Raw genomic sequence first — 45,321 nt, forward strand, 5'->3', positions numbered from 1 at the left:
AGTGCGGGAACGACTCGAACTGCGTCCACTGGTTGTAGACCGTGCGCACCGGAACGTCGACCTCGACGGACTCTTCGACCTGCGACATGCTGGCATCCTTCCTCTGCGCCGGCGAGGCCGTGTGCCCGGCCGTGCGGGGAATCCCTTCCCCTGCCCGCCCCTGTGCCCGCGATCTTCCGCCCGATGCCCCCGAACAGACGCAGCGGGCCCATGCCGCCCGCCTTCCCGCCACTGGAGGGCTGAAAAGGGTTCGGCACTGCCGCTCACCACGCCGGGTGACGGGCTGCGGCGAGGGCGAGGGCATCGCGGTCAGGGGCGCCGCCAGGCGTCGCTCTCCAGGTGGGAGCCGGCCATCGGGCCCATGCGCAGCATGCCGCCGTCGACGGCCCAGGAGGCGCCGGTGACGTACGAGGAGTCGCGCCCCGCGAGGAACGCCACCACTGCGGCGACCTCACGGGCGTCACCGGGCCGGCCCAGCGGCACGCCCGGCCTCGGCGTTCTGCGGACGTCGTTGTCCTCCTGGCCTGTCATCGGGGTGCCGATCTCCCCAGGGGCCACCGAGTTCACCGTGATCCCGTGCTCGGCGAGTTCGAGGGCCATCACCTGGGTCAGCAGTCCCAGGCCCCCCTTGGCCGCGCAGTACGGAGCCGCCCCGACGCGCGGCTGGTGCTCGTGCACGGAGGTTATGTTGACGATACGGCCCCCCTCACCCTGCGCAATCATCCGCCGGGCGGCGCGCTGGGAGCAGAGGAAGGGGCCGACGAGGTCGACGTCCAAGACCTCGCGGACGGTGGCCAGGCCGAGGTCCAGGAAGGGGGTGGCGGTACCGGTCCCCGCATTGTTGACCAGGACGTCGATCCGGCCAAGGTCCTCGGCGATGCGGTCGATTACGTCCGCCGCGCGCGGCAGGTCGGTCAGATCGAGGCGGGCCACGTGAGCCCGCCTGCCGTGGGCGCGTACCTCCTCGGCGGTCTGCCGGGCCCCCGCCTCGTCGGTGTGCCAGGTGATCCCGATGTCCATCCCGTCGGCGGCCAGCCGTACGGCGACCGCCCTGCCGATACCGGAATCCGCGCCGGTGACGACGGCGCCGGGAGTCGGGGCGGGGGTGGGGCTGGCTGCATCCGGATGTGGCATGGTCGCACCGCCTTTCTGGCGGGGCCGCTGCCGCGGCCCGCTTGCAGGCCGCTACCCATCCGGGCACCGGTCATGTCCAGCCCCGGTCTGCCGGGCCGCGCGGCTCCGGGGGAGGAGCCGCGCGGCCCGGCAGACGTGGGTCAGGGGGTGAAGAGGACCTTGACGGCGCCGTCCTGCTTCTTCTGGAACATCGCGTAGGCGTCGGGCGCCTGGTCCAGGGGAAGACGGTGCGTGGCGAAGTCGTCGACGCCCAGGGGGTCGCCGTCGCTCAGAAGAGGAAGGATGTCGTCGACCCAGCGCCAGACGTTCGCCTGCCCCATGCGGAGCTGCAATTGCTTGTCGAACATCGTCAGCAGGGGCAGCGGATCGGCCGCGCCGCCGTAGACACCGGAAACCGATACGGTGCCGCCGCGACGGACAAGGTCGATGGCGGTGGTCAGTGCCGCGAGGCGGTCGATCCCGGCGCGCTTCATCATCGCTCCGGCCAGGGCATCCGGCAGCATGGTGGTCAGGCCCTGGGCCGCGGCGGCAGCCCGGCTGCCGTGCGCTTCCATGCCCACCGCATCGATGACCGCGTCCGGGCCCCGGCCGTGGGTGAGATCCCGGACGGCGTCGACCAGCCCCTCGCCGCACGTGCTGAGGTCCAAGGTGTGGAAGCCGCGTCCGCGGGCTCGCTCCAGCCGCTCAGGAACCATGTCGATGCCGATGACTGTGCCGACCCCGCGGTGGGCGGCGATCCGGCAGCTCATGTCTCCGATCGGGCCCAGGCCGAGAACGGCAACGCTGCCGCCCCGGGGAATGGACGCGTACTCCACTGCCTGCCAGGCCGTCGGAAGAACGTCGGACAGGTAGACGAAACGCTCGTCGGACGGGCCCTCCGGGACCCGGATCGGCAGCGAATTCCCGAAGGGAACGCGCAGGTACTCGGCCTGGCCGCCTGGAATCTGGCCGTAGAGCTTCGTGTAGCCGAAGAGGGAGGCACCGGTGCCGTGCTCGTGGACCTGCGTGGTCTCGCACTGTGACTGCAGCCCCTGTTTGCACATGAAGCACGTGTTGCAGGAGACATTGAACGGGATCACCACCCGGTCACCCGGCTTGAGTGCGGTGACCTCCGGGCCCACCTCCGCGACGATGCCCATGGGCTCGTGGCCGAGGATGTCTCCCGGGTCGAGGAACGCCCCCAGAACCTCGTACAGGTGCAGATCGGAGCCGCACAGGCCGGTGGTCGTGATCTTGACGATGACGTCATCGGGGTCACGAATCACGGGATCGGGCACGGTGTCCACGCGTACATCCCGCTTGCCGTGCCAGGTCAGAGCCTTCATGACGCCTCCTTGCGTACGGTGCATCTGCACTTTTCCGACTTGCCCCCGTTGCTCACCCTGCGCGTGCCCCCGACTCGACCGGCGAATCGGGGGGCCCGAGATCCGGTAACGAGGGACGGGAGGCGTGGCGAGACCCTGCTCAGTCGCGGGTGGCGGTCGGCACCTGCGAGCAGAGGGACCGGGCTACCTCCACGTCGAGGGCCCGGTGCTGGAGGTGAGCATGGCGGCTGTGGCCGTGGCCGCCCCCAGCTCGCAGGCGCTGACGGGGTCCTCGCCGACGGCCAGCCGCGTGGTGAGGGCGGCGACCATGCTGTCTTCCCCCCCGCGTCGCTCATGGTCTCATCGGGCAGTGGCGGCGCGTGGAGCTCGGTGTGGCCGTCAGGAACACGCTCTCCGGGAGCGCTCAAGGGCGACGTCCCCGCGGTCGCTCCGGGCCGCGTACTCGGTCACGAAGCCCGTCGGCACCGTCGTGGAAACCGGGGCGACGTCCGCACCGTACGCGCTGGCGACCGCGACCTGATCTCCTGCGTCTTAGCCTGCGGCCGCTGCCACTTCTGCCGCGGGGCCCGCTACGGCGAGTGCCGCGGAGGCGGCGGCTGGGTCCTGGGCCACACCATCGACGGGACCCAGGCCGAGTCTGTCCGCGTCCTCTTCGCGGACCTCTCCGTCCACCCCCTGCTCACTGCGCTGCCCAGCGACGAGGCGTCCTGCTCGCCGACATCTTCCCCACCTCGTACGAGGTCGGCGCCCTCAACGGCCATGTCGGCCCCCGGCGGCACCGTCGTCGTGGTCGGCGCCGGCCCCATCGGGCTGGCGGCCGTCGCAGCCGCCTCGCTCTACAGTCCGTACCGGACCATCGCCGGCGATCTGGCCGCCTCCCGGCTCGCCGCCGCACGCGAACTCGGTGCGGACGCCACCGCCGGCGCGCAGGAGGAGCCCGAGAAGCTGGTCGAGGACCTGACCGACGGGCTCGACGCGGACGTCGTCATCGAGGCGGTCGGGGTGCCCGAGGCGTTCGAGATGTGCACCCGTATGGTGCTCCCCGGCGGCCGGGTCGCCAACATCGGCGTCCACGGCAAGCCCGCCGTCCTCCACCTGGAAGACCTGTGGATCAAGGACGTCACCCTCAACACCGGCCTCGTCGACACCTACGCCACTCCGATGCTCCTGCGCATGAGGGCCGCCGGCCGACTGCCCGGAGCCGCCATGGCCACCGACCGCTTCGAGCTGGACCAGATGGAAGAGGCGTACGACGTCTTCTCCCGCGTGGGCGAGACCGGAGCACTCAAGGTCATCCTCGGAGGTCCGCAGCACAACACAGTCGCCGTACCGCCCCGGGAACAGTGATCGCCATGAACAGCATCCCCGGTACCCCCTGCCCGCCGACCAGGACGGCCGGACGCTCCGACCTGGGCCACCACCTGGCGGCCCGCCGCGAAGCCCGGTGGCTCGGTGGCCGGCGGCGGAAGCCGCTTCGATGTCCTTGTCCCTGAACAACTCTGTGTCCTTGATCTCTTCGCTGTCGAACGGACAAGAACATCAACCCAGGAGAATGAAACCGCGTATACGCTGTGCACCCGTCCGGGGGCACCTGGGCAGGAGAGGGGGATGGGGCGCGGCCCAGACACCTTGACCATCCGAAGTCGCGTCTCGATTCACCAAACCTGCAAGACCTGCAAGCCTCCCATTCCGCCACAACCTCTCTGTGTCGTCACCGGTGAACGCTGGCGCCCTGCGCCTACGGGGAGAAATTCCGCTCGTTGAAATTCTGCCAAAAGCTCGGTCTCAGCCTTCTTCGACGTCTGCCTCTGAGGTATCGGTCCCTTGGTGGTGATTGGTGACCTGAATGTTGTGCTTGCCGAGAAAAAAGGTGGTGGGGCTTGTACGTCCTTCAAGGTTCAAAAGTTCGCTAGGTAGTCCAAGGTTGCCGCATTGGTTCGCCGGCCCGCTCGCTGGCAGCGCTACAGCTAGGCCACCGAGGAGGCCGCCACCTTCGCTGTATGAGCTGTTCGCTCCTTCGCCACGGGCGCCCTTGTTGGTGCAATTGTTGTCATGAGCAGCGTTGCCAGCTCCGATGACGCTTGTCGCGGATGCCTGCCCGGCGCACCTGAGCATCCCGGCCGCTGCCACACCAAGTGCCATCGCGACAACGCGTGCTTTGTTCTGATTCATACAGAGCAAACGATCGACTTCACGCGACGGTGTGGCACTCATGATGACCCGCCGCGTCAGCCGAGGCGCCAGCAGCCTCTACCGCCTCCCCGTCACGCCGCCCGACCTCCACGGGCCCCCTGACCACGATCACTCAATGTCACGGCAGGCAAGGGCCGTCACTGGCTGGGCTTGAAAGCAGGATCTACGGGGTGGGAACTGCGTTGTTGTTGTTATCGCCGAAGGTTCCATACTGCTTAATGATCAAATCCGCACCACCGCAGTGGTTCAGTGCGTTAACCACCGGGAGCTGAGCTAACATTCCTTCGGTCGTGCCGCTGCCGTTGGAGGTCAGCCCCTCGGGCTGGGTAAGGGTTTTATGATTGGCGCAGGAGTTGTCGTGGGAAGGCGACGCGATCACGATGATCCCTCCAGCCACTGCCGGGCCCGTCGTCGCCAGCCCGATCGACAGGGCGGCAGAGGTCAGGGGGCAACCGTCGTCGTCCGAGTAATGGTCATGCCCGGTAAACGACTACCTGGCGCTAAGACGACGTCTCAGTTGGTGAGGCGGCGGTGACAGATGAGGGTCGCGGCTATGCCGACGAACCCAAGGAAGTGTTCGGCCTTGCGTTCGTAGTGGCGGTGAAGCCGGCGGCACCCAGCAAGCCAGGACACAGTGCGCTCGACTACCCACCGGTGGCGGCCGAGCCGTTGCGAGGACTCGATGCCCTTGCGAGCGATGCGGTGGCGGATGCCGCGTTTGCGGAGCCATCGGCGCAAGTGGACGTAGTCGTATCCCTTGTCCGCGTGCAGTTTCGCAGGCCGTCGTCGGCGGGGTCCACGGCGAGATCGGATCGGTAGAATCCCGCGCACGAGCGGCTCCAGGCCGAGGCTGTCGTGCATGTTGGCGCCCGAGACGCCCAGTGAGAGAGGCAGTCCATTCCGGTCGGTGATCAGGTGGATCTTCGATCCGAGTTTGCCGCGGTCGGTCGGATTCGGTCCCGTCAGCGGCCCCCTTTTACTGCCCTCAGGCTCACTGAGTCGATCGCACACCTCGACCAGTCCAGTTCCCCGGTGGCCTGCAGTTCGTCGAGGATGATGCGGTGGAGCTTGGCCCAAACCCGGGCTTCGGTCCAGTGCGTGAAGCGGCGGTGGGCGGTCTGCCAGGACGCGCCGAACATGGGTGGGAGCTGCCGCCATCTGCAGCCGGACGTGGCAACGCAAAGGATCGCGGCCAAGACTCCACGGTCGTCAGCCCTGCGACGTCCGCCGCCTTGTGGACGCACCGGCGCTACGGGCATCACCCGGAGGAAGAGCTCCCACAAACTGTCTGGAACCAGCTGTCGCACCATCTCCATGCCGGGACAACGAGAACCCCGGCCAACCGTCGACACGAGAGGTACTCGATGCTGGCACCAGCCATTCCCGGCCACCATCATCAAGGGACACGACCGCCATGACCGACTATCTGCAGGCCGTCTTCGCCATGCTCGGCCCAGCGGAGAACCGCTACAACGATCCTGCTGCCTGGCTGCACCTGGAGCAGGAGATCGACAGAGGACTTCCCGCCGACTACAAGGCGATCGTCGATGCGTACGCTCCTGTCCGGCTGCACGGGCGCCTCTACCTTTCGTCCCACCCGGCCTGTGCCTGGCGGAACCTGGGCCAGGAGATCCAGTCGGATGCGGAAGTCTGGTCCGAGTGGCGGTCATGGGAGTCCGACGATCTGGAACCAGACGCCGATCCAAGGGTGATCTGCAACCGTTCCCAGATCACCTTCGGTTCTTCCGACGGCCTCATCCCTCTTGCCAGCACGGACCAGGGAGCCTCTGTCTTCCTCGCTCCAGAGGTCCACGGGCATTCCGACGGAATCGTGGTCCAAGGCTCGGAGGGCGACTGGGTCGGCCACGCCATGGACTTCGCCGAGTGGCTGTACCGCTACCTGACCGGCGAAGAGATGGCCGGCTGGGGCAGCGCGGCCCTGAGCCCCGGACCCGTCCTGTTGGAGTACCTCCCCACGGGACCTGATGAGCGGACCCGTGAGGCGTACGGTCCGGCCCGAGACATGTGAGTTCCGAGCCAAACGAGACGACGTCTAAGTCAGGGCGATGCCGCCGGCGGCTCCGGCGGATCCGTGCTTGCCATCGTTGGTGTCACGAGCCTTCTCCACCGGCGCCGCCGTTTCCGCCCTGCCGGCCTCGGCCGGGCAGGCGGTCCGCTCCACCCGCGTACCACCTCCGCCCCCGTCGCTGCCACCGATGCCGTAGCCGAATTCGCTTCCCCGGAGACCGTCTGTGCCTCTGGCGCCGTTCAGCAGGAGAGCGTTCCCGCCTGCGCATCTGCTGCTCGCGGCGAAGCCCGGGTTGCCAGCGCCGCCTTCCGGGCCGCCGCCTCCGGCGGACCTGCGGCCGCACTGGCCTCCCGCGCCTCAGTCCGCGCTCACTCGCAGGACTCCGTCGACGTCGACGGTCGAGGGATCTCCGCCGATCCTGCGGTCGCCGTTCGCCTGGAACAGTTCGCCCCGGCCGCCGGCTCGGACGGTGAGCCGAAGGGTTCGTCCGGCGGTGACGTCGAGGTCGCAGACCACCACGGCGCCGCCGCTGCCCCGGCCCCGCCACCGGCACCCGTGGACTTGGCAAGCGATCCTCCACCTCCTCGGCCACTGTCCACGGTCGCCACCGAGATCCGGGTTACCCCGGCCGGCAACGGAAAAGTCGAACGTGCCGGGGACGCTGTACACCGCGGTGACCGGTCCCGCCAACGTGAAGCCGGTGGCACGCGCGGGAGAGGCGACCGCCTCCGGGGTCACCAGGAGCGTGAGCAATGCAGCCGTGCCGGCGACCAGGGCCGTGGTTCGACGTGCTCACCTGGTTGCGTCCTTGCTCAGGTGGGACAGGCCGCAGTACAGGTTCCCCCGGGGCACGGCGTTCAGGACACTCCGTTCCAGCCGATCACCCGATCGTGTAAACACTTCTCGGACGAGGCGACGGCAGGCGGGTGCCTGCAGCCACTGGCATCTCTCGGCACCGGGTCCGGAACGTGGCGCAACCGTCGCTGGGGGACCACGCCAAACGGCCGCCGGGAGTGTGGCGGCCCTCATACATCTCCTTTTCAGGCTTATTCTCCCTGCCCAACACCTGTGTCGTTGAGGGCGTTACGCGCCGGCCAGGAGACCACGATCCGCGCATTCGGCTTCTCGACCACGTAGCCGCTGGGCAGGGCGCTGTCAGGGGTTCCGGCGGGCGTGACGGTCAAGGTGGGGGTAGCCCGTCCGCGCAGCTTCTGGTCCCACGCCTGGATGGCTTCGCTCAGGGATTCGGCAGTGGCCTTAGCGTGCGGGCCGAACGCCTTCACCCCGAACTCCATCAGGGGATGCGCCGAGTTGGCATCGCCGGCGCGGCGGTTGAGCACCACGCACGCCAGGGAACCGTCCGCGACCACGGCCATCGAGTCCGAGTGCTTCATCAGCTTGACGGGGCCGGGCTGTTCCCGGTCGCTGGTCAGCCGGCAGAACCCGGGCACCGCCGCCGCGAGCCACAGCTGCAGATGCTCGAAGGACTCGTACTCCCCAACGGTCACCCCAGTGTGGAGCGTAACGCCCTCCGTGGCCAGTACCCCGCGGAGTCCGTCCAATGGGACCGGTGCTGTGTCCTCCCACCGGATCCCGTAGCCGTCGTCCCCGATCGGGGCGGGGGTGCCGTTCCATCGGCCAGTGCCCTGCATAGGGACGAAACCGCACGAACTGATCGCCGTGGAGACCAGCGCCGAGTCTTCCTTGCGCAAGCCGACGGCCCAGGTGAACCCGCCGATGCGCAGGGGCAGCACCAGGCGCCCGCCTTCCGCAAGCTGACCGCTCCACCGCCAGGCCACGTCATGCGAGGCGGCGGTGACGATGATGGCGTCGAAGCCGCTCTGCGGGATGAGATCCCCTGGGGCTCCGTTCGCACCGTCGCCCAGGACGGCCCGCACCCGGTCGGTGTATCCGGTCTCGGCCAGGAACCGCTCCGTGCGGGCATGGACGTAGGGATCGATCTCCACGCACACCACCGACCCGTGGGGCCCTACAAGCTCGGCGATCAGGCACGCGTTGTACCCGCCACCCCCGATCTCCAGCACGGTGTCGCCCGGCCGGAGCCCGGCGCGGCTCAGCATGACCGCCTGCATCTCGGGCTGGGACACCGAACTCATTGACCGCCCGGTGTCCTCGTCGAACACGGTGGCCACCGCCTCGTTGGCGTACGCCCGGCCGAGCGGCTGCTCGGGCAGGAAAGCGTGCCGGGGCACGGTCGTGAAAGCCCGTCGCAGCTCGGCCGTGTCGGTCCACCCGGCTTCCGTGAGGTCCCGTACCAGCTGCTCGCGGAGTCGGACCGCCGCTGCCGGCTCGGTGAACTTCAGCGCGACGTTGCTGGCGGGCCTGGGCGTGTGGTGCGCGGGCGGAACGTCGGGCAGCAGGCCCGGCCACACCACGTTCAGCGCCTGGGCGCTGGCCGTGAACAGCGGCTGCGGCAGAGCGCGCAGCCCGGACGGCGTGTGCCACTCCCATCGGGCGACGAGCTCCGGCTCCAGGACGGCCGGATCGCCCGCGTAGTCGGTGAGGCGGGCGATCTCGGTCATCCGGGTGAATCCGTGCGTGGAGTCGCACAGCGTCCCCAGCAGGAGCACGGACTCCGGGCGGGCGTGCAAGCCTGTCTCCTCCGCGAGTTCGCGCACCGCGGTCGTCTCGAACGCCTCACCCGGCTCCACCTTGCCGGCGGGGACTTCCCACACGGCACGGGCGGGGTTCCAGCCGAGGAGCACCTGTCCGCGGTCGTTGGTGACGACGACCGAGACACCTGCCATGGCGGCCGGCTTCGGGGTCCGCTTCTCGCTGTAGGCGACGGGGCAGGTCTTGGGCCCGCGCAGCAGCAGGACGGTGGAGTCGCCGGCCTCAACGCGCTCGGTGTGCTGCCAGCCGTCGGCCAGGAGGTCGATCTCGGTGTCATCCAGGCAGATCCCGTGCAGCTCTTCGGGATGCCGGTCGGCGTGCGGAGTGATCACGCAGAGGGTGCCGTTCTCGTCGAGCAGCCCGGCGAGTTCGGCGACGGTACGGGTGCGGTCCGGCAGGTGGGCCAGGACGCGGCGCATGGTGATGACGCGGAAGCCGCCGGCCGGGGCGAGGGAAGAGAGATCTCCGCCGGTGATGTCGACCTGGTGACAGCGAACCCCGTCGGTCGAGGCGGCGGCGGTCTTTTCGACGGCCGACCCGGCCCAGTCCACGGCGTCGACCCGGTACCCAGCCTTGGCGAGGAAGCGGGCCAGCTCACCGGTCCCGCAACCCACATCCAGGGCACGGACCTCCTGGGCGTCGCCGGGCGGAGGAGGGGCCAGCCTCAGCTGCTCGGCGAGGACGGTCTTCTCGGTGTCGCTCAGCGGGCGGAAGTCACGGTCGGCCTCGTAGTGCGCATGCCAGTCCTGTGCGGTGTGGGTGCTACTCATTCGGTACGTGCTCCCTCTAGGGCAGGTCGCTCCGGAACGGTGTCCGAAAGGCCGGGGTGTCCGGTCTGGTTCATGAGCCGGCCTCCGCGAGTGCCGCCGGGACGTAGTGGGCCGGACCGTGGGCACCTTGTTCGTCGAAGCGGACGGTTCCCTCGGCCGCGAGGAACCGCAGGGCGCGTTGTACGTGGTGCGGGAGAAGGCCGAACTCCTCGCCCAGCAGTCCGGTGGGCAGGGCTTGCCCCGGAAGGTAGTGCCCGGCGTGGATCCGGTCGCGGACGGCACCGTGAAGGGCACGGTCGCGGGGATGCGGCTCCCGCGGGCGCAGCCGGGTGGGCAGGCTGCCGGTGTGCAGGACGATCTCGCCCAGACTGTCCAGACGCAGCATCCCCTGGTGCACATGCCTCTCCGGCAGTTCCAAGGCACGAGCCAGCTGCTTCGTGCTCGGAAGGGAGGCTCCAGGCGGGTACATGGTGGTGACGTGCTGGTGGACGATGACGCATGCGCGGTCAAGGGCCCGCGTGGTCTCGGGCCGCAGCACTGCGGAGCGGCGGGCGGTCATGCGGAGGCCGCCGGGTACGTGGCGGACACGGGCCCCGTGTACCAGCGCCCGGCCCGCGCCCCGGGTTCGCGAGCGTACGCGGACACCCGCGGTGCCTCGGGCGCCGGGATCGTGCCCGGCGGAGCCTCGTCCAGGAGTTCGTCCGCGACCTCTCCCGTCATCCAGGCCAACCGTCGCAGGAGCCCGATGTCCAGGGTGTCGAGGCGCAACCGCTCGCGGACCTCGCGCAAAAGGATGCGGGCCCGGAGCCGTGTCTCCTCGGAGAGCCGAGCTTGAGCGTGGCGGGAGGCCCGGTCCGTCAGCGAGCCGAGGGCAACCGTCAGGCTGGCGGTCAGCGGACGGACATCGCATGCGCCGACGGTGTCGTCCAGGACGCGGTTGAGGTTCTCCCAGAGGGTGCTCTCCTCGCCGGTGAGGTCCTGGTGGCGGGAGATCGCAAGGGCGCGAAGGAGGCGCCAGGCCACCTGTTCCGCCTCGGGCGGCGAGTGAGGTGCCTCGGAGGCAAGGGCCGTTCCCGGCAACGAGAGCGGTGCGGTTAAGCCGGTCTGTGGTGTGGGAATCGGAAACGACAGACCCACGGAAGCTCCTTGGACGGGGGGGATGGATGTCGGGTGGCAGCGCCGGCGGGGCATTCGTGGGCATCAGGGGCGGCGCGCGGCGAACGGCTGGGCCGCGTATGGGCGCACGATTTCGTGCCGGGCCGTGACCACTCGCGGGGGGTGGCCGCGGAGGATCACGCGCTTCTGAGAGCCGTCGAAGCCGGGGGAGAACATGTTGGTGATCTCGTACGCCGTGCCATCGAGGACCAGCCAGTCGCCGACCCTGAGCTCCCGAGGGGATGCCTCCCAGGCATCACCCGGCGGGGCGTTGCGCACCGTGCGGGTGAACCAGGGGCCGGCCGGGTCCGGCTCGTAGTCCTCGGCCCCGGCCCACACGTGGTCATCGTCGAAGTCGGGCTGTGTCATGAGTGCTCGATCCTGGTGAGTGCCTGCGGGCGAGCGCTGCCGTCGGGAGGATTTCTGGCGATCAGCAGGTCGAGATGCGGTTTGAGCTCGGGCGCGAGCTGGAGGAAGTGATGGCCGCCTTCGCGGCGGCCCTCACGCCAGCCCCATGTGCCCGTGATGTGTGCCGCGAGTCGGCGGTCCGAGACGCTGCAGCGCAGCCACACCGGGGGGCACGCACGGCGGGCGAAGTGGTCGGCGAGCCAGAGCGAGACCAGACGGCCGGAGTTCCGGTGGGCCGGGTCGGTGTAGAGGAGCAGCAGGGTTACGCTGGCCTCCTGTCCGTCGGCGGCGCTCCAGCCGGGATCCGGGGAGGTGGGGTCCAGCTCCCACATCGCCACGAGTTCATCGTCCTCGAACATTCCGTGCAGGCCCGCGTGGTCCCCCGTGCGCAGCGGCAGGATCAGCGCGTAGTCCTTCTCGTGGTCGGCCGGACGCCCGCGGGCGGCCTCGCGCGACCACCGCGCCGCCAGCAGGCAGCTCGCTTGCGGAAAATCGTCGGGACTCAGTGCTCGCACGCGGTAGGGCGCTGTCACCGTGCCCCCTCCAGTACTGCGTCACCTACGGACGCTTCACCCAGCGGGGTCTCCTGGATGCTTCGGCCCGCCGGCGGACGCGGGGCGCGAGCGACGAAGGCGTACGAGTCGTACAGCGGCGCTCGACCGCCGACAGTGTGGAGATCTCCCGGATGGACAGCGGTGATTCCGGGGGCGTCCACGTCCCAGCCCTCCGCCAGCGCGAGCACCTGCTTCAGGCTCCGCGGCCGGTAGAGGATGCCCGCCCTCCGGTAGAGCCCGACGAGGACGGGGGTGGACTCCGGGTGGCTGTCGGCGGCCGCGTGGACAACGGACAGGACGCCGTCGGCGGGCAACCAGCTCCGCAGGGTCTCAAGCAAATCTCGGGCCTCTCGATCGCTGAGCCAGGGCAGGACCTCATGCAGCAGCACGGCGATCGGGCGTGCCCGGTCCAGGCACGCGATGGCCGGCTGGGCGAGCAGGTGGGCAGGCCGGGTGATGTCGGCGTGCAGGTCCAGCTCCCGGGGGGTTTCCGCGAGCCGGATCCGGACGTGCGCCTGGACCACCGGGTCGTGGTCGACGTAGACGACGGTGGACATCGGCCGGTGGCGGCGGGCAGCGTCGTGCGTGTTGCGTCCGTGGCGCTGCGGCAGCCCACATCCGAGGTCAAGGAACTGGGTGATTCCGTGTGCCGCGAGACGTCCGACGGTCTCCTGGCCGTGGGCGCGGGCCGCCGCGGCAGCCCGGTCCAGCCAGGGCGCTGTCGCGAGCAGGCGGCGGCCCAGAGCACGGTCGGCCGAGTAGTTGTCCGTGCCACCGGTGATGAAGTCGCACACCCGTGCCACTGACGGCGTGGACAGGTCGAGCTTCGGCAACTCGGGCTCGCACGGCGGTGCCGGCGGAGGCACCGTGGGGGCGCGCGTCGCCGTGTCGGCCGACGGCGCGTGGCCGGGGAGGAACGGCTCCGCGGCCTCGGTCTCGCCCGGCACGGTGGTGTCGCGATCCGTCAGGAGGTAGGCGCTGACAATCTTGCCCATCCCGTCGGGTCCGGGGGACGCGCCCCAGTAGGCGGACAACCTCGTGACGATGGCCAGTCCGCGGCCGCTCTCGGCCAGCGCGCCGGCGGGGGTGACCTTCGGAACCGGGGGCGCGGGTTCGGAGTCCGCGACCTGAGTGATCAATGCTTCGCCGGGGACCAGAGTGAGGGCGACCATGCACTGGCCCGCTACCGGGTCCGGAGTGCCGTGCCTGACGGCGTTGCTGACCAACTCGCTGCAGACCAGCGTGGCTGAGCCTTCCAGGCCGGAACAACCCCACCGGGCGAGTTGGTCGGCGACGAAGTTCCGTGCCGTCCGCACGGATTCGGGACGACTGGGCAGCATCATCCAGGCCGAGAGGGCGGTGGGGGATGCCAGTGCTTCGAGCAGGTCGCGGCGCGTGACCTGGTGGGGGTTCATCGCTTCACCTCGTTCCTCTTCCGCAGTTGCTCCTGCCGGAGCGTCCTGGTGGGTGCGGAGGATGACTGAACTGCGTTCAGGAAGGTGGCCCTTGGGGCTACCGTTACGCTCAGCGAACCGCGTTTCACCCGGCGTGGGTATCCCGTGAGCCGCCCGGTGCCGCGTAACGCGCGTAAAGATCGATTCGTGGACGGGGGTGTCCGGTGCCGCGTGAGCGCAACACCTTGCTGGAAGGTCTGCTGCAGCAACTGGGCTGGTCGCAGGCCACTACCGCACGGCATCTGCAGCGTGTGGCGGCCGAGGTCGGGGTCGAGGAACTCAGGGCCGTGTCGGCCTCGCACGTCAACCAGTGGGTCCGCGGGTCGCATCCGGCGCCACCGGCGACCCGTATCTTGTGCGAGACGCTGTCGCGAGGACTGAACAGCCGGGGGATCCACCGGGTCGTATCGGCTGCCGACATCGGGCTCAACGATCCCGATGGACAAGCAGGCCCGGTCCGCAAGAACAGCGACCCAATCGCACAACTTGTCGATCTCGGGGGGACCGACTTGGACCTGCAGCGCCGCCGCACTCTCAAGCGCACCGCCTTCTCCCTTGCGGGGATGTTCCTGCCGTCCGACCGCTGGTGGCAGGACACCGTCACCGCGGCTCGAACACGAAAGCCCTCGGCGGGGTGGCATGTCGGCCCCGACGACGTGGCCGCCGTACGCGAGATGACACAACTGCTTTCCCAGCGCGAACAGCGCCGCGGGGGCGGGGACGGCCGGTCCGCCCTGGTGGCCTACCTCCGCACCGATGTCGCGGGCTACCTCGGCGGCAGGTTCCCCGACCACCGTACGCGGCAGGAGATGTTCAACGCCGCCGGTGAACTGGCTTATTTGGCCGGCTGGACCGCGTTCGACTCCTCCGAGCACGTCCTCGCCCAGAAGTGGCTCGACGTAGCCCTTCGACTGTCCGCCGAAGCCGACGATGCCCCACTGGCCGGACACATCCTCCGGGCCCAGGCGCACCAGACCCTCGACCTCGGCCACCCTGCCCAGGCCCTCAGGCTCGCCGAGAGCTCCCTCGCCCACCGGCGGTACACCGACGCCAGCCCTCGCGAACGCTCCCTCCTCGGAGTCGTACACGCACGCAGCCTGGCGGCCGCCGGCCACAAGCGGCAGGCCATCGCGGCCCTCCTTCGTGCCGAGGACGACCTGCGCCACGCCGAGAACGGGGACGACGAGCCCGCCCGGGTCTTCTTCTTCTCCGAGGCGTCCCTCGCCCACGAAACGGCTCGCACCCTCCAGGTCCTCGGAGACCTCCGCGGAGCCGAGCGCGAGTTCCGGCGCAGCGTCCGCACTCGCCGGGCACAACCGTTCGCCCGCACTCACGCGGTCACCCTCGGCCTGCTGGGCGCGGTGCAGATACGGCGGGGAGCTGTCGACGCCGCCTGCGCCACCTGGTCCCAGGCCCTGGACACCATGCGGGGAGTCCAATCCGGGCGCGCCCTGGACACCGTGGTCCACATGCGTCGCACCCTGTCCCCGTACCGGGGCCGCGGAGGCACGGCGCTGTCGGAACTGGACGACCGCGCCCGCGCGGTGATCGGCCAGGTACGCTGACCGCGCCACCACACCAGTGGCCCGTACCAGGGTCGCTCCGGCCCCCGGAGCGGGCCGGCAGCCACAGGGGAGGATCGAGTGAACGACCCGATCACGCTGGAAGCCATCGCCCACGTCGTCGGTGGCCACGAGAAGCCGGCCGACGACTACCAGGGTGGGGTCGAAGCGATCATCCGCCTGCGCCCGGAGTACCCGTTGGACGCCTTGCGGGGCCTTGAAGAGTTCTCCCACCTCATCGTCACCTGGCACTTCCACCTGGGCTCCGATGCGGACCTCCACCTCGGGGCTCGCAGTCCCCGCGGAAACTCGGACTGGGAGCCCACCGGCACCTTCGTGCACCGGAACCACAGGCGCCCCAACCGGATGGCCACGTCGTTTCCCCGGCTGCTCAAAGTGGACGGCAGAGACCTGCACGTCACCGACCTCGATGCCGTGAACGGAACCCCCGTCTACGACCTCGGCCCCTACTTCGAGGAGATGGGCCCCCGCGGCCCGCTCTCCGCCCCAGCCTGGCCGACGGTCATGCTGGAGAACTACTGGGATCCCGCCGCCCAGCGACCTGAGTAGAGCCTGGCAGGGTCTCGGCCCACCCGCCGACGAACTGCGCAACCTCTCCGCGGTCCTGGGCCAGCCCGTCGCCCCCGGAGCCCCCATGGAGCCATAAGGGCACCTCCTCACGACGTGCCGCCGGCGCCGGTGACCCGCAGGAATCGCTCCATGCCTTCTCAGCGCGGGTGCGCCGGGGGCCGGGACTGTCGAGGGTGTCGTCCCACGGCGCGTATTCGGACTCCTGCTGCACCGCGCTGCCGGGACTCGGGGGGCTGTGCGAGAGGAATACGTCCTCTACGGGCATGAGGGTGTCGAGCCAGGCGGTCCAGTCGTCCTCGCCTCCGCCCTCGGGGACCAGGCGGTAGACCGTGGTGCCGGTGTCCTCGGGGATGTCCACGATCACACCGGTGCGGGAGGTGGTCGTGTCGTAGGCGAGGTCGCCGCGCAGGGGCCAGCGCGGGTCAGGATCGTTCGCTTGCTGTCGTACGCGGTCATGGGCAGTGCGACGCGCAAAGGTCATGTAGCGGACCGTGGGCAGTCGGCTGCGGGTAAACATGAATCCGTGGAATACCCGCAGGTCAATCCAGTGAAAATCGTTGGGTCATGCCGCGCAGCCGCTGACGGGTCGCGACCCGCTCGGCATAGATGATCTTCCGTAGCGTGGCCCTCGCGACGGGGTGGTTGCGGACCAGCTGCGGGGCGATGCGTTCGGCGGTCTCCAGCTCGGTCAGCGCCTGATCGCGGTTGCCGTCCCACAGCCACGCGCGGGCGAGGTCCATGTGGTGGTGGCCGAGCCGGGAGTTGGGCAGGACCGCGATGTGCGCGGGGTCCGCTTCACGGTTGAGGCGGAGAGCCTTCGTCTGGTCGCTCATCTCCAGGGCGGCGCTGACGCTGTGGATGATCACGTTGCCGAGGCTGAACGTGACGAGCTAGAGGAGGACAGTGGGCCCGTTGCGGTGGGCGCGGTGAGACGGCGTCGCGCGTTGATGGTGCTCGGCGTGCGGGGTGCGCGGCGAGGCATCAGGACTCCCTGCGGGCGGGGGCGATGCTGAGGAGGCCACAACCGTACGCCTTGCCGCGTCCGATGCCGTGGGTGATGGCCTGGCGGAGCAGGCCGACGTCGGTGATGGTGGCGGTTCCGTCGAAGCGGGTGCGGTGGTGGCTGATGGGCCCGTTGGCGTGTTTCGTGTTGCGACTCTTGGGGTGGGGGCCCCGGATCGCGTCAAGAGGTTGGGAGCGGATGGCCGTGGTGATCAAGCCGGCGTTGGCGGCCTGGCGTTGCCACCACTGGTCGGCGGCCTCTCCGTGGAGGGGCACGACGGGAGGCAGGTTGTAGAGGGCACGGGTCTCGGCGCCGGGTTTGCGGACGGGGCTGGCGACGCAGCGGTAGTGGACGGCCCTGCCGGGGGCGAGGGCGTCGAGGAGGTCGTCGAGGGGGTGGGAGTGGAGGGTCGCGTAGTCGGTGGGCAGTCGGTCCAGGGTGGGGCGCTGGTTGCTTTGCAGGAGCAAGACCGGGCCGCGGGGGGTTTCGTCGGTGCGGAAGAGCAGGCCGAGGTGGGCTCGGGGCTGGGGGCTCAGTCCGTCGGGGAAGAGGGCCATCACCCGGTGGTGGAGGTCGGTGCCGGAGCCGCTGAGGTCGCGGCGGGCCTGCCGGGAGGCGGGGTCGGGCATGAGGCGGCTGAGCCAGAGGGTCACCGGTGGCTCCCTTCGAGCGGGTGGAAGTGGTCGGAGGAGTAGGCGGCGAGGGCGGCGAGTTGCCGCAGGCCGAAGCCGTGGCACTGGTGTATGTGCAGGGGCACGGTGCGTTTGTACAGCGGCCGGCTGAGGTAGCTGCGGTGGCGGGGGCGGTAGCTGACGGGGTCGTCATTCACGGTGGAGTGCACGCGGGCGGCGTCCGCAGTGAGCGATCCGTCGGCGGGGACGGGGAGGACGTCCAGCGGGTGGTCGGAGAAGAAGTCGATGTCGACGCTGTCCACGGCCGGAGCTGCCCCGCGGCCGGTGCCGCTGTCATGCGGGGGTGGGGGTGCGGGGCGGTGGTGGCGGGCGAGGGGCAGATGGATGAGGTCGTGCAGGGCGTGGTCGCTGCTGCCGATGAGCAGTGGTCCTTCGGGAGGGCAGGACCGGCGTCCGAGGTAGAGCGGCCAGCGGGGCGCGCGCAGGGCGGTGGCCCACGCGTCGGGGAGCGGCCGGCCGTCCGGGTGGGTGAGGGCTACGGTGAAAGCAGCGTCGGCCAGGTACCAGCGATGGCTGGTGAGGGTGGCGGTGTCGCCCGGGCGTTTGGTGCCTTCGGCGGTGGTGACGGTCAGTTTGTTGGGCAGACCGCCACCGACGGTGTGGAAGTCCCGCGTCAGTACCCCGGGCCGGTCGGCGCGTACGGTCACCGACAGTGCGGTCAGTTCGCCCAGGGGCTGGTCGCGGTTGCGGCCGAGGGCGGCGGCGAGCAGGCCGATGACTCCGGAGCGGGTGGGGAATGATGCGGTGTCGCGTTCGTTGAAGTGACTGTGCTCACCCCAGGACTGCAGCGGTCCGGTCAGCCGCAGCAGCAGGCCGGGGACGTTGGCCTGAGATGTCACTGTCGGGCCTCGCCGGAGGTGGCAGGGCTGGGAAGAGCGGCGGCGACCGCGGCGGCGAGCAGTGCGTCGAGGCTGTCCGCGCGCTCTCCGAGGCCGTGGACGTCCTTGAAGTCGGGGCTGGCCCAGGCTCGGTGCAGGACGTGGCGGTCGCCGAGGAAGCCGTTGACGGCGTGCGCGTAGTCGGCGAGGGACCGCACGGAAGGGGAGGCGTGTCCGCCGTGCTCGGCGGCCCGAATGGGCTGTTCGAAGGCGGCGGCGTAGGAGACGGGCCGGTCGGAGCGGGCGACGATGTGCACGAGGTGGGGGATGGTCTGGGCGGCGGTGGAGTTCTTCTTGGCCTGCGGCAGCGACAGGGCGTATGCGTCGAGGAAGTCCCGTACCAGGGTGCGGGCGAGCGTGGGATCGTCGCCGAGGTTGGCGGTGAGGGCGTCGAGGTCGACGGTGGCGTAGCGGTAGAAGGTGCCGGCGTTGTACTCGGTGTGGCCCATGTGGGCGCTCCCGCTCTCGTCCCCCCACGCGTTGGAGACGTCGTCGACGGCGGTGAAGTAGTCGAGTTCGACGTCGGTGGTGTGGGTGGTCATGGCGTGGGCGACCTGGACCGCGCCGTCCACGCCGGCCCGGTCGATCTCGGCGAGCATCCGGCCGAAGAGGTTGATCACCGGGTTGCGTTGGCGCAGGATGGCCTCGACCGCGTCTTTGGGCAGTGCGCTCTTGTCAGAGGGCTTCTTGATGTCCTTGGCGTCTTCGATCGCTGCGCGGTGGGTCTCGGCGAGGTCGGCGAGGTCGGCGACCGCGGCGTCCGGTACGTAGATCATGGCGTTGGTCAGCACTCGGTTGGGCACCGGCTTGCTGTCCTCTTTGTCCAGCTCGAACTTGATGCTGCTGCCTGCGGCGACGTGCGCACCGGCTCGTTCAGCGATCTGGTGAGGCCACTTCCGCTCCACGAGGATCTTGGTGACTGCCTCCCCCACCCGCCGGGTACGGCATGCGCTGTGCCCGGACAGCTGCTGGAACCGGTCGCGTGCAGCCCGCTTCCAGGACTGGCTGCTGACGCGAGTACGCAAGGCGTTGCCGAAAAGTACCGTTTTGACGGAATTCGTATCGTCCCGGTTGAGGTTGGCGAACGGTACGGACTGCAGGACATGAATGTCGATGAAGCGCGGTTGGGGAGCCATTGTGGTGCTCTCTTTCGTAAGGGTGGTGCGGACGGGTGGGGCCGGTGCGGGGTGGGCGCGGTGCGCGATTCAGGCTGTCTCGTCGGCTTCGGCCGTATCGGTGAGGTCTGCTGCGCGGGCCCGTTGTTCCTCGTGGCGTGCGCGGGCTCGGTAGTAGTCCTGCAGCCAGCGGCGGCAGATGCGCTTGGAGGAGGTGGGCCAGGCGGTGAGGTCGGCCATGAGCTGCGCGTAGTCGATGGCGACGCCGGCCTGGCGCAGGTGGCGGACGCTGGCGGGCAGATGACGGTGCAGGCCGTCGAGGCTCTGCCTGGTCAGCAGGGTGAGGCGGGTCTCGGCGGTCTGGGGGCGCAGCGCGGAGGTACCGCCGGCCTCGACTGCGCGGGCAAAAGCAAGCCCCAGACTGGTCCCCGGACTGCCCCTGCGGGCCTCGTGCGCCGCTCGCTCGTCGGAGCGCGCCGGTCGGTCTCTGTCGCCCTCGGCTTGGTCGGGCCTCTGGGCCTTGGTGGTGTCGTTGGCTCCGTCGTCCTCGGCGCTCTCCGGTGTTTCGTCGCTGCCGGCGTGGGTGAAGCTGTGCCGGGGACGGTCGGCGATGAGGGAGGCGATGGCGTAGTAGGCGCGTTCCTCGGCTTCGGTGCGCCGGTCGGGCAGCCAGGCTGCGACGATCCGGTGGGAGGCGGGCACGTCATCGAGGCCGCGGCGCAGACCGCGCCGCAGCGCGACGCGGGCGCCGGGATCCTTCGCGCACAGGTCCTGGATCCACTGGACGTATGCCCGGTGGTGGCTGGGTGGGGTACGGCCCGTGGGGGCAGCGGGTGGTGCACTCGTTTCCATGGGACTACGGCTCCTGCATCTGCGTGTGTCGGGGGAGGTGGATCAGCGTGTGGGGCGGCGGTGGCCGCCGTACAACTCGATGCGGGCCTGCGTGGCGGCCTTCGCGCCGCGCGGTGTGTGGCTCACAGGGGCGGTGACCGTGGCGTACGCCTCCTCGGCCAGGCGCAGGAAGGCTCTGCGGGCGGCAGCGCGGTCGAGACCGGCCTCGACGAGCAGGGCGCCGCTGCGGTCGAGTCCGCGAAACCTGGCCCAGAATTCGTCCTGTGCGCGTGGCCAGTACATGGCTGCGGCACGTTCGGCCCAGGATGCGGCCTCCTTGGCTTTCTTGTCGTCGCTGTAGAGTGCGTGCGCGCGTCGCACGGCACGGTCCAGGCGCCGGCCGTACATCTCCCCGAGGACGCGAAGGCGGCCGGCGGCCGGCGCGGTCCCGGCGTTGTCGGTCTCGGCATGCGCGAGAACGGGAGGGGTGATGCCGGTGACGAACTGCCGGTCCTTGGCCTGCCCTTCCTGGTCGAAGCCCAGGGCCCGCACTGCGAGGGGCATCTCGAGCGCGTCGGCAAACTCCAGGGCGGTGGTGAAGACAGGGGGGCGCCGTGGCTGGGCAGGCCCGCCGGCTTCCGCGAGGAGCAGGGCGTCCAGGTCCCGCCACAGTCCCCGCGTGGCGTCGGCAGGCCGCGGATAGACGTTGCCTTGCTGGCTTACCTGCCAGATCAGGTAGGGATCGGTGCGCGGGATGCGGCCCGTGCGATAGGCCCAGGTGATGAAGGCGTCCGCCACGTGGGAGGAATCACCGGGGTCCGGGATGAGGAGTACGGCATGCTGAGAGACGGCCGTGAGTCTGGAACACGGCCCGGTCACCGGCGGGGGATCCGCCTCCGGGTCGGGTAGCTCGGCCCACTCCCACGGACACAGGTCCGTCTCCCGGCGAACCACCGTCTCCGGCTTCATCAGCCCGGCCAGCAGCGTCTCGAAAAGGGTGGAGCCTTCCGGGTGGTAGGACAAAGCCGTGCGCAGTGGGCCGGCTTTCATCGTCGACGACGATTCTCCGCCGACCTTGCGGGCGGACCCGCGGCCGGCCGCACCGTAGTAGTGCCAGGTGAGCATGTCCAGGAACGCCCGCCCGGCTGGCAGCGGGTCCGGTGTCCCGTCCTGGGTATGGCTCCACCAGGCGTGGTTGTTGCCTGAACAGCGGGTCATGGAGAGCTTGTTGACTCCGGCCGACCTGAGAGGATCGCACTGGCGTGCGAGGCGCGGGTCCTGCATCCAAGGCCGTCCGCCCTCAGGGTCGAACAGCCGGAAGCGGTGTCCCCACGTCGCGAAGTAGTCCTCGATACCGTCCTGCGGGAGGGTGCCGTCGTCGAGGATCCGCAGTCGGCGACGGGCCCAGTCGCCGGGACATGATTCGTCAAGGGCGGTAACCCGGGCGGTCAGCGCGTACAGGATCCGTAAAAGGGCGGCGTACGCGGGTGGATCGGGGACGGCGAGCGCGGCGATCTCGTGACTGCGCGCGAGTACCTGCGACAGCGTGACGGATGCAGGCAGCCCGGGGTGGGCAGCGAGGGCTTCAGTGGTCCACTGCACGGGCACACACGGCTCATCGTGGAGCTGAAATCGGGGGTCCGGCATGGTTCTCCTGGCGCGGGCGGCACAATGCTGGAAGGGGCTTCGCGCAGGCGGAGGTGTCCCGTAGGTGCTGTGTGTCAGCCTCTCCGGAAGGGTCCCCCTTGCTCGCGCGAGCGAGCGACGTGTGGTTCTGCCACCAGGGGTGGCAGAACCACACGAGAAAGAATCTAAGTAGGTTCTGTGAGTATTGTCTTGGGAATCGGAAAATCTGTTGCTTCCGGCGTCCTTGGACGCCGTCCCGGGGGGTAGGCCGCGTCAGTGGCGTTCGGAAAGGCCCTCGGCCGCGTCGAAGGCGACCTCACGGGTGCCGAGTTGCCCCGTCCACCGACACGGCCGGGCTGGATCGGACTGCAGCGGCAGCAAGACCACATCACGCAGTGTGGTGATCTTCCGCCAGGCCGGCGGCTGTGCCGGTACAGGCTCCGCACCGCGTGTCCAGCGTCCCGGGACCGGAACCAGCCGGGCGACGAGTTGTCTAAGCGCAGCGCGGGTGGAGACCCCGTCCCGCGGGAGAAGAAGACGGCCGCCCTCGTCGAGCGACATGCGGCCGTCCGGCTGCTCGAAGAGGCACAGCAGCCGTGCGGAATCGGCTCCCAGACGTGTGGTCAGCAGTTCCTCAACACCTTCCACAGAGGGGACGCTCAGCTGGGACAGGTCACCGTCCACGTCGGCAGGCGCAGGGACGGCCGTCATCCACGCCAGGCTCTCCTCGGCCAGTCGGCCCCCTTTCCGCTGTGTGTCCAGTGCCCGCAACCTCTCCGAGAAGGCGCGCGTGTCCTGCAGCACAGCCACGTCCAGACGGTCGGCGAAGTCCTCCGCATACACTGCGTCCACGAGCTCTTGTACGTCCCCCGGGACCGCGACCGGCATGTCGGCCCGCGCTTTCAGCAGGGCAGCGGTCCGCAGGAGCAGGCCGTGATCGTAGAGGTCCCCCCACGTCTCGGGTGGCTCGGTCTCCCCGTTGCTGCCGACCGGCTCCAGCACTACGAGAGCGGGACGGTCATCGTCTGCTGCCCAGGCCGGCCGACCAGCCCGGCCACGCGAGTGCCGTCGGCCGCGGCCCGCACGCTGGAGCAGCAGCGCGAGCGGCGCCAGGTCACTGACGACCAGGTCGAAGTCCAGGTCGAGGGACTGCTCCACGATCTGCGTGGCCACGAGGATGGAGCCCTCCCGCACGGCCGGCGCCACCTCGCGATCCGGCTTCCCGTACGCGGCCTCGCACCCTCGGGTGATCTCCTCCCGCAGGAGGCCCGGGAAACGGGAATGCAGCAGCCGGATTCCGCCCGGTCTGCCTGCGAGACCGGGAAACGCCGCCCGCAGGTCCCGGAACGTGCGCTGAGCCTCCGCGACCGTTGTACAGCACACCAACGCGGTCCCGCCCTCGCGCGCAAGCGGCCGCAGCACCCCCCGCAGCGCCGCTCGCCGCCCACCCGCCCGTACCGGCGCCCCTGCGGTGTCCCACACGTCCCATGCGACCGCCTGGCACGACACCTCCACAGTCCGCGGCCGGTTCGTGCCGACCTGCCTCGGCGCCGAGACATTGCCCGTGACCGCATCGACGAACAACCACCCGGGGTAGGTCGGCTCGACCGCCACCGGCTGTGTGAACCCGGCCCCGCGCCGGTACGCCTCCACCAGCGTGGTTGCGGTACGGCCTGCCAGCGTCGCCGACAGCAGCACCACCGAGGTCCCGAACGCACCGAGCCATTCCAGCAGCCGCACCAGAAGCGACTGCATCCACGGCCCGTACGCGTGGGCCTCGTCGACTACCAGCACTTTGTCCGCTAGACCGAATAGCCTGAGCGACCCGTACCGCACCGGCAGCACACCCCGCAGCACCTGATCGAGGGTGCCGACACCCAACGGCGCGGCCAACCCCCTCTGAGCCCCCTGCCGCAGCCACGAACCGGCCTCCACCGCAGTTGCCGAGCCCGCGCTGAACACCCCGGCCACAGCCGCGCCCCGACCCTCGCCCGCCTGGCATTCCGGCATCGAAGGCAACCGCCAGGTGTCGGCTGGCGCGCGGGGCCCGAAACCGGGCCGGGACATCAGCGGGCTCAGCCACGCACCCGAATGCAGCAGCATCAACGCCCGTTCCCCCGACAGCGCCCGCTCGGCGAAGTCAGCGACCCGCGGGAACATGGCATCCGCCGTCGCCATGGTCGGCAACGCGAAGTACACCCCCCGCGCATCCGAGGTCCGACCCAGCAGAGCGGCCGCGTGCAGAGCCGCCTCCGTCTTTCCGTCCCCGGTGGGCGCGGTCACCAGCACCAGTCCCGAACCACCGTCCGCCACCAGCCGCGGCAGACACTCTGCCAGGTCTGCCTGCAACGGGTTGGGCCGGAACGGGAACAGATCCCCGAAATCACCTTCTTCGGCAACCGGAAAACCGACCCTGCCCAACCGCGCGCCGCGGGCCGCCTCCGGCGCCGCAGCACGCGCTGATCTCCAGTGCGCATCCAGATCATCCGGCCTGCCGCGCCAGTGCTCGGGCTTCAGCAGCGCATCGATCCACCCGACATCACTGACCAGCCAGTCCGACAGCACCACCAGGCCGTGCACATAGACCGACATCTCCGCCGACAGCATCCCCGACGGCACCGCCACCCCGCCGACCACCCGCCGCACCTCAGCCAGATGCAGCCGCCGCTGCTCTTCCCAGCCCGCCGCTCCCAGCCCCGCCTGATACCGCGACGCCTGAGCCAGCTTCCGCGCCGGCACCGACCCGAAGCAGCCGTGATGCCCGCCCAGCAACTGCGCCACCCCGTACGCGGCACGCCCCCGCCCCACCGGATAACCAGCCTCACCCAGCAGCACCGCCAGCGCCCAGTGCGTCGCCATCTCGTGGCGGAACTCCCGGGCCCCAGACTCCGCGCCCGGCGCGTGCACGTAGCGGGACTCTCTCAGCAACTCGGCATACAGGCCGTCGACTTGAGCCTGAAAGGGAACCGAGATCTTCCCCAAATCGTGCAGCGCCGCCCATACCGCCACAACAAGCCGAGCCTCCTCACGTGAGAGGCATAACTCCCGGGCGATCCGGCTCTTCAACCGGTCAGACAGCAACCCGTCCCACAACTCCAGGCAGATCGCCCCCGTATCGAGCAGGTGACAGACCAGCGGATACGCCCAGCGAAGCCCCCTCTCCTTGCCCCACAACCGCACATCGAGAGAGCCGACTTGCATCACATCGCCCATGACACATCACTAGCACTCCCAACTGACAACAACCTCTGACCTGCCCATTCACCCCCAGTCGGCACGATCGGGCACATCGACCCCAGCCAGGCGAGTACCGTCGGCACGCCACCTCATCTCCCCGCGAAGCAGGCCAGCATGAGAACACCGCCAAGTCCGACCATGGGTAAAGAAAAGGCAAAATGGCGCTAACGTGGCAGGTCAGGAAGAGTCTTCTCCGCGCGGGCGGAGGTGTCCCGGCGAAGGGGGCCGAGGGCGAGGAGGACGTGGAGTCTTCTCCGCGCGGGCGGAGGTGTCCCGAGCATCGGCTGTGGCCGGTGACCAACCCCCGCGTCTTCTCCGCGCGGGCGGAGGTGTCCCGACAGGGCTTGTCCTGCAGTTGGAAGCGCCGAAGTCTTCTCCGCGCGGGCGGAGGTGTCCCGCCATCGACAACGCGCTCGGCGACGTCTTCTCCGCGCGGGCGGAGGTGTCCCGGCCAGGAGCAGGGCGTCTGCATTGTCGGGCGAGTCTTCTCCGCGCGGGCGGAGGTATCCCGCTGCCGACGTACGCCGAACTGACGACGACGTAGTCTTCTCCGCGCGGGCGGAGGTGTCCCGGACCGGGTGAACTCCCGGGCTACTTCGAGGCGGTCTTCTCCGCGCGGGCGGAGGTGTCCCGAGGTTGTTCGCGTCGACCAGGAGGAGCATCAGGTCCTCTCCGCGCGGGCGGAGGTGTCCCGCTCGGGTCGGTCACCAACATGATCCCGGACTGGTCTTCTCCGCGCGGGCGGAGGTGTCCCGGGCAAGACCATCTACATCATCCAGACCCCCGAGTCTTCTCCGCGCGGGCGGAGGTGTCCCGGCCGGACCGGGGTGGCGCTGGCCTGGCTCGACGTCTTCTCCGCGCGGGCGGAGGTGTCCCGGAGAACGGCCACAGCCTCGACATCACGTCGGAGTCTTCTCCGCGCGGGCGGAGGTGTCCCGAGGACGACGTCGGCGGTGTAGCGGATCGTCTCGTCTTCTCCGCGCGGGCGGAGGTGTCCCGACCACCTGGGCGTCCAGGACCTCCATGCCCAGGTCTTCTCCGCGCGGGCGGAGGTGTCCCGCGGACCTCAAGCGGTCCCGGCAGCGGGTGCAGGTCTTCTCCGCGCGGGCGGAGGTGTCCCGGAGGACGCCGTGGCCGGCGACCCGCTCAAGGCGTCTTCTCCGCGCTGGCGGAGGTGTCCCGGAGGGCCCCGAGGCCGACTACGGGCCCGTGGCGTCTTCTCCGCGCGGGCGGAGGTGTCCCGATGCCCCAGGCGCCGCGGCCCCGGTACTCGACGTCTTCTCCGCGCGGGCGGAGGTGTCCCGCCATGTACACCTGGGACGCCTGGTACGGCGGCGTCTTCTCCGCGCGGGCGGAGGTGTCCCGCAGTACGTGCGCTCGCCGCACCCACCGCACGTGTCTTCTCCGCGCGGGCGGAGGTGTCCCGTTCCAGGACGAGGGCGGCAACGTCTACGTCTGGTCTTCTCCGCGCGGGCGGAGGTGTCCCGACGACGAAGGGCGCCACCGGACCCTTCCCGGAGTCTTCTCCGCGTGGGCGGAGGTGTCCCGTCCTGCGGCAAGCAGGAGTCCCCGGACTCCGCGGGTCTTCTCCGCGCGAACGGAGGTGCCCCGGCGATTGACGAGGTCACGGCCGTCTTCGGACCGTCTCCTCCGCTCGAGCGGAGCTGTCCCGGCGAGCCGCGCCAACACTGCACCTCGCCGCCCTCTCAGGGTGTGCGAGTACGGTCCAGTGCCCACCCCCCTCGCGTTGCATGGCCTCACAAACCTCGGACTCGCCCGGCAGATTCCGAAAAGAGACGTCCCGCGATCGGGGTCACGAGCCAGTCCTATCTTCGTCACCGCCGCAGCTGGAAGCTCCGTGCGCGGGAGATCCGCCGCAGCGCCTCATAGATCCGATTATTCGAAAAGAGGAATCGAACTGCACTCTTTCGGGGAAATGACCATGCAGGGGAGGGCTCTTACTCTTGCATCTGCGGCTCTTCGGGTTCCCGTATGGGAATTGGGCAGGGCGGGCCGCGGTCGATAGAGGTCGATAGAGAGGGAAGTCGTGGAGATGGTGGTGGAGAACGGGATCTCGGCAGAGTCCATCCAGGGCGTTACGTGGAGGAAGGCGAGCGCGAGCATCGGTTCTGGGGAGTGTGTCGAGGCTGCCGGGCTGGGGGGCGGCTCGGTTGCCCTCCGGAACTCACGGTTCCCCGAGGGGCCGGCCCTGGTGTTCACGCGGGGTGAGTGGAGCGCATTCCTGGTGGGCGCCAAGGCGGATGAGTTCGACTGCCTTGAGGTCTGAACCGCACGTAAGGTAACGCTCTGGCCATAGTTTGTGGCGGCGGGCATCTCTCCTGCATTCTGTGGACAAATGACTGTCCGTAATATGCCGGAGACCGTATGCCCGCCGCTCACATGCGTCAGCCCGACCGCGACGCGCTGGTAGTGCCGATGCAGGATGGCGGAGACCGCCTCAGCGGCAGGATGCTGGGTGAGGAGCTGCGGGCCCACCGTGAACGGCGGGGTTACAAGCTGGCGGACGCGGCGCGGGTGATCCGCGGATCCACGTCGAAGATCAGCAGGATGGAGCACGGCCAGAGCCCCATCAAGTACCGCGACTTGAACGACCTTGCTCTGTTCTATGGTGTCTCCCGCGAGGAGCGCGCTCTTCTCGACCAGCTTCACCACCAGACCGGGAACGAAGACCTGTTCTTGCGGTTCGCTGACGTGACGCCGAACTACCTCAAGCGGCTCATCCGCTTGGAGCGCCTTGCTGAATGGATCACCGTCTACGAGTCCCGTGTGGTCCCCGGGCTCTTGCAGACGGAGGAATACGCACGTGCGCTGACCCGGATCATAGAGCTGGACCGGCCCGAGAACGAGATCGAGCTCATCGTCGGACTCAGGAAGCAGCGCCAGCTGATGCTCGGCCACCGGCGTCCCAACTTCGTGGCATTGATCTGGGAGAAGGTCCTGTATCAGCCCTTCGGGCCTGCCGGCATGATGGCCGAGCAGATGCGCTTCCTTCGCGCTGCGCACGCGACCAGGAACGTCAGCGTGTGGATTCTCCCGGACTGGTACATAGCTCCTCCGACGTCGGTCTATCACATGACCTACGAAGACGGGCAGAGTCAGGAGCTGGCGTACTCGGAGCACGCGGACGGCGCGAACTACATCACGAGCAAGCACCAGCTGGACCGTCTCCGGAAGCTGCTGACCAACCTCCGGGCCAACGTCTACAAGGGCCAGGACAACGCCGATGCCTTGGAGCAGGCCGTTGTCCACTGGGAGGGGCTGGCGGCGGAGCAGCCGGGCTGAGGCCGGATTCCGCGCCGGCTGCTCCGCGCAGGGTCAGCGCGTGGTTCTGACGCGGCCGACGCCGCCCCACTCGATCCAGTCGGTCAGCCGCATCTCCTTGGGAGGAGGCGGGGAGTCGGGGTACCAGTCGATCACGTCGACCAGGCCGGGGGGTTCGAGGATGTCCAGGGTGTCGAAGTAGCGTCTCACTTCGTCGGGTTCGCGTACGCGTCCCCATCTGTCCTCGGTGGCGTTCCGCATGAGCCGGGTGACGCCGTCGCGGACTGTCTCGTCGTGGCTGACGAGCTGGCAGATGACCATGTAGCTGCCGTGCGGGAGCTGGTCGGAGACGGCCCTTATCAGGGCGGCCGGGTCGCTCTCGTCCTCGGTGTCGGGGATGCAGTGCAGGACGGAGACGAACAGGGCGGCGATGGGCTTGGTCCAGTCGAGGAAGTCGCTGGTGGCAGCTCTTATGGCCTTCGTGCGTCGCATGTCGAGGTCGATGACCATGGTGTGCTCGTTGTCGTCGAGGTAGGTCTCGGCGTGGGCGAGGACCATCGGATCGTTGTCGACGTAGACGACTTTGGCGTCGCGGTGGATCCGCTGGGCGACTTCGTGGACGTTGTCCTGCGTGGGCAGGCCGCTGCCGTGGTCGAGGAACTGGGTGATGCCCTTCTCCTCGGCGAGGAAGCGTACGACCCGCCGGAGGAAATCACGGTTGTTGCGAGCCAGCTGCTGGGTGCTCGGGGCGATCTCCAGGAGCTTCGCGCAAGCGGTCCTGTCGACCTCGTAGTTCTGGGTGCCGCCTAAGAGCCAGTCGTACATGCGTGCCGCGCTGGCGTGACTGCTGTCGATCACGTGAGTTTGGGGTTTCTCCCCGTAGGTCATACGTGCTCCCCTGGGCCCTGGTCTGGGCCAACTCTGCCTGGATGTAAGGACTCATCCTAGGATTGAGCATCGTCGGCGGCTAGTCACTCTGATGAGTGCAGTGATGGCCAGTTACGCCGGGCGCGGGGCGCGAAAACGCCCGGCGCACGCCCTGCTTTTCGGGCGTGCGCCGGGCGGCCTTTTTATGCCTGAAACCGTTCGCCGAGATCGCGTTCGGCTCCGCGCAGCAGGGCCTGCGCGCTGGGCTCGGGCAGGCCCATCAGGTGGGCGGCATCATCGAGCGGCAGACGCAGGTCACGGTGGAGGAGGACGATGTCGGCCTGGTCGTTGCGCAGGACAGCATGGAATTTCTCCGCCGGGCTGGGGCTGCCGGCGTCCGGCGTCCGGTGTGCGGCGGCGGTACGAAGGTCCTCCCAGACCCGTGCTGCGGGGGACTGCGTGCCCAGCACGCTTACCCATCGAGGCTCCAGGGCGTCGAGGACGGCCTGGACGCAGCGCAGGGCTTCCGCGCGGTCGTCGACCCACGTCTCGGCGTACCGGACGTAGGACTCCCTGTTCGCTTCACAGAAGGCTTCGAACCCGATCCGGATACCGGAGATGCGGGTCCGCCTCATGGCCGGAGTCCTCCTTCCCTCTCGGACAGGTGTGCCACTCGGGCGGCCAGCCATAAGGGCTCGAAAGAACCTGGGTCCGCTCCGAGACCGGCGAGGAGGACGTGCAGGACCGACCAGGGTGGGACGTCCCTCCCCCGGAGGGCTGCCTGTATGACGGTCGGCTCGATCTCGGGCGGGCACACGTTGGTGAGCTGCGGTGATCCGGCAGCCAGCAGGGCACCGCGCAGGGCCGCGGCCAACCGTGCGCTCTCCTCGTTCGCTTCGGGAGCGGCCCGGCTTCCTGCGGCGCAGTCCCACAGATGCCGTAGGTCCTCCGGATCGCCGCCCAGCGCATGGGCGAGGGCGTAGACCTCCGGCCAGGAGGCCACCGTCCGGTCGCCGAGCAGGGCCGCGACCGTGGGGCCGGACAGGCCGGTGGCGGCCGACACCCGGGCGAGGCTTGTCCGGGCCGTCCTGTACAGGGTGCGCAGGGCGGAGCCGAGCCCGCGGGGCTCGGCCGGGGGCACCGTCGTTCGCCCTCCCTGGCGCGGTGGATGGGCTACCTCCGCCGAAACCGTGGCGGGGTCCCAGTCGATTCTTACGTGTGCGGGCCGGCGTGCGGAGAGCAGGCGGGCGACCTTGGAACCGCCCCATTTCGCCCGCGCCGAGGCTTCGCTGCACCCTGCCGCCGCCGCGATCTCGGACCACTCCTCACCCCTGCTGCGGGCGGCATCGACCGCCACGGCCACCAGGCACTCCGCGTCCATGGCCACGTCGCCGGCGAGCGCGCAGACGTCCTTGAGGGGCAGATGCTTGCTGCGGTGGAGGTGGAGGGTGTTGGTGACCAGGTCGTGGGTGATCGGGTGCCACGCCAGCCGCGCGGACCGCGGCACGCGTGCACGGTCCCGTTCGCGCTGAGCCCGCCTCCTGCACAGGGGCTGGCAGTAGGTACGGGGGCGTCCGCCCGCCGTCGAGTGTTTGATGGGACCCAGGCAGTACTCGCACCGGGTCGCCTGTGATGGCGTCGCCATCGGTGTTCTCCCTTCGCTGCCCCGCGGGCGGTCGCCCGCCGCGCCGGGAATCCGGCTGGCCAAGGCCGGGTGCAGGCCGCCGTGAAGCGGCCCGCACCCGTGAAGGGGTCAGACCTGGTAGATGCGCACCACGCGCACCATGCTGCGGCGGCTGACCATCACCAGCACCGGCAGCACCGGCAACAGGAAGGGCCAAAAGTCGGCGGCATGCGGCCCGAAGAGCACGAAGACGACGACGACCGTCAGGACGGCGACAAGGAAGAAGCTTCCGCACAGGCGGAAGTCGATCAACGAGGACCAGCGGGTTTCATCCGCGTCCTTGGGCGGGATAATGCCCTGAGGGTGAGCCGGGGGAGTCATAGCAGGCTCCCGGGTCGCTCCGGAGGTCATGAAATTCCTCTTTTCCGTTCGGAGTTTGATGGCCTGACCGCAATGGCCCCGGGGTGCCACCCGGGGCCATCTGCGCGCTGACGGCCATCATCAAGCTGTGTGCTTAGAGCCACCATATCGTCACACCAGGTGTCTTCGCTCCGCTTCGCAAAACATTCCCTTCGTGCAACTTTTGCCACCTGCAAGCGCGTGATCGAAGTGATCGGTATCGATCGAATGTGCGGCGAAGTTGCGATAGAAATTACGTCGACTCGGAAGCTTGTCGCGCACAATATTTTCGCTTCTGGGGTGAGAGGAATTAGCTTGCAGGGAATGCGCAGGTCGGAGGCCCCCGATCGGGTCAACGCCCGCAGCTCCTCCGCTCTCTGAAGCGGAACCCTCACGTCCGGCGGAGTCCGCTCGTGCAGATGGGAAAAATGCGAATGTGCGTAAGTGAATCATGGTGTCGGTAAGTGGCCGCTGGCGTGGCGTTCCCTGGAGTGTGGGGAGGCTTTGCGGTGTCGGGGTCTACTCGGCTCTGAGCGCAGCGTGCAAAACGTGCTACATGCACACATGGCGTGGGCGGGGTGACGCAGCAGGCAAAAGGCTCGGACACCCGACAGGGGAAAACAGGTTCGACTAAAGGCTTCGCGATAGCCCGGTTTGCTGCCCGATGTAACCGAACGCCCGTAAATCGCATGGTTTGCTGCGCATTCGGTGCGCCCCCGAAAACCGGTTAGGCAGTGCTCGACCCGCAGACTCAGACACGCATGATGGCTGTCGGCACAGGGAGGCGCCTCCTCCCCCTGTCTAATCGAATCCCCGACTGAACCCTCTCAGCAATGGTCCGAGCTCATGGGCGGCCCCGCATAGCGCACACAGGCGAGTGCCCGGCCGCTCGGCGCGATCAAGGGCCTGCTGCAAGGTCATGGCCGGTCGGCCCGGCGGGGCCTCTTCGCAGTCGGACGCGTGGATGACGGCGCGGTCAGGACCCCGCCAGCGCAGCGTCTGCGCGACCCAGCCAGGCGGTCGCCCGGGACCGAGCTGCCGCTCCACCGAATCCGGAGCCGGCAGGGGATAGGTCGGGACGCCCGCGTATGCGGCCGGGTCGACATCGATGCGGGGCCGGGCGTGATGGGGGGCGTCTACCCACATGCGGGTGGACGCCGTGGTCATCACGCCGTCCTCGTCACAGACCCACAGGTTGATCGAGACCAGGTATACCCAGCCACCGGCGAGCTGGCGCCGCTCCCACAGCAACCCCGTGGCTTCGCCCTGGGGCAGCAGGATCTGCACCGGCGGGGGAACGAAGTCGCTCGGCTCGCCGGCCCCGGGTGCCGGTGCAGCGGTTGGCGGACGGGGGGTGGCCACGGGTGATCGCCTCTCTATGCTGCCGAGACCCACAGGCGGGCTCGGGCCAGGCGACGCAGCTCGACCATGTCGGTCGGGGAAGTGCCGGGCATCGCCCAGTGCGGGTGGGCGTAAAGATCGCGCAGGGCCTCGATCAGCTCGTGCCGCAGTGAGGCGGTAGCCGTGCCAGGAGGCTGCTGTGCGAGGGCGTCGTAGGCCCAGATCGCCCGGACCTGAGCCTGTACAAGATCGGATGGGAAGGGTGCTCGCGCCATACCCCAATTAGGCCACCTGTTCGAATTTGAGGGCAAGTCGATGCTGGCTCTGGAGCTAGCGGCAACTGTGATGTCCTGTGCCCCCAAGGCCGCAGGCTCCCGTCTCCTGTGGGACCTCCTGCGCGTCCTGCCCCCGGCCAGCCGCTCCAGCCCCTGAGCCCGCGCCGGTCAGCGGGCCCGGTACACGCAGACCTGGAAGAAGGCCATGTTCGACGGGCCGCCGGGCTGGGCGGGGAGGACCCATACCGCGTCCCCGCGGGTAGGTTCCTCCCTCAGTAGCTGTTTCTGATCCCCGGTTCTGGGTAGTTTTGCGCCCTAGGCTGGGCTGGTGTCTGAGGACGCTGCGAGGGCCGGAGAGAGGAACTGTCGGGCCTGCGGGGAACGGCTGAGGCCGGATGCCCGGCCCGGTGCCGCGTTCTGCTCGTCGGTGTGTCGTTCCAGGCAGTGGCGGAAGGAACGCCGGCTGCGGAAGCGTCTGGCGGCCGTCCGGGACGAGGCTGGCATGGTCAAGTGTCCGGAGTGCGGGGCCTGTTGGGTGGCGGGTGTCGATCGCCGCTCGGACGCCCGCTACTGCTCACGGCGGTGTGTCGTGCGGGCTTGGAGGAGCCGGAAGGAACCGTTCGCGGACCGGTCACAGTGACCGCTGAACGAACGCATCCTGAGTCCCGCTTCGGTCATGGGCCGGTCAATTTCGATCGTTCGTTGTGATCTTCCTATTTGCAGTCGGACTCTCGGTGACGGATGCGGGCCCTGTCCCGTCGCGGCTCGAAGTGCCGTGCCCTGGCCCGTACTTGGGTGGTGAAAGCCATGTCCGAGGACAACGAGAACATCGGTGCCGTCAGCCAGTCCCGCTACGAACAGATCGTGGTCGAGCTGCGGGAAGTCGTCGAACAGCAGACCCGGGGGCAGTTCACGATCGGGGACCGCGCCCTTGAGGTCGAGCCGATGAGGCAGCGCGGCGGTGTGGTCGGAGAGAGCGAGTACACCGTCGAGCAGTCGCTGAAACGGCTCGCCGAGGACATCGGTCTGAGCGCCGGCACGGTGAAAACGGCCAGGTGGGTGGCCTCCCGCTGGCCGAAGGGCAAGCGGCAACCGAAGATCGCGTCCTACACGGTCCACCGGTCGCTGGCGAACATCGAGGACGAGGACGAGCGGTTCGCGGCAATCCTGACGCCGCCGGACGGCAAGGCCCGCTGGACCACCGACGACGCCAACCGGCGGGTGGGGCAGCAGGTGGAGACGCCGATCACGCCGCAGGAGAAGGTCACCGCGATCCACTCGCTGGCCCGGGACGCGGAGGTCGCAGCAACCGTGACCACCGACTTCCTGAAGCGTCCGCAGGTCGCGGCCAAAGTGTCGGCGGAGGACAAGGTCCGGGTGGTGGAGGAGTTCACCCGCGACGAGGCGGTGGCGACCACCGCCGCGACCAGTCTGCTCCGGCGGCCGGACGTCGCGTTCAAAGCGATGAGCGATGACACGGCCCGCTTCCAGGTCAACTCTGCCCAGGCTGAACGCAGTCGGCAAGCCCACGACTACTTCGAGCGCACGAACCCCGTCGCGCCGGCCGTCCGCAGCATCGACCGCACGGTGGAGTTCCTGGACCTGGTCACCGCCTGCCACTCGTTCGTCGCCGCGGCCGGCCGCGCCGTTCCCGGCCTGCGGGACCGGACGCTGTCCGAGGACGAACGCGCGATCGTGCACCAGAACGTCGCCAAGGTGAAGGCGACGCTGGACTGGATCGAAACAGCGATCGACACCGGCAAGGTCGACATGGACGACGAGCTCGCCCGCATGCTGAAAGGCGAGTGATCATGCCCCGCGCCTCACGCAAGAAGGGAGACGCGGCCAGACGCCATGCCGACACCATCCGCTTCGTGCTGTTCGAAGCCCGCCCGGCCGGACTGGACTTCGCCCAGCTGGTCCGCGCGGCGGATCTCTCCCCCTGCCAGGTCAGGGCCGGCCTCGGCGCCCTGAAAGACGAGGCCGCGTCCAAGGGCTGGCCGCCGCTGATCTGGACCAGGCCGGACGGCTACCAGCTCGGTGCCGAACGGGCCGCGCTGGAGGCATACGAACGGGCGGTGGTCAGCGAGAAGCTGACCCAGTTCCGCCGGTTCATCACCGGCACCGTCGCCCCGCATGCCGCCGCCCACCCGAACGACAAGTGGGTCAAGCACATCGTCGCCCAGCTCAACTCCATCGAATCCACCCTCGACCTCATCGCCAATGCCTGACCGTTCACCCTCGCGCGGTGGCCGGCCGGCGAAGCCGGTCGGCCACCGCCGCAGGTCAGATGGGGAGGGACATGCGTCGCGCCAGCTATCCCTCGGACACCTCAGACGCCGAGTGGGCCCTGATCGAGCCGCTGCTGCCGACGCCGGCCTGCGACACCGCCCGGGGCGGCCGGCCGGAGAAACATCCCCGCCGCGAGATCGTGGACGCGATCCGCTATGTCGTGGATACCGGCTGCAAATGGAGGGCCCTGCCTGCGGATTTCCCTCCATGGAGGACCGTTTGGGGGTTCATGGCCCGCTGGGCGGCGGCCGGGATCGTCGGCCAGATCCGCGACGTCCTCGCCGGTCGGATCCGCCGGGGCATGGGCAAAGGCCCCAGAGCCGTGGCCACGATCATCGACTCCCAGTCCGTGAAGGCGGCTTCGACCGTCGGCAAGGACTCCCGGGGCTACGACGCGGGCAAAAAGATCAATGGCCGCAAGCGGCACCTGGTCGTGGACACCAAGGGCCTGCCGCTGTTCGTCATGGTCACACCTGCCGACCTGCACGACTCCGCCGCGGCGAAGGAAGTGCTGTTCCGGCTGCGGTTGATGCACCCCGAGATCACCATCGTCTGGGCTGACCGGGCCTACGCGGGAAAGCTCGTGACCTGGGCAAAGCGTCATCTGAACCTGACGATCAAGACCGTCAGCCGCCCAAAGGACAGCTCCGGTTTCGTCATCCTGCCCCGCCGCTGGGTCGTCGAGCGCTCGCTGGCCTGGATGATGAACGCCCGCCGGCATGCCCGCGACTACGAACGGCTCGTCCAGCACTCCGAGACGCTGATCACCTGGGCCGCGATCACACTGATGACCAAGCGCCTTACCCGCACGGGGACAGCCACCGCCTGGGCCAGAAAGCTGGAACCTGTTGGCTGACCTGGTCATTCGCTGGGCTCCGAGTCGTCCCCGAACTCCTTGCGCCAGCGCAGAAACTCCAGGTTCTGCCACATCGCCCCGACCTCGATCTGGGCCGCCGTCAGTCCAGTCTCCCGGACCAGATCTTCCTCACTGAGCCCTTCAGGATGCTGTTCGAGGACGCGGGCGATCTTCCCCGCGAAGAGTTCGCCGGCGACGAACGGCCGACGTTTGTACTGCTCGACCAGCTCGGCCAGGTGCTCACGCGAACACCCGACCACCATCCGCTTCCCATCCAACACCGGGTCGGACGAGTGGACAGCCGACGAGTCCGGGACAACCGAGTACCACTCGGTGCTGTCCGACACCACGGCCCCGCACCAGTCACACAGCTCCGGCTGCGACTCTTCCTCGGCGCCGTCCTCCGACTCACGGTCTGTCACCAGACCTGTCTATCGGCCGCGGCACCGTCAGCACTCACGACGCTCCGAAGCCCGCGAAATGGTTCGCCGCCGGAAGAAAATCAACGGCCGCAAGCTCCCACGGGATTTACCCTGCTCCGGTCAGCCGCCAGCAATACCCTCATCCCTCGCCTCCTCAGCAATCACCTTTGGGTACTCGAGCAACGAAGGCAAGGACACCACCTGCGACATCCGCATTATCGGCACGCGACATGTCGGCGCCCTGCGAGACAGGGGCGCTCTCGCAAACACGTTGAACGGGCTTGGCCGGGAAGAACCTGGAGAGAGGGAGGTCCGCACCTCCACATTGATTCAGCGCGCCGCCCACCGGCACGCCTGCCACGTTGCCACCGATGGCACCGGTTCCGTGGCTGGTAGGTCCGCTGGCCACGGCGCCGTTGTTCAGGTTCTTACAGGCGGTGCCAAATGCGGGACTGAGGAAGTCACCGATCCCGCCCGCCGCAGCGGGCGCGGCAGTGGCTAGTGCAGAACTGAACGCCGCAGCGGCAACACCAAGGACAGTCAAAGTTCGGTGTGTAGTCATACCCGGCAAAACGAGATAGCCCAGCCATCGGTAACGACCCTTCCGAATCAAAAGAAACCCTCCAGGTCGCGTTCTGAGTTCCCAAACACTCACTCACATGCAGAGGGATCCGGCCGGGCCCAGGTGCCCAGGGCCAGGAAGCCGGTTTGCGGCTGCGAGGCGCCGGTGCAGGTCGTAGCGCGACACCGGGCCATCCCCGTCGGCCTTCGGGACAGCCAGAAGGACCGTATCCGGGCATGGCTGCGCAGGGCGCGTGGTGACCTGGCCGCGCGGTCTGGTCTTTGCTCCTTTGGGAGGCGGTGGGGTCAGATGGTGTACCGGCGGTAGCGGTCGTTCTTGAAGAGGTAGATGACATCGTTGCTGCCGGGAGTGGCGCACGCCGCGGACAGCGAGTACGCGAAGGTGGTTCCCTGTACCGAGGGCCAGCCCGCGCTGATGCTCCAGGGACCGTTGACGATCTTCTCGGCGTGCCGGTCGTAGCGTACGTACTGGTCGCCCTTGAAGAGGTAGAGGTCGTTGGTGTGGCCGGGGACCGGGCAGGCGGCGTCGACTCCGCTCATGAACGAGGTGCCGAACAGGCCCGGCCAGTTGAACATGATCAAGTCGGGTTCGGCGTGTGCCTTCTCGGTGGAGACGTTGTAGCGCATGTAGTGCGGGCCCTTGAACAGGTAGACGTCGGTGGTGGTGCCCGGCACCTGGCAGGCCGCGTCGATGCCGTAGGTGAATGCGGTGCCGTCCAGGCCCGTCCAGGAACCGGCGATGCTCTTGGGGCCCGCGACGATCTCTTCCGTGAGCGCGTTGTAGCGCAGGTACTGTTCGCCCTTGAAGAGGTAGAGGTCGCTGGCGCTGGTCGGGACGTTGCAGACAGCGTCGAGGCCGGCGGTGTAGGCGGTGCCGGCCAGGCCGGGCCAGCCGGCGGAGATCAGGCTGCTGCTGCCGACCGGCACCACGGGTTCGTCGCCCGTGTAGCGGACGGTGAGGGAGAAGTCACCCATGCCTTCGGAGGAGGCGTCGAACCTCCAGCTCGCAGTGTGGTTCTGGCTCTCGTAGATGGCACCCAGGGCCGACGGGCCGAAGGCGATACCGCGCGTGAGGACCAGGTCGTCCTTGTTGCGCAGCGACTCCCAGATCGTGGCGAGCATGCTCACGGCCGTGTACATGTGGCCGAGCAGTTCCATGTTGGGCATCAGGCTCAGGAACATGTCGTGGTACTTGAGGGAGTCGACCACCTGCTGGAGCGCCTCGCCCAGCGCCGCGTACCACTCCGCGTTGGACTGATCCGCCTCCCAGATGGTGATGACCGACGTGCCACACCCGGCGAGGGTGGTGTCGAAGAACGCCTTGTCGCCGGAAACGTGATCACCCGCTACCGGGTAGCTCTCGCCCTCGGTGACCGACCCGGTCTCCCCGGTGCGGGTGGTGTGCTGGTAGTCGGCGGCGTTGCACGCGGCGGTCCAGTAGATCTCGTCCCTGCCGCCCCACTGGTCCCCGACCGCCTTGTGGCAGTAGAAACTGCTCCACTCCAGACGGGCCCGGAACGAAGTGTGAGAGCGGGCGGCGTTCGTCTCCTCGCTGCCTGTCTCCGAGAGGTAACCGGTGACGCCGAAACCGTACTCGCCCAGCGCGGCGGTGAACTGCGGGCTGTCCCCGGCCTCACCCGAAGCCAGGACCGCCGCGTCCATCACGGCCATGTTTGGCATCGCGCCGATCAACGGCACCAGTTCACGTACCGCCGTCCAGTACTGCTCACGGGTGAACCCCTGCTCCAGGTCGCGCCGGGCAACCGTCTGCGGCACGAGCGCCACCGCCCCCCGTCGGCGCTGCCCGAGGTACAGGCTACCGATCCCGCGTACCTCCTCCTCGCCCAGCACCCGCTTCAGCGGCTCCAGCAGAGCCTGCTCCAGCTCCGTCAGCTCCAGCCCCTGCTCGTATCGAGCCGCGGCGTGCAGCCACACCCCCGTCATGAGATTCACCGGCCCGCCACGGCGCACCGCCTGCGTCCGCAGCCCTTCCCCGGTCCCCGACAGCAGGGCCTGCCACCGCTCCAGACGCCGTGCCCGCGCCTGCTCGCTGCGGGCTGCGTCGATGCCCGTACCGTCGCCCATCCCAGCCTCCGTGTCACCCACGGCCGGACACGCGCCGGCACCACCGGAAAGCGTAGAGACGCGCCCTTCTCTCCGGACGGTTTGACCGCGAATGGCCGAAACAAGTCATGCCGATAGCCCGGTGCCCGCGCGCCCAGCGCCCGGGCCGTCCCGATGCCGGTGCGGCGCGGACGAGCAGGCACCGACATCTCACGCCGACCGAAGCGAACGCCGGGCTCTCCGACCCCAGGCGACAGAGGCCGTTGACGGCGACCGGCTCCGCTGCGGGGGAAACCTGCGGGCTGCGACCCGCGATGGCATCACAGGTCCCACCCGACATGCCGTTCCGGGGAGTGAAGGCGCTCTCAGAGAGTCGATGTTCGTGCAGGTCCTTCCCGCATCCGCCGCCGGTGCTTATCCTCAACGGACATGAGGGACGTATACACCGCCTTGGACTCCGCCACTCAATTATGGGGAGAGCTGGGGCGTGTCAGCTCTACCACCGAACTCCTCGATGCGGCACACAGCTTGTGGTGCGGACCCCGTTGTGACGAGGGACCGGGTTGTCCCTTCCTGCACTACCCCCGCACCCGCCCGCCCGACGCGCCACCGCGCTCGCCGGCTTCCCACTACACCCGGCGCACCGCCGAACTGTTCGGCCTCATGGGCGGCGGCTACCAGCCCGGCACACCCCAGGTCCACGAACTCAGCCTCTGGCCCCTGCTGAGACAGAGCATCACGAGGACCGATGCGGGTGCGACGGCCGCACTGGACTACACCGACTGGTCGAAGAAGCACGCGGCCTCCGCGACCGAGCTGTGCCGCTACATCTGCCGCGACGTCCTGCAGTGGATGGCGCTGTGGTGCGGTGACCGTTACGACATCCAGCCCGCCGCCGTGCACTACGTCGCCCTCACCAGCATCGTGGACGATCTCTGCATCCCGCCCCTCGACCTGGTGACGGGCCGATTCCGGCTCTACGAGCGCTCCGCCGCCGACCTCGCCGTCGCCCTGGACCACCAGGGATGGGGCCGTCACGGCGTGCACGCCATGCTGGCCATGGCCCGCCAGTACCTGCTCCAGTACGCCGAGAAGACCCACCGAGCCCTGCATCCACGCCTCAACGACCTGGAGAGCGTCTGGGACGCCGTGATCTACCGGACGTACACCGCCAACACCTACGGCGCCGCCATCGCCATCGAACAGGTATGCGGCCAGGTGTGCGACCTCAACGAGATCACGTGGACATGGCGGATGGACTCCGCCATCTGCGACGCCATCTCCATGGACCTCGCCAAGACCGCAGCCCTGGACATCTACCACGTCGACAACCACCAGCCCACCGCCCACGCCCAGCACGCCCGCCGCCGCGAAACCGGCTACCACTCCCTCTACCTGGACCTCATCGCCGACCTCGTGGCCACCGGGGCCCCAGACCCACTCGTGCACTTCGGCCGTTCCGGCTTTCTCTTCGTGCCCTTGGTCGAGCGCTATCCCGAACGCCGGCACGGCCGCCGCCACCCCCTGCGGCCCGCCATGCAGACACGTCTCCACGAGCTGTTCGGCGACACACCCACAGACCCCCACATCGAGCACGCCTTCCAACCCGAATTTCGATGACACAGGACACGCATCAGGAAGGGGCGGCCACCCGGGGACCGTGACCGCCGCTCTCACCGGCCCGGTTCCGCTGCTCTCCTCTGTCTGTGCCCCGCCGGCCGGACCGCGAGCACGGTGCGGACCTGCGTTCCGGATCAGAAGGTGCCGGGGAGTGCGCCGGTGACCTCGTTGCCGTGGCTGTAGAGGTTGGCGATAGCGACTGCCTGCCCCGCGGCCACATGAGCCGTTCGAAGGAGGCCACGTCGAGGTCGCGCAGCGCACCCTGGTGTGGTCCTTCCGCCTCGTACCGCCCCGCTGAGGTCCACAGCACCGGGCCGGCGGTGGTAGGACTGTGGTGTGGGGCATGCTGTCCTTTCGGCGCGCTGCCCCGTACGGTGCAGGTGGAAGACGGTTTGCGCCGATGGACTGCGAGGCCGGAGGTCTGTATGGAGTCGTCGAGGGTGACGGTTCGCTACGACGCGCACGGCAGGTTTGTCGTGAGCTGCGCAGGCGAGTTCGATCAGGAGACGGTCGGTGAACTCGCGGCCGCCTGCGACCGGGTGGACGCGGACGCAGGGCTGGTGGTGCTCGACGTGAAGGATGTGGCCTTCGCTGACTCGTCCTTCCTCAACACCTTGATCCAACTGCGCAACACCGGCCCGCTGGTCCTCCAGGGGCCGCTGCCGGACCAGCTGCACCGGCTGCTCAGTGTGACGGGGGCGCTCCCCCTGTTCGAGGTACGCGACGCCGGCGCGCAGGCCGGCTGAGCGCCCGCCGGATCAGCCCTGGGCTCTCTGCCTGCCGGCGTGATCGTCGACAGCCTCGGTGACTGCCGGCAGTACGGGCCGCCAAGCTCTAGGTCGTAGACGCCCTCCACCACGCTTGCCAGCAGGACCACGTCCTGATGTCTCCACTCGGGCATCAGCCCAATCGGCCCGGTAGCCACCGCAATGCATCCCCAATGGCCCGGAACGTGGCGGGGGGATGGCAAACATGCCTCGGCATGTCGATCGCCAGCCGAGGGCATCCGGATGGGGTTCAGTACTAGGGCCTGTCCGATGGGTCAAGAACAGGGATGCCCATCCAGGCCGCCATGAGGCGCTTTAATGCCCAGGTGGTGAACTGGACGCAGATGCACGACTGCTACGGGGATGTCGATCGAGTCCCCGCGCTTCTGGCACAGGTGGAGCTCGAGGACGACGCCGAAGCATGGAAGGAACTGGGATACCGGCTGGTCCTCGAACGCGACCTCGTCTTCCCCGCCAGCTTTGCCGCCTTGCCGCGCTTGATCTGCCTTGCCTCCAGGAGCGCACAGGCGCGTGGACTAGCGGGAACGATCCTGCGGTGCGCGGCAGGACACCATGGCTGCGATGACCTACTGGCGGGCTGCGCCGACGAAATCTCCGGGTTCCGCAAGTTGCTGGACCGGCACCTGCAATCGCGGCCAGTCGACTACCTCCCGGCCTTCCTCGATTCGCTCGCGGCCATGGAGGAGTACCACTGGAGTGCCGCCCTGGGGGACTTCACGGACGACTTCTACCACCTGGCATGCCCCCACTGCGCCGTAAAAGTGACGATCGCCATCGGGGACCACGGGCGCTATGCAGCGATCCGGGACTGGAACCGGGGCGACGTGGACCGCCGTGACCTACGGCCGACGCCCTCCGAGGCACTCTCCGGTACCAGCCGGTGGATGTACGAGACTGCCGTCCGCGACGGGCGCGAGGCACTCGCTGACGGAATCGCCTACCTCTTCGGCAAGGCTGAGTGCCCACGCTGTGCCAGCGTCTTTGACATCGCGGCCGAGTACACATCCGCCAACCGACCCGTCCTGCGGTAGGCCAGGGCGGGGCGGAAGCAGGCGAGAAGGGGCTCAGGAGCGGAGCCAGAGCCGGATCGCGGTGACGGTCACCGTGCCGTGGAAGACGTAAGCCCGTTTGTCGAATCGAGTGGCCACGACACGGAACCCTTTGAGGGCGTTGATCGTGCGCTCGACCTCGTTCCTGTGGCATACCGGGCCCGGTCGAAGCCGGTGGGCCGCCCGCCCTTGCTACCGCGGTTTTGCCGGTGGGCTTGCTGGTCGCGGCGCTCGGGGATGGTGTGCCAGATCTGTCTGCGTCGCAGATAGCGGCGGTTGAGGCGGGAGCTGTATGCCTCAGCGGACGCCGCCCACCTTCACCTACCAAATGGATCTTCGTGGTCAGCCCTCCTCGGGAACGGCCCAGCCCTTCGTCGTCCCGATGATGAGCGGGCCGACTTCGCCTGCCGGGGAGCACGGAGGCTGCTTGCGTGCACCGGCCGCATGCTGATGCGCCCGGCAGACCGTCGAGTCCACCCCGCCATCGTCCAGTCGAGACGGCCCTCGCTATCGGCATCGGCTTGGACTGCCTGCAAGATCTTGTCCCAGGTACCGTCCGCCGACCATCTGCGGTGCCTGTCATGCACCGTCTTCCACTGGCCGAATCGCATGGGCAGGTTCCGCCACGGGATGCCGGTCCGTTGCCGGAAGAGAATGTCGTTGATTACCACCCGGTGGCTCTTCCACCGCCCGCCTCGGCCTGCGCTCTTTGGCAGGTGCGGTGCCAGCCGGGCCCACTCCGCATCTGTCAGATCACCCGGCCCCACAACGAACGGAGCGATTCACCAGTCAGCCTGTCACGCGACCCATCGGACAGGCCCTAGGGGCCGGCACGACTGCCCGAGGGTGAACCCGCCCTACGGTCGGGATTGCTCACGGCAGACAAGGAATTCGCTGGGAGGACTGGAATACGGGACAGCGGCATGTCAATCTACACAGCCGTGATCGAGCGGGGGATTCCGATGGATCCCCCTCCTGTCCCCAACCATGGCATTGACCAAGGAGGTCATTTCTCCCGAATGCTGCTTCGCTACCTTCACATTCTCTTCTGTACTTCCCTTCTGCTCTTCTGTGCACTAAACGCGGTGCTTTCTCAACCGGATGCGGGTCGATTGCTTCTGTCGACTGCCTTGCTCCTGTGGGCTGGCAGCCTGCTCACCGTGGATCAAGCTCAACGCCGCCTCCGTTGCGACCGGTACGTCCTCGCCTACGTAGCGGCCCAGCCGAAGGTGAGCCCGGCCGGAGCAGCTCAGGCCCTTGACCTCACCCCCCGCGCGGCCGAGGCGAGCCTTGAAAGGCTGGCGGCTGATGGCCTGCTGGCCCGCGATGCGGAAAAGGTCGACCAGAAAACCTACAGCGTGCGCGTCAGGTAAGCACTACCTGCTGGCGGATACATACACCACGATCCCCGGTTTCCGAAACCGGGGATCGTGTGGACGATCAGTGGTGCGTGACGGCTGCTTGGCGGTGGACCGGAACGAGGTGGGCACCGCCACGCCTGCATCCCTCCGCGCCTACGGTGTCGGTGGCCGGCTGCCGACCCTCCGGGCCGAACCGACCCCGCTGGCGACCAGTACCCGCCCCAGCGCCTCGACCATGGGAATCGGCATCGGACGAGGGCCGAACCGCATCATGACTGGGGCTGCCTCCGCCGCCGTTTCCTACGACAGCGACGTAGAGCGAGCCAAGGCAACCGTCGATGACGTCAGTGTCTACGCGGTGATCGGGCGCCTCGCCGCCGAGCAGGTTTCCGTCACGTGCCGGGCTCAGAGGGGCTTGGGAACGCGGGGCGTCACCACGCTCACCCGGGCCTCGGTGGGAACTACCGAGCTGCCCGCGAGCCCGGCACCCAACACCGTGATCCGGTACCCCGCCGTCGCGCCCGTGCTCGAACTGACGGTCAACGAGCAGTCGACCGCCCAGGGCGCCTTGACCGTCAACGCCCTGCACGCACGCGCACTGGACGGCTCCGCGGACCTCGTCATGGGCTCGGCCACCTGCGGCCCCCTCGCCCCGCCGGACGAGCACACGTGCCCGGACGGCTTCGTCGCGTGCGGCGACGGCAGCTGCATCGACGCTTCTCTGGTGTGCGACGGTGACAGGGACTGTGCCGATGGCAGCGACGAGATCTACTGTGACCCGACTGCCGACGTGCAGTGTCTGGGGCACTGAGCAGGCCCGCCCGCGCCTGCTGCCTTCCCGGCCGCACGGCGGGTCCGCCACGCCGTGTCGGCCCCGGGCTGCGGCTCAGGGAGAAGACCGGCGTGCCGCCACCAGTGCTTGTCGGCCGAGGTGATCATGCCGATGTCTCTCAGGAACGGGACGACCCTGGCTCCACTCCACAGCAGCGTTTCTCGGAAGTGGGGGTCGGTGCGTAGCTGGCTACGAGCCGCGCGCGGGTCCAGGCCCATGTCCAGATAGACGCGGTTGTTGACGAGTAGCTTGGTGACCGCTACGGCACGCACGCCCATCCGCTGGCGCTGTACAGCGAGGCGGGCGGGCGGGGTGCGTCTGACGGAGTCCCGCATGGCGGCACGGGCGAAGGTGATGTGCCGGGCTTCATCTGCGACGTGGCTCCGACCTCAGCGCCGCCGCCCTCGGCGGCTCCACCGCCCTGGCCAGCCATTTCGTCAAGGCCGGCACCAGGATGGCGATCAACAGCTCCCCCG

The 45,321-nt window shown here is 68.8% G+C and carries 39 protein-coding genes, 6 pseudogenes and 1 CRISPR repeat array; of the genes and pseudogenes, 15 read left to right on the forward strand and 30 right to left on the reverse strand.

The window, feature by feature from the left end:
• The 4 genes and pseudogenes from ABZ873_RS22745 to ABZ873_RS22760 form a co-directional block, all read right to left on the reverse strand.
• A pseudogene (locus tag ABZ873_RS22745) lies at positions 1 to 88 on the reverse strand (cyclase); the annotation flags it as partial.
• Between the two features lie 221 nt (positions 89 to 309).
• Positions 310 to 1,134: an SDR family oxidoreductase gene (locus tag ABZ873_RS22750; protein ID WP_360875035.1), complete on the reverse strand. Its 825-nt coding sequence runs from the start codon at positions 1,132 to 1,134 to the stop codon at positions 310 to 312.
• 140 nt (positions 1,135 to 1,274) lie between these two features.
• Entirely contained in the window at positions 1,275 to 2,459 is a 1,185-nt protein-coding gene (locus ABZ873_RS22755; protein ID WP_360875038.1) for a zinc-dependent alcohol dehydrogenase, read from the reverse strand.
• Between the two features lie 183 nt (positions 2,460 to 2,642).
• On the reverse strand, positions 2,643 to 2,768 hold the full coding sequence (locus ABZ873_RS22760) for a hypothetical protein (protein ID WP_360875041.1): 126 nt from the start codon (positions 2,766 to 2,768) through the stop codon (positions 2,643 to 2,645).
• 93 nt (positions 2,769 to 2,861) lie between these two features.
• Between ABZ873_RS22760 and ABZ873_RS22765 the strand changes: the two are divergent.
• A pseudogene (locus tag ABZ873_RS22765) lies at positions 2,862 to 3,806 on the forward strand (zinc-binding dehydrogenase); the annotation flags it as partial.
• A gap of 438 nt (positions 3,807 to 4,244) precedes the next feature.
• Here the strand turns inward: ABZ873_RS22765 and ABZ873_RS22770 are convergent.
• From ABZ873_RS22770 to ABZ873_RS22780, 3 genes are all read right to left on the reverse strand, one after another.
• Complete coding sequence (locus ABZ873_RS22770; RefSeq protein ID WP_360875044.1) at positions 4,245 to 4,631, reverse strand: hypothetical protein; 387 nt, start codon at positions 4,629 to 4,631, stop codon at positions 4,245 to 4,247.
• Positions 4,632 to 4,815: 184 nt separating this feature from the next.
• Positions 4,816 to 5,031 carry a hypothetical protein gene (locus ABZ873_RS22775; RefSeq protein WP_360875047.1) on the reverse strand — a complete coding sequence of 72 codons (216 nt, stop codon included), beginning with the start codon at positions 5,029 to 5,031 and terminating at the stop codon, positions 4,816 to 4,818.
• A 134-nt stretch (positions 5,032 to 5,165) separates the two neighbouring features.
• Positions 5,166 to 5,962 (reverse strand): IS5 family transposase gene (locus tag ABZ873_RS22780; protein ID WP_360875140.1). Its coding sequence is split into 2 segments (ribosomal slippage): positions 5,166 to 5,624 and positions 5,627 to 5,962, totalling 795 coding nucleotides; the frame shifts between segments, so codons are not numbered across the junction.
• A 104-nt stretch (positions 5,963 to 6,066) separates the two neighbouring features.
• Between ABZ873_RS22780 and ABZ873_RS22785 the strand changes: the two genes are divergently transcribed.
• A complete protein-coding gene (locus tag ABZ873_RS22785) occupies positions 6,067 to 6,681 on the forward strand; it encodes a hypothetical protein (protein ID WP_360875049.1) in 615 nt (204 codons plus the stop codon).
• A 1,046-nt stretch (positions 6,682 to 7,727) separates the two neighbouring features.
• Here ABZ873_RS22785 and fxlM read toward each other — a convergent pair.
• The 6 genes from fxlM to ABZ873_RS22815 all read right to left on the reverse strand — a co-directional run bounded on the left by fxlM (position 7,728) and on the right by ABZ873_RS22815 (position 13,617).
• Positions 7,728 to 10,085 (reverse strand): methyltransferase, FxLD system, encoded by a 2,358-nt coding sequence (fxlM, locus tag ABZ873_RS22790; RefSeq protein WP_360875052.1) that lies wholly within the window; start codon positions 10,083 to 10,085, stop codon positions 7,728 to 7,730.
• A 70-nt stretch (positions 10,086 to 10,155) separates the two neighbouring features.
• The gene (locus tag ABZ873_RS22795; protein ID WP_360875055.1) at positions 10,156 to 10,644 is read right to left on the reverse strand and encodes a GntR family transcriptional regulator; all 489 of its coding nucleotides are present in this window, start codon (positions 10,642 to 10,644) and stop codon (positions 10,156 to 10,158) included.
• Positions 10,641 to 11,108 carry a hypothetical protein gene (locus ABZ873_RS22800; protein WP_360875058.1) on the reverse strand — a complete coding sequence of 156 codons (468 nt, stop codon included), beginning with the start codon at positions 11,106 to 11,108 and terminating at the stop codon, positions 10,641 to 10,643. The genes ABZ873_RS22795 and ABZ873_RS22800 overlap by 4 nt, the downstream gene beginning before the upstream one ends.
• Positions 11,109 to 11,285: 177 nt before the next feature.
• Positions 11,286 to 11,609 carry a hypothetical protein gene (locus ABZ873_RS22805; RefSeq protein ID WP_360875061.1) on the reverse strand — a complete coding sequence of 108 codons (324 nt, stop codon included), beginning with the start codon at positions 11,607 to 11,609 and terminating at the stop codon, positions 11,286 to 11,288.
• Complete coding sequence (locus ABZ873_RS22810; RefSeq protein ID WP_360875064.1) at positions 11,606 to 12,181, reverse strand: hypothetical protein; 576 nt, start codon at positions 12,179 to 12,181, stop codon at positions 11,606 to 11,608. The genes ABZ873_RS22805 and ABZ873_RS22810 overlap by 4 nt, the downstream gene beginning before the upstream one ends.
• Positions 12,178 to 13,617 carry an SAM-dependent methyltransferase gene (locus tag ABZ873_RS22815; RefSeq protein ID WP_360875067.1) on the reverse strand — a complete coding sequence of 480 codons (1,440 nt, stop codon included), beginning with the start codon at positions 13,615 to 13,617 and terminating at the stop codon, positions 12,178 to 12,180. Before ABZ873_RS22815 ends, ABZ873_RS22810 begins: the two co-directional genes overlap by 4 nt.
• 548 nt (positions 13,618 to 14,165) lie before the next feature.
• Between ABZ873_RS22815 and ABZ873_RS22820 the strand changes: the two genes are divergently transcribed.
• Positions 14,166 to 15,221 (forward strand): Tat pathway signal protein, encoded by a 1,056-nt coding sequence (locus ABZ873_RS22820; RefSeq protein WP_360875070.1) that lies wholly within the window; start codon positions 14,166 to 14,168, stop codon positions 15,219 to 15,221.
• Between the two features lie 78 nt (positions 15,222 to 15,299).
• Positions 15,300 to 15,788 carry an SAM-dependent methyltransferase gene (locus ABZ873_RS22825; RefSeq protein ID WP_360875073.1) on the forward strand — a complete coding sequence of 163 codons (489 nt, stop codon included), beginning with the start codon at positions 15,300 to 15,302 and terminating at the stop codon, positions 15,786 to 15,788.
• On the opposite strand, the gene ABZ873_RS22830 is transcribed toward ABZ873_RS22825, so the two are convergent.
• The 8 genes and pseudogenes from ABZ873_RS22830 to ABZ873_RS22865 form a co-directional block, all read right to left on the reverse strand.
• Positions 15,742 to 16,290 (reverse strand): hypothetical protein, encoded by a 549-nt coding sequence (locus ABZ873_RS22830; RefSeq protein ID WP_360875076.1) that lies wholly within the window; start codon positions 16,288 to 16,290, stop codon positions 15,742 to 15,744. The genes ABZ873_RS22825 and ABZ873_RS22830 overlap by 47 nt on opposite strands.
• A 58-nt stretch (positions 16,291 to 16,348) precedes the next feature.
• Positions 16,349 to 16,696: pseudogene (locus tag ABZ873_RS22835) on the reverse strand (transcriptional regulator); the annotation flags it as partial.
• A gap of 94 nt (positions 16,697 to 16,790) precedes the next feature.
• On the reverse strand, positions 16,791 to 17,465 hold the full coding sequence (cas6e, locus tag ABZ873_RS22840; protein ID WP_360875079.1) for a type I-E CRISPR-associated protein Cas6/Cse3/CasE: 675 nt from the start codon (positions 17,463 to 17,465) through the stop codon (positions 16,791 to 16,793).
• A complete protein-coding gene (cas5e, locus tag ABZ873_RS22845; RefSeq protein ID WP_360875082.1) occupies positions 17,462 to 18,343 on the reverse strand; it encodes a type I-E CRISPR-associated protein Cas5/CasD in 882 nt (293 codons plus the stop codon). The genes cas6e and cas5e overlap by 4 nt, the downstream gene beginning before the upstream one ends.
• Complete coding sequence (cas7e, locus tag ABZ873_RS22850; protein WP_360875085.1) at positions 18,340 to 19,518, reverse strand: type I-E CRISPR-associated protein Cas7/Cse4/CasC; 1,179 nt, start codon at positions 19,516 to 19,518, stop codon at positions 18,340 to 18,342. Before cas7e ends, cas5e begins: the two co-directional genes overlap by 4 nt.
• 69 nt (positions 19,519 to 19,587) lie before the next feature.
• The gene (gene casB, locus ABZ873_RS22855; protein ID WP_360875088.1) at positions 19,588 to 20,349 is read right to left on the reverse strand and encodes a type I-E CRISPR-associated protein Cse2/CasB; all 762 of its coding nucleotides are present in this window, start codon (positions 20,347 to 20,349) and stop codon (positions 19,588 to 19,590) included.
• A 42-nt stretch (positions 20,350 to 20,391) separates the two neighbouring features.
• Positions 20,392 to 21,975, reverse strand: a complete 1,584-nt coding sequence (gene casA / locus ABZ873_RS22860; RefSeq protein ID WP_360875090.1) for a type I-E CRISPR-associated protein Cse1/CasA — start codon at positions 21,973 to 21,975, stop codon at positions 20,392 to 20,394.
• A 252-nt stretch (positions 21,976 to 22,227) separates the two neighbouring features.
• A complete protein-coding gene (locus ABZ873_RS22865) occupies positions 22,228 to 25,167 on the reverse strand; it encodes a CRISPR-associated endonuclease Cas3'' (RefSeq protein WP_360875093.1) in 2,940 nt (979 codons plus the stop codon).
• A 208-nt stretch (positions 25,168 to 25,375) separates the two neighbouring features.
• Positions 25,376 to 26,863: direct repeats of the CRISPR family, unit length 29 nt; unit sequence GTCTTCTCCGCGCGGGCGGAGGTGTCCCG.
• A 381-nt stretch (positions 26,864 to 27,244) separates the two neighbouring features.
• Between ABZ873_RS22865 and ABZ873_RS22870 the strand changes: the two genes are divergently transcribed.
• Complete coding sequence (locus tag ABZ873_RS22870) at positions 27,245 to 27,478, forward strand: DUF397 domain-containing protein (RefSeq protein WP_360875143.1); 234 nt, start codon at positions 27,245 to 27,247, stop codon at positions 27,476 to 27,478.
• Between the two features lie 113 nt (positions 27,479 to 27,591).
• Complete coding sequence (locus tag ABZ873_RS22875) at positions 27,592 to 28,494, forward strand: helix-turn-helix transcriptional regulator (RefSeq protein WP_360875096.1); 903 nt, start codon at positions 27,592 to 27,594, stop codon at positions 28,492 to 28,494.
• Positions 28,495 to 28,527: 33 nt separating this feature from the next.
• Here the strand turns inward: ABZ873_RS22875 and ABZ873_RS22880 are convergent, their stop codons facing one another.
• From ABZ873_RS22880 to ABZ873_RS22900, 5 genes are all read right to left on the reverse strand, one after another.
• Positions 28,528 to 29,361, reverse strand: a complete 834-nt coding sequence (locus ABZ873_RS22880) for an SAM-dependent methyltransferase (RefSeq protein WP_360875099.1) — start codon at positions 29,359 to 29,361, stop codon at positions 28,528 to 28,530.
• Positions 29,362 to 29,543: 182 nt separating this feature from the next.
• A complete protein-coding gene (locus tag ABZ873_RS22885) occupies positions 29,544 to 29,975 on the reverse strand; it encodes a hypothetical protein (protein WP_360875102.1) in 432 nt (143 codons plus the stop codon).
• Positions 29,972 to 30,847: a helix-turn-helix transcriptional regulator gene (locus ABZ873_RS22890; RefSeq protein WP_360875105.1), complete on the reverse strand. Its 876-nt coding sequence runs from the start codon at positions 30,845 to 30,847 to the stop codon at positions 29,972 to 29,974. Before ABZ873_RS22890 ends, ABZ873_RS22885 begins: the two co-directional genes overlap by 4 nt.
• 246 nt (positions 30,848 to 31,093) lie before the next feature.
• Positions 31,094 to 31,345, reverse strand: a complete 252-nt coding sequence (locus tag ABZ873_RS22895) for a hypothetical protein (RefSeq protein WP_360875108.1) — start codon at positions 31,343 to 31,345, stop codon at positions 31,094 to 31,096.
• Positions 31,346 to 32,164: 819 nt separating this feature from the next.
• Entirely contained in the window at positions 32,165 to 32,650 is a 486-nt protein-coding gene (locus ABZ873_RS22900; RefSeq protein ID WP_360875111.1) for a DUF6233 domain-containing protein, read from the reverse strand.
• Between the two features lie 1,136 nt (positions 32,651 to 33,786).
• Between ABZ873_RS22900 and ABZ873_RS22905 the strand changes: the two genes are divergently transcribed.
• From ABZ873_RS22905 to ABZ873_RS22915, 3 genes and pseudogenes are all read left to right on the forward strand, one after another.
• Positions 33,787 to 34,788, forward strand: a complete 1,002-nt coding sequence (locus ABZ873_RS22905) for a DUF6192 family protein (RefSeq protein WP_360875114.1) — start codon at positions 33,787 to 33,789, stop codon at positions 34,786 to 34,788.
• A gap of 2 nt (positions 34,789 to 34,790) precedes the next feature.
• Positions 34,791 to 35,210, forward strand: coding sequence for a RacP protein (locus ABZ873_RS22910; RefSeq protein ID WP_360875117.1), 420 nt, complete (start codon positions 34,791 to 34,793; stop codon positions 35,208 to 35,210).
• A gap of 71 nt (positions 35,211 to 35,281) precedes the next feature.
• Positions 35,282 to 36,193: pseudogene (locus ABZ873_RS22915) on the forward strand (IS5 family transposase); the annotation flags it as partial.
• On the opposite strand, the gene ABZ873_RS22920 reads toward ABZ873_RS22915, so the two are convergent.
• Positions 36,133 to 36,549 carry a hypothetical protein gene (locus tag ABZ873_RS22920; RefSeq protein ID WP_360875146.1) on the reverse strand — a complete coding sequence of 139 codons (417 nt, stop codon included), beginning with the start codon at positions 36,547 to 36,549 and terminating at the stop codon, positions 36,133 to 36,135. The pseudogene ABZ873_RS22915 and the gene ABZ873_RS22920 sit on opposite strands and share 61 nt — an antisense overlap.
• Positions 36,550 to 37,416: 867 nt before the next feature.
• Positions 37,417 to 39,216, reverse strand: a complete 1,800-nt coding sequence (locus tag ABZ873_RS22925; RefSeq protein ID WP_360875120.1) for a hypothetical protein — start codon at positions 39,214 to 39,216, stop codon at positions 37,417 to 37,419.
• A 642-nt stretch (positions 39,217 to 39,858) separates the two neighbouring features.
• Between ABZ873_RS22925 and ABZ873_RS22930 the strand changes: the two genes are divergently transcribed.
• The 3 genes from ABZ873_RS22930 (at position 39,859) to ABZ873_RS22940 (ending at position 42,634) form a co-directional block, all read left to right on the forward strand.
• Positions 39,859 to 40,815: a hypothetical protein gene (locus ABZ873_RS22930; RefSeq protein ID WP_360875123.1), complete on the forward strand. Its 957-nt coding sequence runs from the start codon at positions 39,859 to 39,861 to the stop codon at positions 40,813 to 40,815.
• 440 nt (positions 40,816 to 41,255) lie between these two features.
• On the forward strand, positions 41,256 to 41,561 hold the full coding sequence (locus ABZ873_RS22935) for an STAS domain-containing protein (protein WP_360875126.1): 306 nt from the start codon (positions 41,256 to 41,258) through the stop codon (positions 41,559 to 41,561).
• Between the two features lie 308 nt (positions 41,562 to 41,869).
• Positions 41,870 to 42,634, forward strand: a complete 765-nt coding sequence (locus ABZ873_RS22940; RefSeq protein WP_360875129.1) for a hypothetical protein — start codon at positions 41,870 to 41,872, stop codon at positions 42,632 to 42,634.
• Positions 42,635 to 42,667: 33 nt separating this feature from the next.
• On the opposite strand, the pseudogene ABZ873_RS22945 reads toward ABZ873_RS22940, so the two are convergent.
• Positions 42,668 to 43,419 (reverse strand): annotated as a pseudogene (locus ABZ873_RS22945) (IS5 family transposase).
• Between the two features lie 252 nt (positions 43,420 to 43,671).
• On the opposite strand from ABZ873_RS22945, the gene ABZ873_RS22950 reads away from it, so the two are divergent.
• Positions 43,672 to 44,025, forward strand: a complete 354-nt coding sequence (locus ABZ873_RS22950; RefSeq protein WP_360875132.1) for a hypothetical protein — start codon at positions 43,672 to 43,674, stop codon at positions 44,023 to 44,025.
• Positions 44,026 to 44,119: 94 nt separating this feature from the next.
• Positions 44,120 to 44,824, forward strand: a complete 705-nt coding sequence (locus ABZ873_RS22955) for an LDL receptor domain-containing protein (RefSeq protein ID WP_360875134.1) — start codon at positions 44,120 to 44,122, stop codon at positions 44,822 to 44,824.
• Here the strand turns inward: ABZ873_RS22955 and ABZ873_RS22960 are convergent.
• A complete protein-coding gene (locus tag ABZ873_RS22960; RefSeq protein ID WP_360875137.1) occupies positions 44,782 to 45,180 on the reverse strand; it encodes a diiron oxygenase in 399 nt (132 codons plus the stop codon). The two genes, ABZ873_RS22955 and ABZ873_RS22960, sit on opposite strands and share 43 nt — an antisense overlap.
• A 47-nt stretch (positions 45,181 to 45,227) precedes the next feature.
• Here ABZ873_RS22960 and ABZ873_RS22965 point away from each other — a divergent pair.
• Positions 45,228 to 45,321 (forward strand): annotated as a pseudogene (locus tag ABZ873_RS22965) (DUF4126 domain-containing protein); the annotation flags it as partial.

Source organism: Streptomyces sp. NPDC047014, assembly GCF_040644195.1.
GTDB lineage: Bacteria > Actinomycetota > Actinomycetes > Streptomycetales > Streptomycetaceae > Streptomyces.

What these genes read in the sequence shown, in the direction of transcription:
- ABZ873_RS22750 (WP_360875035.1), bottom strand. Translation starts at nt 1,134, where the DNA reads ATGCCACATCCGGATGCAGCCAGCCCCACCCCCGCCCCGACTCCCGGC.
- ABZ873_RS22755 (WP_360875038.1), bottom strand. Translation starts at nt 2,459, where the DNA reads ATGAAGGCTCTGACCTGGCACGGCAAGCGGGATGTACGCGTGGACACC.
- ABZ873_RS22760 (WP_360875041.1), bottom strand. Translation starts at nt 2,768, where the DNA reads ATGGTCGCCGCCCTCACCACGCGGCTGGCCGTCGGCGAGGACCCCGTC.
- ABZ873_RS22770 (WP_360875044.1), bottom strand. Translation starts at nt 4,631, where the DNA reads ATGAATCAGAACAAAGCACGCGTTGTCGCGATGGCACTTGGTGTGGCA.
- ABZ873_RS22785 (WP_360875049.1), top strand. Translation starts at nt 6,067, where the DNA reads ATGACCGACTATCTGCAGGCCGTCTTCGCCATGCTCGGCCCAGCGGAG.
- fxlM (WP_360875052.1), bottom strand. Translation starts at nt 10,085, where the DNA reads ATGAGTAGCACCCACACCGCACAGGACTGGCATGCGCACTACGAGGCC.
- ABZ873_RS22795 (WP_360875055.1), bottom strand. Translation starts at nt 10,644, where the DNA reads ATGACCGCCCGCCGCTCCGCAGTGCTGCGGCCCGAGACCACGCGGGCC.
- ABZ873_RS22805 (WP_360875061.1), bottom strand. Translation starts at nt 11,609, where the DNA reads ATGACACAGCCCGACTTCGACGATGACCACGTGTGGGCCGGGGCCGAG.
- ABZ873_RS22815 (WP_360875067.1), bottom strand. Translation starts at nt 13,617, where the DNA reads ATGAACCCCCACCAGGTCACGCGCCGCGACCTGCTCGAAGCACTGGCA.
- ABZ873_RS22830 (WP_360875076.1), bottom strand. Translation starts at nt 16,290, where the DNA reads ATGACCTTTGCGCGTCGCACTGCCCATGACCGCGTACGACAGCAAGCG.
- cas7e (WP_360875085.1), bottom strand. Translation starts at nt 19,518, where the DNA reads ATGGCTCCCCAACCGCGCTTCATCGACATTCATGTCCTGCAGTCCGTA.
- casB (WP_360875088.1), bottom strand. Translation starts at nt 20,349, where the DNA reads ATGGAAACGAGTGCACCACCCGCTGCCCCCACGGGCCGTACCCCACCC.
- casA (WP_360875090.1), bottom strand. Translation starts at nt 21,975, where the DNA reads ATGCCGGACCCCCGATTTCAGCTCCACGATGAGCCGTGTGTGCCCGTG.
- ABZ873_RS22865 (WP_360875093.1), bottom strand. Translation starts at nt 25,167, where the DNA reads ATGGGCGATGTGATGCAAGTCGGCTCTCTCGATGTGCGGTTGTGGGGC.
- ABZ873_RS22870 (WP_360875143.1), top strand. Translation starts at nt 27,245, where the DNA reads ATGGTGGTGGAGAACGGGATCTCGGCAGAGTCCATCCAGGGCGTTACG.
- ABZ873_RS22875 (WP_360875096.1), top strand. Translation starts at nt 27,592, where the DNA reads ATGCGTCAGCCCGACCGCGACGCGCTGGTAGTGCCGATGCAGGATGGC.
- ABZ873_RS22880 (WP_360875099.1), bottom strand. Translation starts at nt 29,361, where the DNA reads ATGACCTACGGGGAGAAACCCCAAACTCACGTGATCGACAGCAGTCAC.
- ABZ873_RS22885 (WP_360875102.1), bottom strand. Translation starts at nt 29,975, where the DNA reads ATGAGGCGGACCCGCATCTCCGGTATCCGGATCGGGTTCGAAGCCTTC.
- ABZ873_RS22895 (WP_360875108.1), bottom strand. Translation starts at nt 31,345, where the DNA reads ATGACTCCCCCGGCTCACCCTCAGGGCATTATCCCGCCCAAGGACGCG.
- ABZ873_RS22905 (WP_360875114.1), top strand. Translation starts at nt 33,787, where the DNA reads ATGTCCGAGGACAACGAGAACATCGGTGCCGTCAGCCAGTCCCGCTAC.
- ABZ873_RS22910 (WP_360875117.1), top strand. Translation starts at nt 34,791, where the DNA reads ATGCCCCGCGCCTCACGCAAGAAGGGAGACGCGGCCAGACGCCATGCC.
- ABZ873_RS22925 (WP_360875120.1), bottom strand. Translation starts at nt 39,216, where the DNA reads ATGGGCGACGGTACGGGCATCGACGCAGCCCGCAGCGAGCAGGCGCGG.
- ABZ873_RS22930 (WP_360875123.1), top strand. Translation starts at nt 39,859, where the DNA reads ATGGGCGGCGGCTACCAGCCCGGCACACCCCAGGTCCACGAACTCAGC.
- ABZ873_RS22940 (WP_360875129.1), top strand. Translation starts at nt 41,870, where the DNA reads ATGCCCATCCAGGCCGCCATGAGGCGCTTTAATGCCCAGGTGGTGAAC.
- ABZ873_RS22950 (WP_360875132.1), top strand. Translation starts at nt 43,672, where the DNA reads ATGCTGCTTCGCTACCTTCACATTCTCTTCTGTACTTCCCTTCTGCTC.
- ABZ873_RS22960 (WP_360875137.1), bottom strand. Translation starts at nt 45,180, where the DNA reads ATGCGGGACTCCGTCAGACGCACCCCGCCCGCCCGCCTCGCTGTACAG.